The following is a 55,485-nucleotide window of genomic DNA, read 5'->3' on the forward strand; positions in this document are numbered from 1 at the left end:
CTTCGTCTCCGCCGGGCCACCAGCCCGACGATCGACGAAGACCTCGACCTTGTCCCAAACCAACCCCGGCAGAATGAACCGTATTGGACGCGACACGCTTTAGCACCGCCCCGGCCGCCCTGCAGTGAAAATCCGTCGGTCCAGGGCGACGGGACGCCGAGGAATCGTACCGTCGCCGTGTCGCGAGGGCCGACGCGTCAGGCTTCCGCGACGGGTTGCACCGGCCGGGCGCCGCCATGGACGCCCTGCGCAGGCGCGGGCTTGAGGAAGAGCAGCAAAAGGATCACCGCGACGAAGGCCAGGATCTCGAAGACCAGCGCGTTGCCCATGCTGTCGACATAGGCCTGTCCGGCGGGAATGCCGGCGCCAAGACGGGCAGCGAGCGAGGAAAAGAAAATCTGGCCGGTGATGGCGATGCCGATCGCGCCGCCGATTTGCTGGAAGGATTGCAGGGCGCCGGATCCCGAGCCGGAATCCTGCGGCGGCACGTTGGCGAGGACTGTCTGGAACAGCGACGAAATCGCGGTGCCGAGGCCGAACCCGCAGATCAGCAGCGGCGCGACGAACTGCCAATGGTCGACCGCCTGCCCGACGGACCGCACGACCACGAAGAGCAGGATCATGCCCAGGATGAGCGCGCCGGCGCCACCGGCGATGCGCAGGCGCGGCCAGCGTCCGGCGAAGCGGCCAGACGCGATGGAGGCCAGCAGCACGCCGATGGGGAACGGCACCGTGGTCAGCCCCGACTCCAGCGGACTGAGCCCGAACCCGGTCTGGAGGAAGACGGCAAGGACGATGAAGAAGCCGGCCACGCCGGAAAAGAAGACGGTGACGATCGTCATCCCGAGCAGGAAGCCGCCATTGTGCAGCAAGGTCACCGGAAGGAGCTGGCTCAGATTGGCGCGGGCGCGTCGCGCTTCGTGCCACTGAAAGGCGAAGGCTGAAACGGCCGAAAGGCCGAGCATGACGAAAGTCCAGAGCGGCCAGCCCAGGCTGTGGCCCTCGATCAGCGGGAAGACCAGCAGGAAGACCGTCAGTGCGGCGAGGACGATGCCGCCCACATCATGCCTGAGAGCCGGATTGGACGGCGTCTGCGGAACCAGCATGGCGGTGGCGACCACGGTGAGCACGCCCAGTGGGATGTTGACGAGAAAGATCGGCCGCCAGTCGAGACCGTAGATGTCCGCGCCGATCAGAAGCCCGCCGGTCAGCGGACCCGCCACGGATGCGAGACCGGCCGTGAGACCGAAGAGCGAGAAGGCCACGCCGCGCTCCTGCGGGGGAAACATCAGTTGGGCGATGGCCAGCACCTGCGGCATCATCATCGCACCGGCCAGCCCCTGGAAGACGCGTGCCACGATCAGCGTCTGCATGCTCGGCGCCAGGCCGCAGGCGGCGGAAAAGAGAGTGAAGAGCACCACGCCCGCCTGGAACATCAACTTGCGGCCGATCGTGTCTCCAAGCCGGCCGAAGGGCAACAGGCCGAGCGCGAAGGCGAGCACGTAGGCCGCCACGACCCATTCGATCTCGGTGCTGGTGGCATCGAGGCTGACCTGCAGGCGCGGCAGGGCGACGTTGACGATAGTGACGTCGATCAGGTTCATGAACGCCGCCAGAAGCAGGACGAACAGGGCAAGCCATCGGCGCGGATAGGCCTGGGATGCGGCGCTGGGGGCCGGGTGCGGAGCAGGCATCGTTGTAACCTTCAGGTCCTGATGATGGCGCGGCGAAGCTGCGCGAAGACGGCATCGAGATGGTCCGGCGCGCGCACCGGATGGCGCAGGCAGGCGGTCATGGCGCCAATGACGATCGTGGCGAGCGCAGCGGGGTCGATGTCGGCGTGAAAGCTGCCGTCATCGCGCCCTTCGGCGAGCAGCGCAGCGATCTGGCCATTCCAGGTCGCGTGCAGGGGAACGATCTCGGCGGCCACTTCGGCGTCGCGCCGGGCGCGCGCGCCGAGTTCGGCCATCACGACGAGAAGCTGCCGGTCGGTCTCGAAAAGCTCGCGGAAATCGGCGAATTCGAGTTCGAGGCGCGACCTCGCATCCAGCCCCTGGCGCGGGCGGCGCGCGTGCTGAGCCTGGAAATCCTCGCGCAGCGACTGCGCCACGAGGCGGATCAGCGCCTGCTTGGTCGGAACGTGGTAGTGGAGGGTGGCGATGTTGATGCCGACACGATCGGCGATGTCGCGGGTGCGTAGCCCCTCGAAGCCGCGCTCGGCGATGAGCACGCGCGCGGCGTCGGCGATCGCCTTCTGGCGATCCTCCGTGGAGGCGCGGGCCGTATCCTGATCAACCATTCTCAATCAACTGATTGGTTGCAGCCGTATTGTCAAGCCTGAGCATGCGCCGCACCGGTGCTGACCCGTGTGGCTGCACGCCCGATGCCGCTGGCTGGTATGGGCGAGATGGTCGTCGGTTCAGGCCGCGACGCTGGACGCGACCGAGGCTCCGGTGACGATGCTGTTGCGGCCGCGGCTCTTGGCGGCATAGAGCCGCTTGTCGGCCAACTGGAACACCGAGCTGACCGCCAGTCGCGGCGCGAAGGTCGCGCCGCCGATCGACACAGACAGCGCGATAGGCGTTGCGTCGGCGGCGAGGAAACGGAGGCCGGCGACTTCGGCGCGGATCGCTTCGGCGACCGCCACGTCCGACCGCGCGTGACCGGCGGGGATGCAGACGGCGAACTCCTCACCGCCGATGCGCCCCGCGACGAGGTGCGCCCCCGCCGCCCGCGAGATGGCCGTGGCGATGGCCACCAGGGCTGCGTCTCCGACGGTGTGGCCGTGCGTGTCGTTGATCGCCTTGAAGTGATCCGCGTCGATGATGAGGAGATGACAGGCCTCGCCGTCGCGGTGGGCGCCCTCGACAGCCTGGAAGAAGCTTTCACGGTTGAGAAGGCCGGTCATGGCATCCCGGCTCGCCCGCATGGCCAGCCTTGCATGCGCATCGGCAAGCGACCGGTGCGCCGCAGCGAGGTCGTCATGCGCCTGCGCCAGCTGGTCGTGAAGATGCGTCAGGTTCCGCTTCTGCCAGTAATTGTAGGCACTGACCGGCCAGGCGACGAAAAGCGGGCACAGGAAGCTCAGGAGAAGCGCGTTTCCCTCGAGGACCTGGCCCTGGAGCCCCATCGCGACCGCCGCCACGGCGACGGAGGCGACCATCGCCGCGAACGTGACCATGCCGGACTTGAGAACCACTGAGCGCATCGACCTTCCCCTTACGTCAGCAGGTAGCGCAGGATGGCTTAACAAGCGGATACCGCCTGTGCTCAATGAAGGATGAACGGCGCGTTCGCGCCGGTGACGAGCACTGCCCGATGGTCAACCGGGTGCGGAGCGTGCCATAAGGACGCCATGACGAATCGACCAGATCCGGCGCGGTTTTCGGGCATCGACGAATGGGTGTTCGACCTCGACAACACGCTCTATCCGCACCATTCCAATCTCTTCGCGCAGATCGACGTGAAGATGACCGCCTATGTGTCGGAGCTGCTCCAGCTGCCGAACGACGAGGCGCGCGTCCTCCAGAAGGAACTCTACAAAGAGTTCGGCACGACGCTCAACGGACTGATGCACCGGCACGGCATCGATCCGGACGACTTCCTGCAGAAGGTGCACGACATCGACTATTCCTGGGTGGCACCGGATCCGGCGCTCGGTGACGAGATCAAGGCGCTGCCGGGCCGAAAGTTCATCTTCACCAATGGCGACCGCGGCCATGCGGAGCGCACCGCGCGGCAGCTCGGCATCCTCGATCATTTCGACGACATCTTCGACATCGTCGCGGCCGGCCTCGTGCCGAAGCCGGCGCGCGAGACCTACGACAAGTTCGCGTCGCTGCACCGGGTGACAGGTCCGAATGCCGCGATGTTCGAGGATCTGGCTCGCAATCTGGCCGTGCCGAAGGCCCTGGGCATGACCACCGTGCTCATCGTGCCGCGCAATTTCGAGCCGACCTTCTCGGAAATCTGGGAAAGCGACCCGGACCAGGCCGACGACGTCGACTTCGTCACCGACGACCTCGCCGGATTCCTGCGCGAGATCAATGGCGCGAGAACGGTCGCCGCCTGAACCTCTGCCTCCGCCAGGCGGGCGCGCAGGGCGCCTCTTCGAACTCCCCTGTCAATCCGCCAAACCCGCGCGGCGCATATCATTTTTGAACGCCGCCTCACGCGAAGCTTACTAGAAGCGACGCATCCGATCCGTTGCGGAGAGGAGCCTTTTCCGGGCGGAGGCGACATGGACAGTGAAATTCCCGCACCGCTTCTCGCGGTGCTGGAGCGCAGGGAGATGCTGACGCAACCGGTGCGTGCCGCGCTGGGCTCGCTGCCCTGGCGCCTGCAGGTCGTGGGCGACGGACGCGAGATCATCCCAGAAGGCTTCAGGCCGACAGAGGTGTGTCTGCTGCTCGACGGCATGGCTGCCGACATGCGCTACCTTGCCAGCGGCGACCGGCAGATCACGACGTTGCATGTGCCCGGCGACTTCGTCGATCTGCACGGCCTGTTCGTGAAGGTTCTCGATCACGGCGTGCTGGCGCTGACCGACTGCCAGATCGCCGTGGTCAGACACGAGGATGTCCGCCGCGCCATGCTCGACGATCCCGCGATCGCGGACCTGGTCAGTACCATGATCGCGCGCGGCGCGGCCATCCAGCGCACCTGGATCGTGTGCATGGGGCGCAAGGACCCGGTCCGACGTATCGGGCATCTCGTCTGCGAGATGAGCGCGCGTGTCCTGGCGCCACGCCACGGCCAGGGCCATCGTTTCGAGTTTCCGATCACCCAGGCGGAACTTGCCGACCTCGCCGGGCTGTCGGTGGTGCACACCAACCGGGCCTTGCAGGAGTTGCGCGCGACCGGCCTCGTCGCCTGGCAGGGCGCGAACGTTGTCATCCACAACTGGACGTCGCTCGCCACCTTCGCCGGCTTCGACCCCACCTATCTCGGTCTGGTCCAGGACGCCGGCTGACCCGGCCTTCTTCTCACAACTCGTAGAAGCGCTGGATGCAGTCCCAGGCCTCGGCGGCCGTGTCGGCATATTCGATGATGTGCTGGTCGCCCGGCGAGATCGTGCCCTGCTCGGCCAGGAAGTCGATGTCGATGGCGCGTTCCCAGAACGACCGGCCGAACAGGATCACCGGCACGCGCTCCATGCGGCCGGTCTGGATCAGCGTCAAGGTCTCGAACAGTTCGTCCATCGTGCCGAAGCCGCCCGGAAAGATGGCCACGGCCTTGGCCCGCATGATGAAGTGCATCTTGCGGACGGCGAAATAATGGAAATTGAAGCACAGCTCGGGCGTCACGTAGAGGTTTGGCGCCTGCTCGTGCGCCAGCACGATGTTGAGGCCGATCGAAGGGGCACCGACATCGGCCGCGCCCCGGTTTCCCGCTTCCATCACGCCCGGGCCGCCGCCGGTCACGATCACGAATTCGCGGTAGAGCGAGGCGGCCGAATGTTCCGAGCACAGCCGGGCGAAGGCGCGCGCCTCCTCGTAGTACTTGCTGTTGGCCTCGAGATTCTTCTGCTGCGTCTCGTTCTTGGCCGCCCAGGCCTCGCCGCCCGGCTCGGGAATGCGCGCGCCGCCGAACAGGATCACCGTCGAGCGGATGCCGCGCTCCGACAGGATCATCTCCGGTTTCAGCAGCTCGAGCTGGAGCCGCACGCCGCGCAGGTCGCGCTGGGTCAGGAAGTCCGGGTCGTCCCAGGCAAGCCTGTAGGCGGGCGATTGCGTCTGCGGCGTCTGCGGCACGCTGCGCGCCCGCTGCAGATCCTGGTCCGAGTGCGGCAGCGGCGTCCAGCCGTCATTGGTCTTGTCTTGCATGTCGATCCTGTCCCGAACCCACCTTTAAAGCGCCGTCCCGGGCGCCGTCGCGATTGACCCCCCATGGAGCATGACATAGGTTCCGCGCGACTTTCCGACAGCCTATGGCCTCGCCCCTTAACAGCACGTGTAACGGAGCCACCGCATGCCCAAGCAGGATCTCGCCGCCCTCGAACGCATCATCGAGACGGCTTTCGAGGAGCGCGATGGCGTCAACACCGGCACGCGCGGCGAGGTTCGCGAAGCCGTGGAAGCGTCGCTGCAACTGCTCGATCGCGGCGAGGCGCGTGTCGCCGAACGCGGCGAGGACGGCAGCTGGCGCGTCAACCAGTGGCTGAAGAAGGCGGTGTTGCTGTCCTTCCGCCTCAATCCGATGGAAATCATCAAGGGCGGACCGGGCGATGCGGTCTGGTGGGACAAGGTGGCGTCCAAGTTCGACGGCTGGAGCACCAACGAGTTCGAGAAGGCCGGCTTCCGCGCGGTGCCGAGCTGCGTGGTGCGCCGTTCCGCGCATATCGGAAAGGGCGTGATCCTGATGCCGTCCTTCGTCAATCTCGGCGCCTATGTCGACGAGGGCACCATGGTCGACACCTGGGCGACCGTCGGCTCCTGCGCGCAGATCGGCAAGAACGTGCACCTGTCGGGCGGCGTGGGCATCGGCGGCGTTCTGGAGCCGATGCAGGCCGGCCCCACAATCATCGAGGACAATTGCTTCATCGGCGCCCGCTCCGAGGTCGTGGAGGGCTGCATCGTGCGCGAAGGCGCGGTGCTGGGCATGGGCGTGTTCATCGGCAAGTCGACCAAGATCGTCGACCGCGAGACCGGCGAGATCATGTATGGCGAAGTTCCGCCCTATTCGGTCGTCGTTGCCGGCACGATGCCCGGCAAGGCCCTGCCCAATGGCCAGCCGGGCCCGAGCCTCTACTGCGCCGTCATCGTCAAGCGGGTGGACGAGAAGACCCGCTCCAAGACTTCGATCAACGAGCTGCTGCGCGACTGAGCGGCGGCTCCCTCTCAAAGACAAGGGCGGGCATCGCTTGCCGGATCTCGGAATGTTCACCTGGTTCTTCTTCAGCTACTCCGGGCGCGTGGGGCGACAGTCCTACGCACTCGGCGGCATCCTGCTGTACATGGCGCGGCTGTTTCCCGTCTATCAGATGCTGAGGGCCACGGACGAAGCCGGCCAGTCCTTCTGGAGTGGCATCTTCCTCATCGTCATCTTCGCGACGCTGGTCTGCCACATGGCGCTGTCGGCCAAGCGGCTGCACGACATCGGCCGCTCGGGCTGGTTTGCCGTGTTCTTCGTCATCGGCGATATCCTGATGTTCCTGTTCCTGTGCTTCCCGCCCGGGACGCCCGGCCCGAACCGGTATGGCTCGCAGCCGGATTCGCCACGCTGAGCCGCCTGACGTCGGTTCGGCCTGCCGATCGTGGCAGCGCGGCCGACACGCAGGGAGCGCACCTGGTTCAAGCCAGATCCGCGTGAACGAAATCCGGACCGCCATCGAGCATCGGAACGTCGGCAACCCTTGCACAGGCGCAGGAGAAGCAGCGCCGAAACCGAACTGCGCGGGGTGACCGCGACCCTTGCCGAAGCAGCCATCGCGACGACGGAGAGTTCGCTGATCCGGTGTGATGGCCGGGTTGGCTGCACCGCCAGTTGGACACAGTGCAGATCGACGGATGGAGGCAAGCGACCGGATCGGGCAACGTCCGCTCCTCCCACCGTGACACGCGCTCGCGTTTCCAGTATCGCTGCCGCCATGAGCATGCCCACCGATCCCGTCGCCAATCTCGCTGCCCTGATCCGCTGCCCGTCGGTGACGCCCGCCGAGGGCGGGGCCTTGACGACGCTGGAGGCGATGGTGCGGCCGCTGGGATTTTCGGTCGAGCGGCCGATGTTTTCGGATGACGGCACGCCGGACGTCGAGAACCTCTATGCGAGGCTCTCCGGCAACGGGCCGCACCTGATGTTCGCCGGCCACACCGACGTGGTGCCGGTCGGCGACGAGGCTGCCTGGACGCACCCGCCTTTCGGCGCCGAGATCGCCGACGGTTTCCTGTTCGGGCGCGGCGCTGTGGACATGAAGGGCGGCATCGCCTGTTTCGTGGCGGCAGTGGCCCGGCACATCGAGACGACGGGCCGGCCGGCGGGTTCGATCTCGCTCCTGATCACCGGCGACGAGGAAGGCCCGGCGATCAATGGTACGACACGGCTGCTGGATTGGGCGGCCGCGAAAGGGGAAACCTGGGACGCGGCGCTGGTGGGCGAACCGACCAATCCGGACGCGCTCGGCGACATGATCAAGATCGGCCGGCGCGGCTCGGTCTCAGGCACGGTGACGGTGCATGGCCGGCAGGGACACGTCGCCTACCCGCATCTCGCCGACAACCCGGTGCGCGGCATCGTCATGCTGGCCGAGGCTCTGATGAACCCGGCCTTCGACGAGGGCAGCGACGACTTCCAGCCGACCAATCTCGAGGTCACCACGATCGACGTCGGCAATGCGGCCGGCAACGTCATCCCGGCACGGGCGACGCTGACCTTCAACGTCCGCTTCAACGATCGCTGGACGGTCGAGACGATCCAGGCCGAGATCCATAACCGCCTGGACAAAGCGGCCGCACGGCTCCGGCTGCGGCCCGGCCGCAAGGAGCCCGTGGCCTATGACATCCACTGGGGCGTGCGGCCGAGCCATGTGTTCCTCACCCGCGACGACAGGCTGATCGGGACGCTTACCTCGTCGGTGGAGGCGGTGACCGGACGCCGGCCAGGCCTGTCGACGTCCGGCGGGACGTCGGATGCCCGGTTCATCAAGGATTTCTGTCCGGTCGTCGAGTTCGGCCTGGTGGGCCAGACCATGCACATGGTGGACGAGCGCGTGGCGCTTGCCGACCTCGAGACGCTGACGGCCATCTACCAGCGGTTTCTCGCAGACTGGTTCTCGGGGAACTGAGCCATGCCGCCCGCCGAGCAGATCCACGTCCAGTTGACCGGTGCCTGGCGCATGATGCTCGGCCGCGCCGACGGGTTGCGCATGCTCGACCTGTCGGCCGACGGCTTCTGGTCATCGTTCTTCGCGATCGTGGTCGCGCTGCCGGCGCTGTTTGCGGGCTGGGTGTCCGTCGCCAACGAGATGGCCGTGCTCGATCCGCAAGGGGCGGGACGGCTTTCTCTCATCGTGCGGCTGGCCATCATCGATCTTTCGTCCTGGGTCCTGCCGCTCGTGGCGCTTGCACTGGTCGCCCCGCGGGCGGGGATCGGCGACCGGTTCGTCCACTATGTCGTGGCGTCCAACTGGGCGACGGCGATCGTCGTCTGGATCATGCTGCCGCCAGCCATGCTGCGCTTCTTCATGACGGACGCGGCCGACCTGGCGGCGCTGATCTCGCTCGGGCTCTTCATCCTGACGCTGGTGTTTTCCTGGCGGCTGACCAACATCGCCATCGGCAAGGGGCCGGCGGTCGCCACCGGGGTCTTCGTCGCCATGGTCGGAATGTCGCTGTTCGTGCTGTTCGGGATGCAGGATCTGCTGGGGCTGGCGGGATAGGTGAGTTGGCGAATGGCGAATGGCGAATAGCGAATAGAAATTGGTCTCTGTCATTGGATTTTGTAGACGTCAAAAAGTAGATAATTTATCCTAATCACTAATCACTAATCACTAATCACTAATCACTAATCACTAATCACTATTCGCCACTCGCTATTCGCTACCATACTCCACCGCTACCAGATAAAGCCCATCCGGCGGCGCGACCGGGCCGCAAGCGCGGCGGTCGCGGGCGTCGAGCGCGGCGCGCATGTCGGCCGGGGTCCAGGCGCCCTCGCCGACGCGTTTCAGGGAACCGACCATCGAGCGCACCTGGTTGTGCAGGAAGGATCGCGCCGAGGCACGGATCTCGATGATGTCGCCTGTCTGCTCGACGTCGAAACGGTCGAGCGTGCGCAGCGGGCTGTTGGCCTGGCACTGGACGGAACGGAAGGTGGTGAAGTCGTGCCGGCCCAGCAGCAGCCGGGCCGCCGCCTGCATGGCTGCCGCGTCGAGCCGCCTGGAAACCCACCAGGCATGGCCGCGCTCCAGTGCCAACGGTGCGCGACGATTGACGACGCGGTAGAGATAATGCCGCGCGGTGGCCGAGAAGCGGGCGTCGAAGTCGTCGGCCGCCTGCGCCGCAAGGGTGATCGCCACGCGCTCGCCGGCCAACTGCAGATGGGCGTTGATCGCGTCGCGCACCGTGTCGTCCGGCCAGTCCTTCGACAGGTCGACATGCGCCACCTGCCCCGTTGCATGGACGCCGGCATCGGTGCGGCCGGCGCCGCGCAGCGTCACCGTCTCGCGGCAGAAAGCGAGGATGGCCTGCTCGATCGCCGCCTGCACGGTATGCTGGCCGGACTGACGCTGCCAGCCGGCATAGGCGCCGCCGTCATACTCGATGTCGAGCCGGTAGCGCGGCATCAGATCGCATCGAAGGCGCGGGCGTAGACGATCCGGCCGGATTGGGGCGCCTCTTCGAAGGCGATGGCCTGCAATGCGTCGCCCTGCCAAGTGCATTCGAAGCCCGCGGCGCGATCATGGGTATAGCCGAAGCGGGCGTAGTAGGCGGGGTCGCCAAGCACCACCGACAGGCTCTCGCCCTGCGCCATCAACCGCAGGTGCCCCTCGCGAACCAGTTCCGTGCCAATGCCCACCTGCTGGTGTGCCGGGTCGACGGCCAGCGGCGCGAGTGAGACCGCCGGCGTCGACCACGCGCCGGTCACCACCTGGAGCCGCGAGAACAGCACGTGACCAAGAATCTCGCCGTGGCGCTCGGCGACCAGTTCCAGCACCACGTCGCCGTCGGCGACCAGCCTTTCGGCGAGGTTTGCCTCGTCGGGCCGCCCGAAGGCGCGTTCCTCGACGCCGCGGATCGCGGCGCGATCCTCCGGCTTGGCCGGTCGGATGATGAAGGCGCTCATGTCAGACGGTCTCCCGGAACCAGCTTGGCGCCGCGCAGGAACTCCACCGCAGCGAGCGGCTTGCCGCCCGCCCGCTGGACTTCGACGAGGCGCACGGCACCCTCGCCGCAGGCCACCGTCAAATGGCCGTCGAGAATGGCGCCCGGCGCGCCGGAACCGTCCGCGACGACCGAGCGCAACAGCTTCAGCCGTTCAGTCTTGCCGGCGATCTCGGCCTCGCACCAGGCGCCCGGAAAGGGAGAGAGGCCGCGGATGCGGCGATCGACCTTTGCGGCTGGACACGACCAGTCGATACGGGTCTCGGCCTTGTCGATCTTGCGGGCGTAGGTCACGCCCTCGCCGGGTTGGGGCGCGAGCGTCAGCGTTCCGGCCTCGATGGCGGCCAATGCCTCGACCATCAGGTCGGCGCCCGCCTGCATCAGCGTATCGTGGAGTTCACCGGCCGTCATCTCAGGCAGGATCGGAACCGAGCGGTTCATGGCGACCGGGCCTGTGTCGAGGCCTTCTTCCATCTTCATGATCATCATCGCGGTGGCCGCGTCGCCTTCCATGATGGCGCGCTGGATCGGCGCCGCACCGCGCCAGCGCGGCAGCGCGGACGCATGGCCGTTGAAGCAGCCGAGACGCGGCGCGTCGAGGATGGGGCTCGGCAGGAGGAGCCCGTAGGCGACGACCACCGCCACGTCGGCCCGTAAAGCGCAGAACGCTTCCTGTTCGGCGTCGCCCCTGAGGGATTTCGGCGTGCGGACCTCGATGCCCAACCGCTCGGCTTCGACGTGGACGGGCGATTTCGTCAGCTCGAGCCCGCGCCGACCTGCCGCGCGAGGCGGCTGGGTGTAGACCGCGACGACCTCATGCCCGGCCTCGACGAGGGCGCGCAGCGTCGGAACGGAAAAGTCTGGCGTGCCCATGAAGACGATGCGAAGCGGCATGGTGGTCCGGCGCGTTGGCGAGCGGGTGAAAGGCCGAGCGCGGGGTGTGCGCTCATGCCCCCGCTTCAAACGGGTTTACGACCGCAAGGTCAAGTCCGTCGGAAACCCTGAGGTGGCGGGTGGCGCGTGGCGCATCGTTCAAAAGGCGGATCGCGGCGATCTTGGCGCCTCCGACACTGATCTCGGCCAATTGCCGAGTATCCATGATACCAGCGAACGCCGGCCCGGAAATCATGCGCCGCGCGCGCCGGATCACCCCAAGAGCTTGCCCGGCGGATTGTCCTTGGCGAGCTTCTTGAACTTGCGCACCACCATGTCCCGCTTCAGCCGGGAGATGTGGTCGATGAAAAGCACGCCGTTCAGATGGTCGATTTCGTGCTGCAGGCAGGTCGCCATCAGCCCGTCCGCGTCCATCTCCCTCTTCGTGCCTTCGCCATCGAGATAGCTCAGCCGGATCGCTGCTGGCCGCTCGACCTCGGCGTAGTATTCGGGGATCGAAAGGCAGCCTTCCTCGTGCACGTTGCGCGCGTCGGAGACCGACAGGATCTGCGGATTGATGAAGACGTGCGGCGCGCGTTCCTCGTCCTCCTTGGAGAGATCGATGACAAGCATGCGCAGTGGAACGCCGACCTGAATCGCCGCCAGGCCGATGCCGGGGGCATCGTACATCGTTTCCAGCATGTCGGCCGCCAAGCGGCCGATGTCGGGATCGACCCGTTCGACGGGCTTGGAGACCTCGCGCAGGATCGGGTCGGGCAGGATGACGAGCGGCTTTATCGGCATGGTCTTCAGGTAATCGCTGCTCGGGAGAGCGTCAACTGGGATGAGCAACTTGTTCACGGTTTGGTCTTATGGTCGGCTTCCGAATCGGATAGGCTCGATCAATGAACGATCTGCTCACGCTTCTCTCGGCGCCGCTCGGCCAGCTCGGGGCGACGACCATCACGCTGGGGCACGCGCTGGCGGGGATCGGCGCAGTCGTTTTGCTTCTGTTCATATGGCTGGCTCTCGGCCTGCGGCGGATGGGGCGGGCGCGGACGGACGCAGCCGAAGACGCGGCGCATGCGGCGCGCGAGGCCCAGGCGCGCCTGGTCGAGCTGACGCGGGTCCAGTCCGAGATGCAGGGCCGAATGGCGACCATCGCGGAGGTGTTCGGCTCGCGGCAGAACGAATTGAACAAGGCGATCTCGGAGCGACTCGACGCGATGACCGGGCGCCTCGGCCAGACCATGACCGAGCAGACGAAGTCCACGCATGAGAGCCTGGCGAAGCTGCAGGAGCGGCTCGCGGTCATCGACACGGCGCAAGGCAACATCCAGACGCTCGCCGGCCAGGTGGTGCAGTTGCAGCATATCCTGTCCAACAAACAGACGCGCGGCGCCTTTGGCCAGTCGCGCATGGAAGCGATCGTCGCCGATGGGTTGCCATCGGGCGCCTACGAGTTTCAGGCGACGCTGTCGAACGGCAACCGGCCCGATTGCCTGGTGCGCATGCCCAACGGAGCGCCAGCGCTGGTCGTCGACGCAAAATTCCCGCTCGAAGCCTGGAACGCCATTCGTGCCGCAGCCGAAAGCGAGGGACCGGAAGGGCAGAAGACGGCCGCACAGGCCTTTCGCCGCGACATCGAGGTTCACATCAAGGCGATCGCCGAGAAGTACCTGATCAACGGGGAGACGCAGGAGACGGCCTTCATGTTCGTGCCGTCGGAATCGATCTTCGCCGAAATCCACGAGAACTTCGAAGCGCTGGTGCAGCGCGCCCACCGCGCCCGCATCGTCATCGTCTCGCCCTCGCTGCTGATGCTGTCGATCCAGGTGATCCAGTCCGTGCTGAAGGACGCGCGGATGCGCGAACAGGCGCACCTGATCCAGGGCGAGGTGATCCGTCTGATGGAGGACGTGGGCCGGCTCGACGAGCGGGTGCGCAAGCTCCAGGGCCATTTCGCGATGACGCAGCGCGACGTCGAGCAGATCCTGACGTCGACCGAGAAGGTGACGAAGCGCGGCCAGAGGATCGAAGCGCTGGAGTTTGGGATGGAACAGGCTGGCGGCATCAGCGCCGACGCCGAGACCACGCCGCAGGAGGTCCGTTCGCCGACCGGCTCGCTGCGGCTGCGGGTCGTCGACGGCGACGACTGAAAAGAAAGTCAGGCGACTTTCACGTCGGTTTGGGGCGTTTGGCCCGGTGAGTGCACCATGATGCGGTTGCGGCCTGCGTGCTTGGCCTCGTAGAGCGCCACGTCGGCCCTGGCTGTGGCGGTCGACAGCGTGTCGTCGGCGGAGGCGAGATAGCCTCCGATGGACGTGGTAACGCGGATTTCGGTCCCGTCCGACAGCCTGATGCCCGAGCCGCGCAGCGCGTCGAGCAGGCGCCGGCCGGCCCGCATCAGGTCGCCGGCGTCGCCGCGCACGAGCACCATGAACTCGTCACCGCCCCAGCGGGCGCAGTGGTCGCGCTCCTCCACCACGTCACGGATGCGCCTTGCAACTTCGAGGATGACCTCGTCTCCGGCCATGTGGCCGCGCGAATCATTGATCGACTTGAAGAGATCCACATCCAGCAGGAGCAGGCCGACCGTCTCGCCGACCTCCCGCGCAGCGGCGATTTCCATGTCGAATGTCGCAGTGAAGCCGCGCCGATTGGCGATCCCCGTCATGGAATCGAGAAAGGCCAACCGTTCGAGTTCGTCCGTACGCTGGCGAACCGTATCCTCGAGCCGCTCGGTGTTTTCGTGCACCGCCCTGGCCATGCGATCGAGGGCGGTGGTCAAGCGGCCAATCTCGTCATCGTCATGCGAGGCCAGAGGCTGCCCATACTTGCCTTCCTCGATACGGCGCAACGCGCCCTCCGTCTGGGCGATGCGGTCCAGCACGCTGTGCTTGAAGAACACGGTGATCAGCAAGGCCGCGACGATGATCGCGGAGGCGAGAAGTGCGCCGAGCGGCGCGAACAGCCCCCGTCCGACGATGGCGTCGACGTCCATGACGGAGACGTTGAACCAGCCGAGACTGTCGAGATGGCCCACGCCCACCAGCATCGGACGGCCACCCATGTCGAGAACAGCGGTCGCGGCATCCGTGCGACCAGCGCGCAGATCGGCCATCATCGAGGCCAATAGGCCGCGATGCTCGGCCTTGTCGACGAGCTGGAAGACGGTGTTTCGCTCGGCCTCCTCCTTGGTGAGGCTCGCGAAATCGATCTTGCCGCGGTCGGCGATCGCCTGGATCGCGCCGGAGCCATCCACGAACAGCGTCTCGACGCCCTTTTGACCGGTGTTGACCACGTCGGCGACGAAGGCCGATAGATCGAGCCCGGTACCGATGACCGCGATGGGCTGGCCCTTCTGCTCCACGACGCAGTTGATCCAGACCTTCGTGACGGCCAGCGCGCGATCGTTGTTGACGTTCAGCCTGCACCCGCCGCCAAGGGCCAGGGTCTTGTAGAACCAGTCGTCGGAAGGCACCTCGCGAGACACCACGTATCGCGGGCGGTTCGGATCGGTGCCAGCGTTTCCGTCGCCGAAATAGTAGTGGCCCGATCCGGCGATGACGAGAAAGTAGCTGCGGTCGGCAAAGGCCGTGCGGAAATGTTCGAGCGCATCCAGCCCGCGGGCCTTCTTGGCCGCGTGCTCTTCGTCCAGCGCCCAATCGCGGATGGTCGGCGAACGCGCCAGCGTTTCGGCGAGCGCCACTTCGCGCGCGAGGGGCCCGAGGCCGCGATAGCGGTCGTAGAGCACCTGCCGTTCGGCGAACAGGGTCGAAAGGCGGCCGCTGGTCGTGTCCACGATCCAGACGAACGCCCCGAAAGCCGGCAGGGCCACGCCCACGAACAACGCAAGCGTAAGCGTCAGCACGCGCAGACGCAGGCTGCGCGAAAACGCGGCTCGCAGTCTGGTCACGCGTCGTTCGAGAAAGGACATGTTGAGCGCACTGCTTCCAAACGTTTCGGCCGGCTCGTTCTCGGCGCAAAGCTATCGGGCATGGGTGTACGCGGCGTTAAGCGGACGACCGGAGAAGCACTGTTCACCGTCAGACACTCGCGCACGTTGCGGCCCCGGCCTATCTTGGGGCCAACGAAACAGGAGACGGCAATGGAACTCGGCCTCTACACGTTCGGCGACGTCGGCACCGACCCGGTCTCGGGACGCAGGACCGATCCGGCCGAGCGACTGAAGAACCTGCTCGAGGAGATCGAGCTCGCCGACCAGCTTGGCCTCGATGTGTTCGCGCTCGGCGAGCACCATCGCCCCGACTATGTCGTCTCCTCGCCCGCCACCGTGCTGGCCGCCGCCGCCGCGCGCACCAAGTCGATCCGGCTGTCGAGCAGCGTGACCGTCTTGTCATCGGAAGACCCGGTCCGCGTGTTCCAGCAATACGCAACGCTCGACCTGATCTCGCAGGGCCGCGCGGAGATGATGGCGGGCCGGGGATCGTTCATCGAATCCTTCCCGCTGTTCGGCTACGACCTCAAGGACTACGACACGCTTTTCGCCGAGAAGCTGGAAATGCTGATCGCCTTGCGCAAGGACGAGCGGATTTCCTGGCCGGGCGGCAAGCACACGCCGCGGATCGACGACCGGGGTGTCTATCCGCGGCCGCTGCAGGATCCGCTGCCGTTGTGGATCGCCATCGGCGGCACGCCGCAATCGGCGGCGCGCGCCGGCATGTACGGGCTGCCGCTGGCGCTGGCCATCATCGGCGGCGAGCCGGCCCGATTCGCGACCTTCTTCGACATCTACCGGAAGGCCGCGCGGCAGTTCGGCCACGACCCCGACACGCTGGCCACCAGCATCAACGTGCACGGCTTCGTTGGCGAAACGACGCAGGAGGCGGCCGACACCTTCTATCCGCCGGTGACCGACGTGATGAACCGGATCGGCCGCGAGCGCGGCTGGGGGCCGAGCGGCCGGCGCGAGTTCGATGCCTCGCGTAGCCCGCGCGGCGCGCTCTTCGTCGGCAGTCCCGCCGAGGTGACCGACAAGATCCTCGCCAACCACGAGATCTTCGGCAACACGCGCTTCCTGATCCAGATGGCGATCGGCGTCATGCCGCACGCCACGCTGATGAAGGCCATCGAACTCTTCGGCACGAAGGTGGCGCCGGCCGTGCGCAAGGCCGTTGCGCAGAAGACGGGCGCGTCGGCCTAGGACGGGCAACGTTCCGCGCCGGTGTTTTCGCCACGATTTGTACGCTAGACAGGCACCATGTCGAAGCGATTCGCCGGTCCCGAGATCGAACGCCTGATCCAGCTGCTCGCCAAGGTGCCGGGGCTCGGCCCCCGGTCTGCACGGCGAGCGGCGCTGCACCTGATCAAGAAGAAGGAGCAGCTGCTCGGCCCGCTGACGGTCGCCATGGGCGACGCGCTGGACAAGGTGCGCATCTGCTCGACCTGTGGCAATGTCGACACGACCGATCCCTGCACCATCTGCACCGATCCACGCCGCGACGACACGACGATCATCGTGGTCGAGGACGTCTCCGACCTGTGGGCGCTGGAGCGGACCGGGGCGATGAACGCGCGCTACCACGTGCTCGGCGGCACGCTGTCGCCGCTCGACGGTGTCGGGCCGGACGACCTGAACATCCGCAGCCTGGTCGACCGCGTGGCCAAGGGCGGGGTGAGCGAACTCATTCTCGCCGTCAACGCCACCGTGGAAGGCCAGACCACCGCGCACTACATCACCGACCAGCTCGACGGGCTGGGGGTGAAGGTGACGCGGCTCGCGCATGGCGTGCCCGTGGGCGGCGAACTCGACTATCTGGATGAAGGAACCCTGTCGGCGGCGCTGAAGGCGCGGACCGCGTTTTGAGGAGGAATGGCTCGATGCGGATCACTTCGTCGCGCTTCGCACGAGCCTTCGCCGCAGGAGCGCTGTTGCTGGCGGCGCTCGCCCCTCTGCCCGCGGCCGGACAATCCATCGACCGGCAGTTCCGCGCCTGGCTCGACGCCGACCTTTGGCCGGCTGCGCAGTCGAACGGCGTGTCGCGCGCGACCTTCGACGAGGCGTTCAGGGGTGTCAGCCCGAACCTGAAACTGCCGGACCTGGTGCTGCCCGGGCAGAAGCCGCAGACCCCGAAGACGCAGCACCAGGCCGAGTTCGGGTCGCCGGGGAACTATTTCGCTGAGAACACCGTGCGCGGCGTCAGCGCCGGCGGGCGGGCCCGCGCCGGGGCTCACGCCCGGACGCTCTCGGCGATCGAGGCGGCAACCGGCGTGCCGCCCGGCATCGTGCTCGCCATCTGGGGACGCGAATCCGGTTTCGGCCGCGCCAGGATTTCCTACGATGCCTTCGAGGTGCTGGGCACCAAGGCCTTTCTCGCCACCCGCAAGGCCATGTTCCGCGAGGAGGTGCTGGCCGCGCTGGTGATGGCCGAGCGGGGACGGATCCCGCCGCGCTCGATGAAATCCTCCTGGGCCGGCGCGCTCGGTCAGCCGCAGTTCATGCCGAGCAACTACCTGAAATACGCCGTCGATGGCGACGGCGACGGGCGCGCCGATATCTGGACCTCGGAGGCGGACACGCTGGCCTCGATCGGCAACTACCTGAAGGCGCATGGCTGGGTGCGCGGCCGCGACTGGGGTTTCGAAGTGACGGTGCCGGCCGCCGTGTCCTGCGCGCTGGAAGGCCCCGACCGCGGCAAGCCGATCGCCGACTGGGCGCGGATGGGCATCGAGCGCGTCGGCGGCCGTCCGTTTCCGGCGCACGAGCTGAAGGGCGAGGGTTACCTGATGATGCCGGCCGGCCGCAATGGCCCCGCCTTCCTCGTAACGCCGAACTTCTACGTGCTGAAGGACTATAACGAGAGCGACCTCTACGCGCTGTTCGTCGGACATGCCGGCGACCGCATCCAGTATGGCGACAGGACGTTCTCGAACGGCTGGGGCGCCGTGACCAAGCTCTACCGCTCCGACATCGCCGCCATGCAGCGAGGGCTGGAAAAGCTCGGCTACGACGTCGGCGGCGCTGACGGGTTGCCCGGCTTTCGCACGCGCCGCTCGATCGGCGACTGGCAGGCCCGGAACGGTCTGGCGCCGACCTGCTTCCCCGACCAGACGCTGGTGAACCGGCTGCGTTAGAATCCGGCGCTACGACTCGCCCTGGCCGAATCCCAACTCCGCAAACCGCGCGTCGAAGCGGTCCGGCTCCGGCACGTCGATGCCGAAATCGGCGGCGAGCGTCGCGCGCAGGTCGGCGGCGGTGGCGAAATGCACATGCCTTGACGCGCCACCCGTCTCGTGAACGATCAACCGGTCGTTCTTCAGCGCCAGCCGACCCTGCGGAAGCGCCCGAGCGGCCATGATCGTCGTCACGAACTGCGAGGCGGGCCATGTCGAGACGAAATGGCTCGAAACCAGATAGTCGACCTCGAAATGCTCCGTCAGGTCGAAGCGGAAGACGGTGCGCCACTCGCCGCCGATCTCGACCTGAAGGCGATGGTGGTCATCGGTCTCGATCAGGCGACAGGGCTCGTGCGGCGTCCGTTGCACCATGCCCGCCGCCAGACGCAGCGGCGCGGTCTGCGTGACGCCGCCAAAGCCGACATCGGCAAGCCAGGTCGAACCGTCGAGCTCGACGCGCAGCAGCATGTGGCTGCGCGGATTGAGCGTGTCGTCCGGCTGGTTCCACAAGACCCGGGCAGCAAGGCCGCTGACCTGAAAGCCGAGCGACGCCAGCACCTTCCAGAACAGCGTGTTCTGCTCGAAGCAGTAGCCGCCGCGCCGCGCATGGACGAGCTTTTCCTCCAGTGACGGCAGATCGAGGCGAACCGGGCGGCCGAGGAAGGAATCGAGGTTCTCGAAGGCGATCGCCCGTGGATGGAGGAGGTGCAGTTCCTGCAGCACGCCAAGCGTGGCCGTGCGCGGGCCGCAATAGCCGATCCGCGCGAAATAGGCATCGAGATCAGGTCCGTCGTCCGTCTGGCGCATCGTCGCATTCCTCCGCGCCGACGCACTAGAGGGAATTTGGGCGGGACGGAAGTCCCGTGCGCCTATTCGGCGGTCTCGCGCGCGTCCTGCGCGCCGAGGAAGTTGCCGATCGAGCTCAGCCCCTCGAAATGGTCGCAGAACACCTTGGCGATGACGAGGATCGGCACGGCGAGAAGCGCACCGGCGAAGCCCCAGAGCCACGACCAGAAGGCGATGGCGATGAAGATGGCCACGGCGTTCAGCTCGAGCCGCCTGCCGAGAATGAGCGGCGTGATGAACTGGCCCTCGAGCACCGTGAACCCGACATAGAGCAGCGGCGCGAGCGCGGCGGCGGAGAGCGTGTCGAAGGTGACGATCGAGATCACGCTGACCAGAACGATGCCGATGAGACTGCCCACATAGGGCAGGAAATTCAAAAGCGCTGCGGCCACGCCCCACAGGAGCGCATTGGGCAGGCCGAGCAGCCAGCAGGACATTCCGACGGCGAAGCCGAGACCCGCATTGATCAGCGCGACCGTGAGCAGGTAGCGGGAGATCTCGCGCTCGACGTCGTAGACGATCCGCAGCGCCCGCTTCTTGTCGCTCATCAGATCGAACGTCTGCACCAGCTTTTCGTAGAACATGCTGCCCGATGCGAGCAGGAACAAGGACAGGACCAGCATGATGGCAACCGTGGTACCGACGGACAGGAGGTTGCCGGCCGCGCGCGAAACGATCCCCGGCTGTGCGATCACCACCTTCTGCACGTCCGGCTCGCTGGCGGACTCGGTCACGCTTTCGATCTGGTCGCCGGCCTGCATGATGCGCGACAGCGGCCCCTCGATTTCCGCCAGCCGGTTCTGAAGCTGACGGCCGATGTTGGGTGCATCCTCGACCAGCGCCACCACCGGCCCGCTGAGCACGAAGCCGATGACGGCAACCCCGCAGAAGGAGAGGAACACCAGAAGCGTCGCCGATAGCGGCGCCGGAATGCCGCGCCAGGCCAGCGATCGCACGATGGGCGACAAAGTCAGCGCCAGCATGAAGGCAAGCACCACCGGCAGGAAGAAATCCTTGGCGAAGTACAGGGCGTAGACGAGGAGAATGAGGAATATGCCGAGCAGCACGCCAAACAGGCTGCGGCTTGGCCTCACGACAGGCGTCGGTTCCGGTGTTTCGTCTGGCGATGGCGACATGTTTCCCCCGGCCCGCGCACAACGGGGCGGAACGACTTCAAACGGGCAAGGCGCGGAAAGGTTCCGGCATCCGGCTTGCGACCCTGCGGGAGCCGAAACCAATTCGCCATTCGAGCATTTCGCCGATATACGTCGCTGGCGGGCACAGGCCCAGGGGAGGACATCATGGTGAATTCACCGGTTGCAGGCGTCGCCGGGTTGCTGGCCCTGCTTTTCGTTTCGTCCTGCGCCGTGGTGGTGGAGGAGCCCCTGCCGGTTCGTCCCGGACCGCCGTCTTCGCAACAGTTGTGCCCGCGCATCTACGACCCGGTCTGCGCGAGGCGGGGCCCGGATCGGCAGACGTTCGGCAACAGCTGCGAAGCCAATGCCGCCGGGTATCGTGTGTCTCATCCCGGACAGTGCCGACGCGGCGGCGGCCCGCGTCCCGAGCCGGCTCCGCCTCCTCGCCAGAGTTTCTGCACCCAGCAGTACGAACCGGTCTGCGCACGGCGCGGCAACCAGGTGCGGACCTTCGGAAACGCCTGCGAGGCGCGCAACGCGGACTACCGCATTCTCTACGACGCGCCCTGCCGATAGGCGGCGCGCCTTAGGCCGCCGCCGACAGTTCGCGATGGGCGTCGGCCAGGATCTCGTAGGAGCGAAGGCGGGCGGCATGGTCGAAGATGTGGCCGGTGACCATCAGTTCGTCCGCGCCGGTGCGACGGGCGAACTCGGCGACGCCGCGGCGCACCGTCTCGGGCGAGCCGACCACCGCGCAGGTGAGCGTCTGGTCGAGCATGGCGCGCGCCATGGGCTCGAGGCTCTCGTAATAGCCACGCACGGGTGGCGGCAGCTTGCCGGGGCGCCCGGTGCGCAGATTGACGAAGGACTGCTGTTGCGAGGTGAACAACAGCCGCGCCTCCTCGTCGGTGTCTGCGGCGATGACGCTGAGACCCAGCATCACATAGGGCCTGTCGAGCTGTTCGGATGGTTCGAAGCGCTCGCGATAGATCGCCACCGCGCGTTCGAGTTCGGCAGGGGCGAAGTGCGAGGCGAAGGCATAGGGCAGGCCCAGCATCGCGGCGAGCTGGGCGCCGTAGAGGCTCGATCCAAGGATCCAGACCGGCACGTCGAGGCCCGCGCCCGGCACCGCCTGGACGCGCTGGCCCTCTTCGGCCGGCCTGAAGTAGGACATCAGTTCGACGACGTCGCGCGGGAACTGGTCGACGTCGCCCGACAGGTTGCGGCGCAGCGCCCGCGCGGTCAGTTGATCGGTGCCCGGCGCGCGGCCTAGACCGAGATCGATGCGCCCGGGATGCAGCGCGGCGAGCGTGCCGAACGCCTCGGCCACCATCAAGGGCGAATGGTTGGGGAGCATGATGCCGCCGGCGCCGACGCGGATGGTCGAGGTGCCGGCCGCGACATGGCCGATGACCACGGCCGTGGCAGCGCTGGCAATGCCCGGCATGTTGTGGTGCTCGGCCAGCCAGTAGCGACGGTAGCCCCATCGCTCGGCGTGGCGGGCGAGATCGAGCGTGTTGCGGAGCGAGGCGCCGGCGTCGGTGCCTTCGGGGACGGGCGAGAGGTCGAGTACGGATATCGGTGTCATGGCGTCAATGTAGGCGCGCCCGGCCGATTTCCAATGCCGAAACGCATGGTCCAGCCACGAACGGGGCGTCTGGCGCCCCGCGCGCGGACAGGGCCGCTCAGAACGGCATCTTGAAGCCGGGGGGGATGGGCAGGCCGGCGGTCAATTCCTGCGTCTTCTTCTGCATCACGGCCTCGACCTTCCCCTTGGCGTCGGCATGGGCGGCGAGGATCAGATCTTCCAGGATCTCCACGTCATCCTCCTTGAAGAGCGAGGGATCGATCTTCAGGCTCTTCATCTCGCCCTTGCCCGACAGGACGACGTTGACCAGGCCGCCGCCTGACTGGCCGGAGGCTTCGATCTGGGCGATCTCCTCCTGCATGGTCTGGAACTTCGCCTGCATTTCCTTGGCCTTGCCCATCAGGCCCATCAGATCCTTCATGATGTCGTCCTTCTTCCTGTCTCAGAGTTCGTCGTCTTCATCGTCGGCGGCCGGGTCGATCGGCAACGACGTCTCGTCGCTCTCTCCGACGTCCTGCGCCGTCGCATCGGGAAAGCGCACGTCGATGATCCTCGCGCCGGGGAACCGTGCCAGGATCGCCGCCACGGCGGGGTCGGCGCGGGCGTCCATCAGAACGCTCTCGCGACGTCCGGCCTCGATCTCGCTCAGCGTCGGTCCACCCTTTTCGCGCGACAGCGACACGAACCAGTTGCGGCCGGTCCAGGCCTTCAATCGCGTGGTCATGTCGTTGAGAAGGGTTTTCGGCGCGTTTTCGGCGAGGCTGACCTCGATCCGTCCCGGCTCGATGGAAACCAGGCGAACATAGGCCTTGAAGCCAACCTTGAAGGCGATGTCGCGGTTGGCGTCGGCGAGGGCTGCGATGTCCTCGAGCGACCGCACTGGCACCGAAGACGCCTCCTCCACCGGGGCCGGGAGAGGCGGCGCGATGGGCTCGGCCCGCTGCACCGGTTCCACGAGCCGCATGGTCTGCCCGCCGCCGGCCGTGGACATCCGCGTCTGCGCCACCGCGGTGACGCCGCCATCGCCCGCCGGGGCGGGTGCGCGATCGACCGGTCCGCCGCCATTCGGCCGTGGCGCGCCGGTCTGAAGGGGCGCGACGCCGCCGCTTTCGATCGCCTTCAGGGCCTCGTCCAGGGTCGGCAGGCTGGCGGCATGGGCGATGCGGATCAGCACCATTTCGCCCGCGCTGACCGGGCGGTTCGAGCCTTGCACCTCGGCGATGCCCCTGAGCAGCATCTGCCAGGTCCGCGACAGCACCCGCACCGAGAGCCTGCCGGCGAAGTCGGCGCCGCGCCGTCGTTCGTCCTCGGTCAGCGAACCGTCGCGCGCCGCCTCCGGCACGAAGCGCAAGCGCGTCACGAGATGATTGAATTCGGCCAGATCCGTCAGCACGACCGCCGGGTCGGCGCCACCGTCATATTGGGCGCGGAACTCCGTCAGGGCAGCGGCGACATCGCCGCCCATGAGGTGTTCGAAGAGATCGACGACGCGGGCGCGATCCGCAAGTCCGAGCATGGCGCGAACCGCATCGCCGCTGACGGCGCCGGCGCCATGGGCGATCGCCTGGTCGAAGATGGACAAGGCGTCGCGGACCGAGCCTTCGGCGGCGCGCGCCACCATGGCCAGCGCCTCGTCGTCGACGGTGATGCCCTCCTTGCCGGCAATGCCGCGCAAATGCTCGACCAGCAGGCCGGCATCCACCCGGCGCAGGTCGAAGCGCTGGCAACGCGACAGCACCGTGATAGGTACCTTGCGGATTTCGGTAGTGGCGAAGATGAACTTGACGTGCGGCGGCGGCTCCTCGAGCGTCTTCAGCAGGCCGTTGAAGGCCTGCGTCGAGAGCATGTGCACCTCGTCGATGATGTAGACCTTGTAGCGGGCCGAAACGGGCGCGTAGCGAACCTGCTCGATGATCTCGCGGATGTCGTCGATGCCAGTGTGGCTGGCTGCGTCCATCTCGATGACGTCCACGTGCCGGCCTTCCATGATGGCCTTGCAGTGCTCGCCGGGCGAGGTGAGGTCGATGGACGGGCGGTCGATGTCGGGGGTCTTGTAGTTGAGCGCGCGCGCCAGGATGCGCGCCGTCGTCGTCTTGCCGACGCCGCGGACGCCGGTCAGCATCCAAGCCTGCGCGATGCGGCCGGCAGCAAAGGCGTTGGTGAGGGTGCGAACCATCGGCTCCTGGCCGATGAGGTCGGAAAAGTCGCTCGGCCGATATTTGCGGGCGAGAACCCGGTAAGCCCTGGTTCCGGTCGTGTCGGTGCTGCCGGCCTCGCTCATTGGTCGGTTGCCTCCGTCGTGCCGCGGGCTTGAGTATCGGCGAGTGTCGCGCCTCGACGCCGCAGCGTCAATGCTCGACACGAAACCATTCCGGCGCGCGTCCGAACCGGCGCGACCACGGAAAAGGTGGGAGGCTGGCACGGCGACCCGTGCCTGAGCTCGTTAGGGCTGCTTCCTTCCGGACCTGACCCGGTTGGCGAGTGGCTCGTCCACCACCAACCTCCCGGCCCTCATATCGGCAATCGCGCCGGCAAATGCAAGGGAGGAATTGCCCCTTGTCCGGCACCCGGCGCCGCCAAACACGGCATGCGGAACCATCGCTCTGATGACGACTTTCTCCTGCAACCGAAGGAGGCCAGTCCATGCCGGGAACCCGCACCATGAATGCCCTGATGGGTGTCACGATCGGCCTTGCCGTCGGCGCGGTGCTGGGCGCGTCGGTTTTCGAGAACCTGGTGCTCGGCATCGTTCTCGGTGTCTTCGTGGGAGGCGGCATCGGCAGCAGCCTGCCGGCGGCGAACCGCTGAACGGGATGGCGGGCGTCTTCCTCAGCACGGCCACCGGCGTGATCGTCGGATTCGGCCTCGGTGCGGTGTTCGGCAAGATCCTGCTTGGCGATCCCATGCTGGGGCTCGGCGTCGGCGTCGCTGCCGGCGGCGTGATCGGGCTGGCCGTGGCGATGCTGCGCTGATGGCCGGGCGCCAGGCCGATCGTTCCTGGTCAGTTCATCAGGTTGCGGCCGCCCACCGCGAGTGTCGTTTCCATCAGGTGCGTCAACCATGTCGAGGTCGGCATGTCGTCGGGCCGCGACTTGAACTCGCCCACGGCGCGCTCCAGCGTCTTTTCGACCAGCCGGTCGGCCGCGAAAGCATCGCCGAGCATCAGGCGGGCGGAAAGCCGCAGCTTGGGAAGGACGACGCCCATGTCCTGGCGGAGAGGTTCGAAGGGGTTTTCGTTGCCGCGCGCGCTGCCGATCTCCGCATCCAGTACCGACAGGACGTGCTGCCAGCTGACGGGCTTCGGCAAGCTGCCGACGAAGCGGAAGCGGTCGGGCAGCGAACTCCCGTCGGTTCCGCTGAAAAAGACGAAGGGCACGCCGCGCAAGAACAGTTCATCGGCAATCGGAAAGACGGTGCTGCCGCGCAGGTTGATATCGAGAATCGCGGCATCGGCCTCGTCGAGATAGGTCCGCGCCGCAGGCACGTCCGAGGCGGGGCCGAGCACGGTTGCCCCGACGCTCTCGAAGAATTGAGCGAGTTCGGCGGCAAGCAGGTACTCGTCCTCCGCGATGAGGATGCGCATGCCCGCGAGCTTGGTCAGCAATTCGTCCATGGGGGGTAAATGGACCGGCCGGCCCGAGGTTCCGGCTTTCGTCGCCAGGCGCGCGGGGCGTTTTCATCGCGAAGCGCGGACGCTATCGTCTCCGTCACACGGCTTGGAAAGTTTGGGCTTAATTTTTAGTAACAACTTGAATGCATAATGAGAGCATGTTTGTGTCCCCCCGGGCACGCAACGGGGTACGGCCGCGCGGGCGGTTCGACCATAGAGAGTGATCAGTCGCGTTGAACGGTAGCCAAAATCCAACGAGCCGCACCTTGCGGGTGGCAATGATGATTGCGGCGCTGTCGGTGACGGGCGCAGCCCCCGCGCATGCCTTCGAGCTGTTCGGAATCAAGTTGTTCGGTCGCGACCGGGCGGCCGACACCGCCGACGTCATCGGCGATCCGCAGACCTATGCGGTCGATTTCCAGGTGACGGGCGACGACCTCGAGGACAAGCTCAAGGGCGCGTCGAGCCTGTGGTCCGATCGCGACGAGCCCGCCTCCGGCGCCGCCGGGCTGATCGCCAAGGCGCGGCAGGATTATCGTCGCCTTCTCGCGGCCCTCTATTCGGAAGGCCGCTATGGCGGCTCCATCAGCATCCTGATCGAGGGACGGCAGGCCGCGGATCTGCCGCCCGATACCGAATTGCCCGAGCCCGCCCGCGTCGAGGTGATCGTCGTCCCGGGCCCGGTGTTCCTGTTCGGCAAGGCGCTGATCACCAACCAGGCACCGCCCGCCACCAACCGCCGGGACGAGGTTCCCCTGCCCGCCGACAGGGGCTTTGCATCCGGCGAAGTCGCGCGCTCGGGGACGATCCTCGCCGCCGAGCGGCTCGCTGTCGAAGCCTGGCGTCAGCAGGGGCATGCCAAGGCGAGCATTGCCGAGCGACGGGTGGAAGCGTTGCACACGGCCGACGTCGTCGACGCGGCGCTGACGGTGGCGCCCGGACGGCGCGCGATCTACGGTTTCACGAAGACGGAGGGAACCGAGCGCATGGATCCGGGCTTCGTCGCCTGGATGGCGGGTTTGAAGCCTGGCGACGAGTTCGATCCCGACGACATCGAGCGCGCGCGCAAGCGGCTCGCCAGGCTCGACGTGTTCCGCTCGCTGCGCCTGGTCGAAGCCGACGAGATCGGCCCGGACGGCATTCTGCCGATCACCGTCGTGGTCCAGGAGCGGCCGCTGCGCCGCATCGGCGTGGGCGGCACCTATTCGACCGTCGATGGCCTGGGCCTCGAGACCTACTGGCTGCATCGCAACCTCTTCGGGCGGGCCGAACGGCTTCGCATCGAAGGCAAGGTCGGCGGCATCAACGGTGTCGACCCGAACGATTTCACCTACCGTCTCGGCGCCACCTTCATGCGACCGGGCGTGTTCACGCCCGACACGGACTTCGTGGCGTCGGTGTTCGGCGACCGCGAAGTGCTGGAGCCCTATACGCGCACCGGGGTGACCGGGCAGGCAGGCTTCACCCACATCTTCACCGACGAGATTTCGGGCCGCATCTTCGGGACGGCTCGGCATGCACGCTTCGAGGACGCGGTCTTCGGCACCCGCACCTTCACCAGTTTCGGCGTGCTGGGCGGCCTCGTCTACGACAGTCGCGACAATGCCGCGAACGCCACGGAAGGCTACTACGCCGAAGTCACGGCCGAACCGTTCTATGAGATCCAGTATGGCAATCTGGCCTCGTCCTTCACGGCCGAGGGCCGCGCCTATTACGGCTTTGGCGACGAAAACAGGATCGTCGCGGCAGGACGGCTGAAGGTCGGCAGCTTCGTCGGCGCCTCCATTGCCGAGACCGCGCCCGACAAGCTCTTCTTCGCAGGCGGCGGCGGCTCCGTCCGCGGCTATGCCTACCGAAACATCGGCGTGCCGGTCGGCAACAACGTCATCGGCGGCCGCTCGCTGGTGGAAGGCTCCGCCGAACTGCGCGTCGCGGTCACCAACACGATCGGCCTGGTCGGCTTCGTCGATGCCGGCTATGTCGGCGCCGATTCCATTCCCGACTTCGATGATCCGTTCAAGATCGGCGTCGGCGCCGGCCTGCGCTACCAGACCGGTCTCGGCCCCATCCGCCTCGACGTCGGCTTCCCGCTCGATCCGGGGCCGGGCGATCCGACCGCGGCCTTCTACGTTGGAATAGGACAGGCATTTTGATCCGCTTCGTCACAGCCCTGCTCGCGCTGTTCCTGGCGTTTCCGGTCCTTGCACAGGAAACGCCGGAGGAAGAACGCGGCTTTTTCATCGATTTCGTGCAGAACCAGCTGTCCTCCTCCAATCGCCAGATCAGCATCAGCGGCATCCAGGGCATCCTGTCGTCGAACGCGACCATCGCGTCGATTACCATCGCCGATCGCGAGGGCGTCTGGCTCCGGATCACCAATGCCGGGATCGACTGGAACCGGTCGGCGCTGCTGCGCGGCCGGCTGGACGTCGAGACGCTGCGCGCCGACGCGATCGAGGTGCTGCGCCAGCCCTTGCCGGCGGAAGGCCTGCCATCGCCCGAGGCAACCCCGTTCCAGCTTCCGGAACTGCCGCTTGCCATCAGCCTGCGCAATCTCGAAATCGCACGCTTGAGCTTCGGGGCGGACGTGTTCGGGCTGGCATCGGAACTGAGCGCCACGGGCAATCTCGAACTGGCCGGCGGATCGCTTCAGACCGCGCTCGACATGCAGCGCCTCGACGGGCCGGGCGGCAGCCTGACGCTGACGGCGAGCTATGCGAACGAGACGGAACTGCTCGACGTACGGCTCGGGCTCAGCGAGCCGGCCAACGGCATCGTGGCCAACTTGCTCAACATCGAGGGACGGCCCCCGGTCGATCTGGCGCTCTCCGGCTCCGGCCCGCTCGGCGACCTCGCGCTGGAACTCGCGCTCGACGCCGACGGCGCGCGCGTGCTGACGGGAACGACGCGGCTCGACCGCACCGATCTCGGACTGGCCTTTTCCGCCGACGTGCGCGGACCGATCTCGCGCCTCGTGGCACCGGCCTTCCGCGACTTCTTCGGCGACGAGGCAGCCCTCACGGTCAACGGCACCGTGAGGGATGCCGGCGGCGTCGCCATCGACCGCCTGTCGATCGACAGCGCCGCGGTCGACCTGCAGGCCTCGGCCGAAACCGGCGCCGACGGATTCCTGCGGTCGCTGCAACTCGATGCCCGGATCGAACCGGACGGCGATGACACGGTTGTCCTGCCGGTGCCGGGCGGCAACACGACCCTGCGCCGCGGCGTCGTGAGCCTGACCTTCGGCGACACGCCCGACGGCCGGTGGTCCGGAACCGTTTCCATCACCGATCTGAACAGCCCGCAATACAGCATCGAGGCCGTCGCGCTCGACCTTGGCGGGCTCGTCGCCAACCTCGACGACCCGGCGAGCCGCCGCATCACGTTCGACGTTGCCGGGCAGGCCAACGGCATCGCGGCCGAACGCGAGGACATCGCCGAGGCGCTCGGCAACCGGATTGCGCTGGCGATCAATGGCGGCTGGAGCGCCGGCCAGCCGGTCCGCATCGAGCGCGCCTCGGTCGACGGCCGGTCGCTCGCCTTCAACGCGGTGGGTTCATTCATCGACGGCGCCTTCACCGGCGACCTTGGTGTCGAAGCGTCGAGTATCGCGCCGTTTTCGGGTCTCGCCGGGCGCGAACTCGGCGGTGGTGCACGGCTGACGGCGCGCGGCGAAATCCGCCCCGTCTCGGGCGCCTTCGACCTGACGCTCGACGGCCAGGCGACGGAATTGCGCATCGACGACGCGACGGTGGACAACCTGTTGTCGGGGACGACGGCGATTTCGGGCCGGGTGGCGCGCGGGGAGACGGGTCTCGTCGCGGACGGCTTCCGCCTCGACAATCCCCAGGCGACCATCACGGCAGATGGCCGGGTTGCCACCGGCAGCGCCGATTTCCGCTTCGACGTCATCGTCGCCGAGCTGGCCGAGATTCGCCCTGACTTGCGTGGGCGCCTGACGGCGACCGGCACGGCACAAGGGGCCGACGGCGTCATCGCGCTCGCCTTCGATGCCCGTGTTCCCGCCGGTTCGCTCGGTGGACGCTCGCTGCGCGACGCCGCCGTCGTCTTCGACGGCACGCTGAGCGAAGGAGCGCTCCTGGGCAACATCCTCGGCGACGCCTTTCTGGATGGCACGCGCGTCAGCCTGCGCTCGCAGGTCGCGTCCGCGAATGGCGAACGGCGGCTGGGCGACCTGCGCTTCGAGACGGCGGGCGCGACACTGACGGGCGACGTGACCCAGACCCAGGCCGGCCTCCTGACGGGCCGCCTCGACCTCGACGCGCCGAACGTCTCTACGGCGGCGGCGCTTGCGCTGGCCGAGGCGCGGGGCGCCATCCGGGCCAGCATCGCCCTGGCCATCGTCGACGAACGCCAGTCGGCCACGGTCGAGGCCCGCGTCGACGGCCTCGTCTACGACGAGACGCGCATCGGCGCGGCAACGGTCCAGGCGCAGGTCGCCGACCTGTTCGGCGTTCCGGCGGTGGAAGGCCGCATCGATGCCAGCCGCGTGACCGCCGCCGGAATCGACATCGCCACGCTGACCGCCAATGCCCAGCGCAGCGGCGACGCCACCGGTTTTTCCGCGCAGGCGCGTCTCGACAACGGGGCCGTGATCGAGACGACGGGCTCGCTTGCGCCGGAGGGCGAAGGGTTCCGACTGACGCTCGAGCAGGCAAACCTCGCCTGGCGCGACCTCTCCGCGCGACTGTCGCAGACGGCGTCGCTGCTGGTCGATGGCCAGGACGTCACCATCGACGCATTTTCGATGAACGTCGGCGGTGGAACCATCAGCGCGACCGGTACGATCGCGGACCGCATCGATGTGGCCGCGCGGCTGCAACAGGTGCCGCTGGCGATCGCCAATGCGATCCGACCGGATCTGGGGCTTGGCGGTACGATCGACGGCACAGCCGTCGTGGGCGGGTCGCGGACCGCGCCGAATGTCCGCTTCGAAGTCGCCGGCCGTGCCCTCACCGCAACCGCGCTGCGCGAAGCCGGCCTGACGACGCTGTCGATCGATGCGCGCGGCACGACCACGGGCAACCGGCTCGACGTCGACGCGACGGTTTCGGGCCCCGAAGGCTTTCGCGCGCAGGTCAATGGCGGCGTTCCGCTCGGCGACGGATCGCTGGCGCTCGACGTCGCGCTGCAAAGCTTCCCGCTGGCGACGCTGAACCCCATGCTGCCCGGGCAATCCCTGTCCGGGAACGTCACCGGCAACGCCACCGTCACGGGTCCGCTTGCCGATCCGGCCGCGCGTTTCGACCTGACGGGCAGCAACCTCGCCTCGACGCAGTTCGTCGACCTCGGCGTTGCGCCGCTCGGCCTGACCGCGTCCGGGCGATACGAAGACGGGACGATCGAGCTCTCATCCGCGTCCGCCAACGGTCCGCGCGGCCTGTCGGTGACGGCAAGCGGCATCATTCCCCTGTCCGGTCCGGGCCTCGCAGTGGCGGCGAACGGCCAGGTTCCGCTGGAACTCGCCAACCGTTTCCTGGTCGATCGCGGCACGCAGGTCAGCGGCACGCTCGTGCTCGACATCCGCATCGCTGGGAGCCTGTCGGACCCGGTGATCACCGGCTCTATCTCGACGGCCGGGGCGGCCGCTGTCGATCCGGAGGCGAACGTGCGGCTGAACGACATCGCGCTGTCGGCCAGCCTCGACGCACAGTCGGTCACCATTTCCCAGCTCACCGCCTCGATCGCAGGCGGCGGGCGGCTTGCCGCCAGCGGCACGATCTCGCTCGCCGACGGTTTCCCGGCCGATCTCGACATCCGGTTGCAGGACGCGCGCTACACCGATGGCGAACTCGTGGTGGCGACGGTGAATGCATCCCTGTCGGTCTTCGGCGCCCTGGCGCGCGACCCGCTGATTTCCGGTCAGGTCTCGATCGAGCGGGCGGAAATCTCGATCGCGGGCGACCTCGGCGGCGGAGCCGCATCGATCGACGTCATTCATATCAATCCGCCGGCCGCCGTCCGCGCCACGCTCGAACGCGCCCGTGCCAATGACGGGACGCCGATGCCCTCGGCAAGACCGAGCGTCGCCAGGCTCGACGTCACGGTCAGCGCGCCGAACCAGATCTTCGTGCGCGGACGCGGCCTCGACGCCGAGCTGGGCGGCCAGGTTCGGCTGACCGGCCCCGTAACCGACATCCAGCCAGTGGGCGCCTTCAACCTGATCCGCGGCCGCCTCTCCATTCTCGGGCAGCGGATCACCTTCGATGAAGGCAGCGTGACGCTGGTCGGCGATCTCGATCCGTTCATCGATTTCGTCGCCCGCAGCGAAAGCGACGACATCACGGTCTTCGTCACCGTGCGCGGGCGGATCTCCGATCCGCAGGTGTCCTTCTCCTCGCAGCCGGAACTGCCGCAGGACGAGGTGCTGGCGCGGCTGATCTTCAACCGCTCCATCTCGGAACTGTCGGCGTTGCAGATCGCGCAGCTCGCGGCGGCGGCAGCCGAACTCGCCGGCGGGTCCAACACCTCGCTGGTAGGCAGCCTGCGCGACGCCACCGGGCTCGACGACCTCGACATCGTCACCGACAGCGAAGGCAACACGGCCGTCAGGGCGGGCCGCTACATCCAGGACAACATCTATCTCGGCGTGGAGGCGGGAGCCGCTGGCTCGACGCGGGGCACGATCAACCTCGACATCACCCAGGACCTCAAGGCGCGTGGGTCCGTCGGGTCCGATGGCGACTCGAGCCTTGGCCTGTTCTTCGAACGCGACTACTGATCCGCCGCCTCACAACCGGGCTCGAAGAACCGCCGTCCTGACCCGCCAGCCCACGCTGGAACGTTTGATCATGGGACGCGTGACGCCCGGAGAGGGGAGAGACCGGCGCCGCACGGGAGGGGTGACGCGGGGGACGCGCCGCCGGTCTCTCGCGCCGCTGGAGGTGCAGCGCGCCTGCCAAACATGCGGCGCGCGGAATGGTTGCTCCAAAAACACCATTTGTTAATCGGCGGACCGCACCACCGATCCCGCCAGGCCGGCCCGGAACATTTGCCCGAGGCTGCGGTTATCGCTCGACCGATCCAATGCATGGAAGGAACCGAGCCGATGTCAAAGCCCAGGATGCTCACATGGGATCACCCTGCCCCCGCCGGCAATCGCGGCACGGAGCCGATCCCGATGCCCGGGCCGACGCCGCCGCCCGGCCCGTTGCCGCCGGACCCGGTGCCCCAGCCCGACCCCTCGCCGATCCCGACGCGCTTTTCACGGTTCGCGTGATGGATGCGCAAAGCTGATGGCAATCGAATTCGACCAGCCGGTCCGACTGTCGTTGCCTGACGGATCCGTTTCGGTCGGCAACGCGAGAGAAGCGTTCGATGTGCTGTCGAACCCAAGCTGGCCGGAGCGCGGCATCGAGCATCAGCAGGCGATCGACGCCGCGCTGAAGGTGATCGACGGGCATCGCTCCGCCGTCGATGCCCGGGACGGGCTGATACGCGCGGCCCGGCAAGCCGGAACCTTGGCAGAGGACTAGCGCGTGTCGCGTCCAATCCGGTTCATCCCGCACCTTCGGACGTTTCACGCCCGCCCGCACCTCGCGGCATGTCCCCGCTGGTCGTACGTCGTTTAGGCCAGCGAACCCCAGAGGAGAAAAGCCATGACCCTCGTTCGAACGTTGATGGCAAGCGGCACTGTGCTTGCCATGCTCGCCCTTTCCCCTGCACATGCCCAGCAGGCGCCGGCGCCCGAGGCACCTGCGACAACGCCTGACCTGGGCGCCGAGGACGATCCCTGCGAGATCGCTCCCGGCGGCGATGCACAGGCCGCATTACCGGGTGGTGTCGAGAGGCCCGGCGCCGACCAGTTGGACGAATCCCTCTCGGCGACCCTCGACCGTTGCGGCGGCGTTCTCGCTCCTCCCGACGTTGGTGATCCTGGAATGGTCGAACCGGCGCCCGACGAGGGCACGACGCCGGTCATTCCCCCTTCGGCCGTTCCGGACCAGGAATGACCCGACCGGCCGTGCATTCAGAATTCGTGAGTCGGCTCCGGGTCGTGACCTACAACGTTCACCGCTGTGTCGGCGTCGATGGCAAGCTGTCACCCGGCCGCATTGCCGAAGTGATCGCGGAGACCGGAGCCGACGTGGTCGCCCTCCAGGAACTCGACGTTCGTCGCGCGCGAAGTGGCGGGGTCGACCAGGCCGAAGCCATCGCCCGCGAACTGGGGATGGGCAACATCCATTTCCATCCGGCGTTGAAGGTGATGGAAGAAGAATATGGCGACGCGATCATCACCGCTTTGCCATCGACGGTGATCAAGGCCGGCGCGCTGCCCGGCGTCGAACGCCGGCCGCAGATCGAACCGCGCGGCGCGATCTGGACCCGGATCGAACTGGATGGCGCGCCGGTGGACGTGGTCAACACCCATTTCGGCTTGCGCCGTTGGGAGCGGCGCGCGCAGGCGCGCTGCCTGCTTGGATCCGAATGGCTGGGGCGGGCCGACCCGACCGTGCCGATGGTGCTGGCCGGCGACTTCAATTCCTTCCCGCGCGGTACGGTGTGCGGAATGATACGCCAGCATCTGCGCGACGCCCACCAACTGGGCTCGCCAAAGCGGCGGCGTCCACGCCGGACCTTCCCTTCAAACTTTCCCGTGTTCCGCATCGACCACATCTTCATCAGCCGGCAGATATCGGTCGTTTCGGCCGATACCCATCGCAGCCTGCTCAGCCGTGCGGCCTCCGACCATCTGCCCCTCGTCGCCGACTTGACGATCGACCGGTAGACTTCGCTCCTGCCCTCGCGGCGGGGGCAAATGCCGATTTTCGCCGGAGGCGGGATCACGGCGGGCGTTGGGACGTTGATCCGCTTTCAATGCGAGCACGCCCTTGACCGACACGTCCGCACCGACCTTTTCGCAAGCATCCGACGACACGCTCCCCGCGACGCAACCCGCCCGCAAGAAGCGGTTCAGGTTGCGCTGGACCACCTGGATCGCGCTCGCAGCCGTCATCCTCGCCGGAACGCTGCTGTATCGGACCCTGTCCGGCTACAGTCTCGACGAGATCGTTTCCTCCATCCGGAGCGTCCCGGCTGCACGCCTGGGAGCCGCGGCGGCATTCATGGCGGCCAGCTATCTCACGCTGACGCTGTTCGACTATCTGGGTCTTCGCTATGCCGGGCACCGGCTGCCCTGGCGAAGGGCGGCGCTGGCCTCCTTCACCGCGCTGTCGCTGGGCCACTCGATCGGCTTTGCCGGCATCTCCAGCGGCGCGATCCGCTATCGCTTCTATGCGCGGTGGGGGCTCAATGTTGAAGACGTGGCCAAGGTGGTCCTGTTCTCGGGTCTGACCGTGGCGCTCGGTCTGATGTCGCTCGGCGGCATCGCGCTCCTGATCCACCCGGGCGGCGCGGCGGAACTGACGGGGCTCGCCAGCGCCACGGTGCTGGCGGCCGGGCTGGGGCTGCTTTTGCTCGTCGCGGGCTATCTCGCCGCATCCGCCTTCGTCACACGGCCTCTCACCATCCGCACATGGACTTTTCGCATGCCCGCTCTGAAGCTGGCGCTTGCCCAGGTGGGCGTCGGCGCGCTGAACTTCGCGCTGGTGGCGGCATGCCTGCATCAGGCGATCGCCGGCTTCGCGGCGGTTCCCTATATGAGCGTGGCCACGGCCTACGTCACGGCCAACACGGCGGCGTTGATGGCTCACGTTCCAGGTGGCCTCGGCGTCATCGAGGCCACCGTGCTGCACATGATACCAGGTGCAAACCTGATCGGCGCAGTGCTGATTTTTCGCTTCGTCTACTTCCTCGTGCCCCTGCCGATCGGCGTGGCGAGCCTCGTCGCCTCGGAGTACCTGGTCAGGCGCCGGTGACGCCGCGCCTCCGGCCTGCCGTCGACGGGCAAAGCCGGTTCAACGGACGCGTTTGCGCTTGCGCTCGCGCCAGAAACGATCCCACAGCCGCAGGATGCGGTAGGGCCGGACGGGGTCGAGGAGCCGGGTCCCCGGCACGGGCGTCGATGGTCCCTCGTCGGACATGGCCTCGAAGGGCATCAGACGCTGTCGGCCGCCGCCGAGAGCTTCGATCGCTGCGACCAGCGAACCGCGGCGTTCGATCTCCAGGGCCAGACGCTCCGGGGCGACCCCGATGTGCTCGCCGATGAGCCGGTCGCGAACCCGTCCGACGGCGCGCGCCTCCGCCCCGTTCCTGGCTTCGACGGCGACGTCGCATTCGGTGTCGAGCTCGATCGACCGATTGTTGAGGTTGGAAGAGCCGACCCGCAGGAAGCGGTCGTCCACCACGATCACCTTCGAATGAACGAAGACCTGCGTTTCCTCGTCGTCATCCCAAACCGCGGGATAGAGAATGCGAAGGCGGCCGTACCGGTCGGCCTTGCGCAACCGGCGGATCAGCCGGTCGCGGTTCGTACCCATGACCCATTTCTCGACGATGCCGTGGCACTCGTGCGCCATCACCACCACGATCTCCGGGCCGTCAAGCGCCTTCAGACGGCTCTCCAGGACGGCGCCCAGCAGCGCGGAGGTCATGTACTGCGCCTCGATGTAGATCGTGTCGCGGGCGCTTTCGATGGCGTCGATGGTCAGGTCGGCTGCCTCCCGCACGGGTTCGGTGTCGAGATAATCCGGCAAGGTGCGCGCCACCGCCACGTCGACGTCGACGAAGTCGGGCTCCAGCCCGTCCGGCCAATGGTCACGGGGGCAGTCGCAGTCGAGCGGCGCGCCGCCACCCGTGGCGTTGCGCCAGCGGTCCTTGGCCACCTCGGCCAGCGCACAGGCGGCATCGCCGTCCACCAGCATCTGCACGTCGTGGACCGCGGGGTAGGACTTGCCGTCGGGATCGACCCGGAGCGGATCATGCGCCAGGTGCGGCGTGCGGTCCCAGCGCCCGACCGTCAAATCCATGCCGCCGGAGAAGGCCAGGCAGTCGTCGATGGTGACGATCTTCTGGTGATGGGCGGCATAGATGGGATGATAGGTGTCGAGCTTGACGGAGATGCGCGGGTGCTCCTGCCATTCGGCGCCGAACAGCATTTCACGGGTGGAGCCCGGCGTGTGAATGATCGACTCGCTCCAGACGAGGATGCTCACCTCCAGTTCGGGGTTGGCTTCCACCTGGGCGCGCAGAAGCTGGCCGAGTGGCGGCGATTCAGCTTCGGGGCCATCGGGGCGCAGGCGGATGCGCCCATCGAAATCCCAACCGAGGACGACGATGGAGCGGGTCGCCTTTCGGATCGCGTTCTCCAGCGCGGCGAAATACTCCGCGCCGTCGACCAGCACCGACCCGCGTCTGGCGCGGGCGACCTTCCAGCAGTTCCGGCCGGCGCGTACGATGGGACCGCCCCGCAGCACGGTACTGCGACGATCGCTCACGACAGCGCCCGGGACCTCCAGTCCACCGGGGATGACACGCAAACTGGCCTGACTGGCTGGGGGCATGCTGCAAGACTCCTGAAAACACTGCGTGAAAACACTGCGTGAAAACGCCGCCGGACCGGGCCGGTTCCGAATCGCCCGCCACCGCTCGCCGAACCTTTCGCGCGGCCATTCGTTTGCGACCTGGGTGGACGGCGTCCCGTCCGCCTCGGTCCGGCGAGAGGAGTTGCGACCATGCCAGCCAAATCCAAGGCGCAGCAGAAGGCGGCAGGCGCCGCACTTTCGGCCAAGCGCGGCGACACGAAGAAGAGCGAACTGAAGGGCGCCTCCAGGAGCATGGAGAAATCCATGTCCGAGAAGGAACTGTCCGCGATGGCGTCGACGACGCGCAAGGGAAAGCCGGAGCACAAGTCGGACAGCTGAAAATCGACGAGGGTTCCCGCCCTCGAAGAAAGCGGAAGCAGTGTGGAGCGGTTCGGCCTTGGTCGGCGGAGCCTGCGCCATGGCACCTCGTTTTCAGGGCGCGCGTCGGGTGCTATCGACCGAACAGGGGCGACGGGGGCGGCTGTCGCCTCGCGAGGCCGGAGGTTCGACGGTGAGGGAACAATGTCATCCGGCGGACTTTCTCGATCGGCCGGCAGTCGAGGTCGCGCGCGCGCTGATTGGCGCCGTCCTCACGCATGACGGCGTGGGTGGGATCGTGGTCGAGACCGAGGCCTATGAGGCCGACGATCCGGCGTCCCACAGCTTCTCGGGTCCCACGGCGCGCAACGCGGCGATGTTCGGTCCGCCGGGCCACGCCTATGTCTATCGTTCCTATGGCATCCACTGGTGCTTCAACGTTGTGTGCCGGCCGGGCTCGGCCGTGCTGGTGCGGGCGCTCGAACCGACGGCCGGAATTCCGGCCATGGTTCGGAGACGGTCGATGGAAGACGTCCGGTCGTTGTGTTCCGGCCCCGGCAAGCTCTGCCAGGCGCTGGCGATCAGCGATGCGCAGAACGGCATGCCGATCGGCCGGGGCGCGTTGCGGCTATTCCTCCCGCCGACGTCGCCCACGGTGGTCGCCGGGCGGCGGATCGGGATTTCCAAGGCGGTCGACAGGCCCTGGCGTTTCGGACTCGCCGGCTCGCGCTTCCTGTCGAAGCCGCTGCGCCCTGGGGAGTAGCGGGTTTCCCGGACGGAACCTCCGTACAGAGCCGGCGTTCTGTCCGGTCGACGAGAAGGGAAGCGCCGTGGCGACGAGAGCCGTCTGGAAAGGCCATCTGCAGATCGCGGAACTGAGTTGCGGCGTCGCGCTCTACGCAGCCGCGTCCACGTCCGAGCGCGTGTCCTTCAACATCCTCAACCGCAAGACCGGAAACCGCGTGCAGCGCCAGTATGTCGACGGCGAAACCGGCAAGCCGGTGGAGCGCGACGATCAGGTGAAGGGCTACGAACTCGGTTCGGGAGAGCATGTCATCCTCGAGCCCGACGAAATCGCACAGGCCGTGCCACAGGGCGACAAGACGCTGCGGATCGAGGCTTTCCTCACCTGCGCCGACATCGAAACCGTCTATTTCGACAAGCCCTACTACCTCGCGCCGGCCGACAAGGTGTCTGAGACCGCGTTCGCCGTGATCCGCGAAGGCATGCGTGCGAAGAACGTGGCGGCGGTCGCACAAGCCGTGCTGTTCCGGCGCGTGCGCACGGTGCTGATCAGGGCGCAGGGCCCCGGCCTGATCGCGAACACGCTCAACTTCGACTATGAGGTGCGCTCGGCGCGCGAGGCCTTCTCCAAGGTGCCCGACATCGGGATCAAGGGCGAGATGCTGGACCTCGCCAAGCACATCATCGAGACGAAGCGGGGCAAATTCCACCCGTCGGACTATGCCGACCGCTACGACACGGCGCTCGCCGAACTGGTAAAGGCCAAGATCGAAGGCCGGGCGATCAAGCCCGCCAAGCCAAGGCCCCAGGGCAAGGTGGTCGACCTGATGGAGGCGCTGCGGCGCAGCGCGGAAGCCAGCGGAGCCAAGGCCAAGCCATCGAAATCCCGCAAGCCGGCATCCAAGCGCTCGTCCGATGGAGCGTCGCCCCGCAAGAAGGCGGGCTGACATGGCGCTCGAAAGCTACCACCAGAAGCGCGACTTCAAGAAAACCACCGAACCCAAGGGATCGCCCGGAAAGAAGGCTGGCGGCCGGTCTTTCGTCATCCAGAAGCACGCGGCCCGCCGGCTGCATTATGATTTCCGCATCGAGGTCGACGGCGTGTTGCGCAGCTGGGCCGTCACGCGAGGGCCGAGCCTCGTGCCCGGCGAGAAGCGGCTTGCCGTCCATGTCGAGGATCATCCGCTGGAGTACGGGGACTTCGAAGGCACGATCCCGAAAGGCGAGTATGGCGGCGGCGCCGTCATCGTCTGGGACCGCGGCACCTGGTCGCCGGTCGGCGACGCCGATCGAGGGTACAAGAAGGGCCACCTCGAGTTCGCGCTCGAAGGGGAGAAACTGGGCGGGCGCTGGCATCTCGTGCGCATGGCCGGAAAGCCGCGCGAGAAGCGGGAAAACTGGCTGCTGATCAAGAGCGACGACGAATTCGCGCGCGGAAACGACGAACCCGACATCCTGCAGGAGCGGCCTGAATCGGTGAAGTCCGGGCGCGATGTCGCCGACCTGGAGGGCGAAGCGCCCGGGTGGTCCTCGAAGACCGGCAGGATCGACAAGACGCCGGCGGCAAACACGGCACCGCGAAAACGTGTCGCCAGGGAAAAGTCCACCGCGAGGAAACCCAGCGCTGCCGCAGCGTCGGTCAGGGGCAGCCGCAAGGCGTCGATGCCGGGCTTCATCGAACCACAGCTCGCGACCTTGCGGGCCGAGGCACCGTCCGGCGATCGCTGGATCCACGAGATCAAGTTCGACGGATATCGCCTTCAGGCGCATATCTCGGAGGGCAAGGCCAGGCTCCTGACCCGCAGCGGGCTCGACTGGACGGACCGGTTCGGCACGGCGGTCGCGAAGGCGCTTGCCTCGCTGCCGATGGAGGCGGCCATCATCGACGGCGAGCTGACCGTCGAAGGCGGCAACGGGGCTTCGGATTTCTCAGCCCTGCAGGCCGACCTGTCCGAAGGCCGGTCGGATCGCTTCGTCTTCTACGCCTTCGACCTGATGCATCTCGACGGCCGCGACCTGACGGGTGCCGCGCTCGTCGATCGAAAGGCGGAACTCGCCCGCCTGCTCGCCGGCTCTCCGTCCGCGCTGCGCTACAGCGAGCATTTCGACGAGGATGGCGAGATGATACTGCGCCATGCATGTCGGCTCAGTCTCGAGGGCGTCATTTCCAAGCTGCGCGACGGCCCCTACCGACCGGGTCGAGGCCGCGACTGGATCAAGTCGAAATGCGCCGAACGGCAGGAACTCGTCATCGCCGGCTACACACCCTCCTCGACTTCGGACAAGGCGATCGGCTCGCTGGTGCTCGGTCACTATGTCGGCGACGATCTCGTCCATGCCGGACGCGTCGGGACAGGCTTCTCGCGCAAGGTTGCCGAGGACCTTTACGCCAGGCTCGAGCCTCTGGCTCGCGAGAAATCGCCATTCGCCACGACGCTCTCGGCCGAGGCGCGCCGCAACGTGCGTTTCGTCGAGCCCGGGCTGGTTGCCGAGGTCGAGTTTCGCAGCTGGACCGGCGACGGCGTCCTGCGCCACGCGTCGTTCCGGGGCCTGCGCGAGGACAAGGCCGCCAAGACGATCACGCGCGAGGATGGCGGTTCGAAGAAGGGCAGCGGCGCCCTGCCGCGCTGGACGGTGAAGCTCACGCATCCGGATCGCATCTACTGGAAGGATGCGGGCGTGACCAAGCAGGGCCTGGCTGAATACTACAGCGAGGCCTGGCGGTTCATCGCGCCCCATGTGGTGCATCGCCCGCTGGCACTGCTGCGGTGCCCGGGCGGCGTCGGCGGCCAGTGCTTCTTCCAGAAACACGCGTGGAAGGGCATGAACGGAAAGATCCTCACGCTGCACGACCAGAAGGACAAGTCCGGCGAGCCGATCGTCGGCATCGACGGCTTCGACGGGCTGATCGGGCTCGTCCAAGGCGGCGTGCTGGAGATCCATCCCTGGCAGGCCCCGTTCGACGATCTGGAGAAACCGGACCAGATCGTCATGGACCTCGACCCCGGCGAGGGGGTGACCTGGGACGAGATCGTGGCGGCGGCGCGGGAGGTGCGCGAGCGGATGGAAGCGGAGGGCCTGGCCTGCTTTCTCAAGACGTCAGGAGGCAAGGGCCTGCATGTCGTGAGCCCGCTGGAACCACGGGCCGGGTGGGAAGCGGTCAAGGGTTTTGCCAAGCGCATCGCCGACGAAATGTCGGCTGACAGCCCGGATCGCTTCGTCGCGACCGTTTCCAAGGCGAAACGGAAGGGCAAGATCCTCATCGACTATTTGCGCAACGGTCGCGGCGCGACCGCCGTGGCGCCCTATTCGACTCGCGCCCGTGATGGCGCACCGGTGTCGATGCCCATCGGTTGGGAGGAACTCGGGCCGGACATCGGGCCTGCCACCTTCACCGTCACGAATGCCGCGGCGCGGCTGGCCAATCTCTCCGCCGATCCGTGGGAGAATTTCCGCAAGGCGGCGGCACCCATCGGCGGCCCTGAAAAACCAACCAGACGAACCGCCCGCAAAGTGAGAAAACCGGCTTGAGACGCTGCGGACACGATCAGGAAGCGCCGGCTCTCCGGCGATCGCTCACTTCGCCTTGCCGCTCTTCTTTTCCTGCTCGACGCTGCGACGCAACGCATCCATGATCGAGACCACGTTGTCCGGCGTCGGCGGAGGCTCTTCCGCCGGGGCTCGGGTTTTCGCAGGCTTCCTTTTCTTGCGCTTGGCCTCGATGATGTCCAGCAGCCTTGCCTGGACGGGGTCCTCCACCATCGATGGATCCCAATCCTTGGTGCGCTCGTCGATGAGCGCCTTTACCAGTTTCACGACGCGCGCCTCGGGTTTCGCGTCCTCCACATCCTCGAAGTAATCATCGGCTGCGCGCACCTCGTCGCCAAAGCGCAGGGTCCAGGCGAGGATGCCCTTTCCGGCAGCTTCCAGCATCACCGCGCGCTCACGCCTGAACAGCACCACGCGTGCAATGCCCACCATCCCGGTGGCCCGCATGGCGTCGCGGATGACGGCGAAGGCCTCCTCACCCACCTTGTCGTCGGGCATGAGGAAGTAGGGTTTGTCGTGCCAGATCCAGCCAATGGAATCGCGCGGCACGAAGGTTTCGATGTCGATGGTGTGGGTGCTTTCGAGTGCAATGGAGTCCAGTTCATCGTCCTCGATGACGACAAACTGGTCCTCGCCGCTGGCAAATCCGTGCACCTGATCCTCGTCGCGAACCGGCTTGCCCGTCTGCGCGTCGACATAGTGATTGCGGATGCGGTTGCCGGTCTTGCGATTGATCGAGTGGAAACGGACCTTCTCGCTGTCGGTGGTGGCAGGCGTCATCGCCACCGGGCATGTCACCAGCGACAGCTTCAGATAGCCCTTCCAGAAGCTGCGCGGCGCCATCCCGTCAAACCCTTGCTGCGGATTTCCAGCAGCGAGAACGTGACCGGGCCAAGTGCGTTCCGTGGACTCGTGTCGCCTTGCGCCTCAGCGCCGCCCACCGTCGAGCCGGGCCAGCAGCGCCGACTTCGTTTTCCTGTCGACGAAGGCGGCTTCGACGGCGGTGCGGGTGATGGCCGTCAGCGCCTTGTCGTCAAGGCCGAAATGGGTTCGTGCCTCGTCATACTCCCGCTTCAGCGTGGTCCAGAAATGGGGCGGGTCGTCGGAATTGAGCGTGACCTTGCAGCCGGCCGCGCGGAGCTTCGGGAAGGGATGATCGGCGAAGCTGGGGAAGACCTTCAGCGCGACGTTGGAGCAGGGGCAGCATTCGAGAACCACGCCCTCGGCGGCGATGCGCCTCACCAGGTCGGGGTTTTCGATCGCGCGCACGCCGTGGCCGATGCGGGACGGACGGAAATGATCGAGCGCCGACTGGACGCTTTCCCATCCGGAAAGCTCGCCGGCATGGACGGTGATCCCCAGCCCGGCCTCGCGGGCGATCTCGAAGGCGCGGACATAATCTTCCGGGTCGCCGTAGCGCTCTTCGCCCGCCATGCCGAAGCCGGTGACCAGCGGCTCTCCGCAACGCGCGGCGAAGCGGGCAGCCGCCTCGACCGATTCGACGCCGAAATGCCGCACGCCGGTCACGATCATGCGGCTTTCGATACCGGTCTTGGCCTTGGCGCGGCGCATGCCTTCCGCAAGGCCGGCCGTGTAGGCCGACGGCGACAGGCCCGCTCGGTCGGCGTGATCGGGAGAGGTGAAGAACTCGGAATAGATGCAGCCGTCGCGCGCGAGGCTCGACAGGTAGGTTTCCGCCAACAGCGCATAGTCGCGCTCGGTACGAAACAGAGCAGCGGCGCCGTCATAGGCAATCAGAAAGCCAGTGAAATCATCCCAGACATATCTGCCGTCGCGGATGAAGCCCGAGACGTCGGCGCCGTACTTCGCGGCCTGCTTCATGACCAGCTCGGGCGACGCCGCGCCCTCGATATGGCAGTGGATTTCGGCCTTCAGGACCATATGTCTTCCCCGAATCGCTCGTCCCAGGCGCGGCGGTTCACCACGTTCCTGAAGAATAGCGCCCGTCCACGCCATCGGCTATGGTCCGGCCACCCAATTGGATCGAGAAATGCCCGAACACAGAACGACCGCCCAAGGCGGCATGGAACAGTCCTTCGGCTTCCGCACGGTGGACGCCGGCACCAAGCAGCCGCTGGTGGACGAGGTCTTCCACAAGGTGGCCAAGCGCTACGACCTGATGAACGACATCATGTCGGCCGGCATGCACCGGGTGTGGAAGGACGCGATGGTGAGCGCTCTCAATCCGCCCAAGCGGGCGGGCTGGACGTCGCTCGACGTGGCCGGCGGCACCGGCGACATCGCCTTCCGGATCGTGGAGGCGTCGCAGCGCAAAGCGCATGTCACCGTGCTCGACATCAACGGATCGATGCTTTCGGTCGGGCGGGAGCGGGCGGAGAAGCGCGGCCTCCTCGACAATCTAGACTTCGTAGAGGCCAATGCCGAGGCACTGCCCTTCGACGACGAGCGCTTCGACGCCTACACGATCGCCTTCGGCATCCGCAACGTGCCGCGCATCGACGTCGCACTCGCCGAGGCCTGGCGGGTGCTGAAGCCTGGCGGACGATTCCTCTGCCTCGAATTCTCGGAGGTGGAGATGCCACTGCTTGACCGCGCCTACGAGGCCTGGTCGTTCAACGCCATACCGGCGATCGGCAAGATGGTGGCTGGCGACGGCGAGCCCTATCGCTACCTGGTGGAATCGATCGCCAAGTTTCCCAAACAGGCCGATTTCGCCGCGATGATCGAACGGGCAGGCTTCGAACGGGTGACGTTCCGCAACTTCACCGGCGGGATCGCTGCGCTGCATTCCGGCTGGAAGCTGTGAGGGCTCACCACCGATGAGCACACCAGCCGCCTATTTCCGGCTCGTCAGGGCCGGCTGGATCATGGTTCGCGAAGGCGTGGTGGCCGCGCTGCCCGGCGACCAGCTTTCGGGCCTGCCCAAGCTCGGCTGGCGCATCGGCACGATGCTGGCCCGCCGCCGCGTGGCGGGGCGCGACCGATCGGAGCGCTTCGCCAAGGCGGCGACCCGGCTGGGGCCTTCCTACGTCAAGCTCGGCCAGTTCCTGGCGACCCGGCCCGACGTGGTTGGAACCGAGGTGGCGCTCGACCTCGCCAATCTCCAGGACCGGATGGACACGTTTCCCCGGGCGGAGGCCGTCTCGGCGATCGTGGGTTCGCTCGGGCGGCCTCTCGACGACCTCTACGAGAGCTTCGGCGAGCCGGTCGCGGCAGCCTCGATCGCGCAGGTCCATTCCGCCACGCTGCCGGGCTCCGGCAAGCGGGTGGCCGTGAAGGTGATCCGGCCAGGGGTCCGGCGCAGCTTTCTCAACGACCTCGACAGCTATTTCGCGGCGGCGCACCTGCAGGAACGCTTCATACCCGCGACCCGCCGGCTTCGCCCGGTGCAGGTGACCGAGACGCTGGCGCAGACGACCAAGATCGAGATGGACCTGCGGCTGGAAGCGGCGGCGCTGTCGGAAATCGGCGAGAACACGCGCGAGGATCCCGGCTTCCGCGTCCCCAGCGTCGATTGGGAGCGCACCGGTCGCGACGTACTGACGCTGGAATGGATCGACGGCGTGAAGATGTCCGATATCCATGGCCTGCGCGCGGCCGGCCACGACCTGCCCGCGCTGGCGGCCAACCTGATCCAGAATTTCCTTCGCCACACGCTGCGCGATGGCTTCTTCCACGGCGACATGCATCCCGGCAATCTGTTCGTAGAGGCCGATGGAACCATCGTTGCAGTCGATTTCGGCATCACCGGTCGGCTGGGCAAGAAGGAGCGGCGATTCCTCGCCGAGATCCTCTACGGCTTCATCATGCGCGACTACCGACGCGTCGCCGAAGTCCATTTCGAGGCGGGCTACGTGCCGGCCAAGCACGACGTGGCGGCCTTCGCTCAGGCGATCCGCGCCATCGGCGAGCCGATCCACGGCCAGCCGGCCGAGACGATCTCCATGGCCAAGCTCCTGACGCTGCTGTTCGAGGTCACGGAGCTCTTCGACATGGCGGCGAGGCCGGAACTGGTGCTCTTGCAGAAGACCATGGTGGTGGTGGAGGGCGTCGCGCGCGCGCTCGACCCGCATTTCAACATGTGGAAGACCTCCGAACCGGTCGTCGGGTCCTGGATCGCCGCCAATCTCGGGCCTCGCGGGATGCTCACCGACGCGCGCGACGGGATCAACGCGGTGGTCTCGCTCGCCCGCCAGGCACCCGAGCTCGCCGCCCGCACCGAGCGCCTGTCGCGCGAGATCGACGCCATGGCCGAGAACGGCCTGCGCTTCGATGCGGAGACGGCGAAGGCGATCGGCAAGGCGGAGGCGCGGTACAGCCGCTCCGGCCGGGTGGCGTTGTGGGTGATAGCGCTGGCGCTGGTGTGGATCGCGATGGAGCCGGGGTGATTGCATTGACTGCAATGCTGGCAGTGCTGGCATTGCGGTTGGCCCGAGTTCACGCTATCTCTTGCGCAGACTGGAGACGTCGAATGGCCACGGTAACCGTAAGAAAGCTCGATGACGAGGTCATACGCGACCTGCGCCTCAGCGCGGCGGAGCGAGGTGTCTCCATGGAGCAGGAGGCACGCGACCGTTTGAAACGTCCGCTCCCCCGTCAGGAGCCCGAGGACCCCGGCAAGCCGAAATGGCATTTGAAGGCGTCCATGGAAGAAATACTTGCGCTCGGCCGCAAACCGGAAAAGCCGATCGATCATAAAGCCGAGTCGGACGCGCTCTACGACTATCTGGATGAAAAGTGATCGTCGTCGACACCTCCGCCCTGATCGCCATTCTCCGGGAGGAATCGGATGCCGCATCAATCGTAGAAGCACTGGGAAACGCGGATAGAAGACTGATCAGTGCCGGCACCATGCTCGAAGCCGGACTCGTTACAGCTCATAGAGGGAACGAACATACCCGATTGCTGCAACTCGTCGAACGCGCGACGCTGGAAGTCGTCGCGACCAGCGAAGCCGAAGTCCACGCCGGAATCCTGGCCGCCCGCCGCTTTGGCCGAGGGTCGGGCCACCCGGCCAATCTCAATTTCGGCGACTGCTTCTCTTATGCGCTGGCCAAGACCCGCAAGCTGCCCCTGCTTTTCAAGGGCGACGATTTCATCCATACCGACATCGAACCGGCACTGACGCCGGGATGACGGCTCGCGCATGACCCTTTCCGACAGACGCATCCTGCTCATCATCGGCGGCGGCATCGCCGCCTACAAGTGCCTCGACCTGATCCGCCGCCTGCGCGAGCGCGGCGCCAGGGTGCGTTGCGTGATGACAGCTGCCGCGCAGGAATTTGTCACGCCGCTTTCGGTCGGCGCGCTCACCGCCGACCATGTGTTCACCGACCTCTTCGACCGGCAGGACGAGCACGATGTCGGCCACATCCGCCTGTCGCGCGAGGCCGACCTGATCGTGGTGGCGCCGGCCACCGCCGACCTGATGGCGAAGATGGCGCATGGCCACGCCAGCGACCTTGCATCGACCGTGCTGATGGCGACCGACAAGCGCGTGCTGGTGGCGCCCGCGATGAACCCGCGCATGTGGAACCACCCCGCCACCGTCCGCAACCGCGCGACGCTCGAGGCCGACGGGATCGCCTTCGTCGGTCCGGGCAGGGGCGAGATGGCGGAGAGCGGCGAGGCGGGCGAAGGCCGCATGGCCGAGCCGCTGGAGATCGTTGCCGCGGTCGAGACGCTGCTGGACGAGCGGCCGAAGCCGCTGGCTGGAAAACGCATCGTTGTGACGTCGGGCCCGACGCACGAGCCGATCGACCCGGTGCGCTACATCGCCAACCGTTCCTCCGGCAAGCAGGGCCACGCGATCGCGGCGGCACTCGCTGCGCTTGGCGCCAGGGTGACGCTCGTGTCCGGGCCGGTGACGATCGCCGATCCGCACGGCGTCGAGACCCTGCATGTCGAGACCGCCCGGCAGATGCTGGCGGCGGTGGAGGCGGCGCTTCCGGCCGATGCCGCAATCTTCGTGGCGGCGGTCGCCGACTGGCGTACGGCGGGAGAGGCTGGCGAGAAGATCAAGAAGGTCGCTGGCGAAGCCCCCCCTGCCCTGCGAATGGTGGAGAATCCCGACATTCTGGCGACCATCGGCCACTCCCCGCAGCGGCCGGGCCTGGTGGTCGGCTTTGCGGCGGAAACGCAAAACCTAGCCGAGAATGCGCGCGCCAAGCTCGACAGGAAGGGCGCTGACCTGATCGTGGCCAACGACGTGTCGCATGGCTCGGGGATCGGCCCGTCCGGCGTGATGGGCGGCGACCGCAACCGGGTGCGCATCGTCTCGCGGGATGGCATAGAGGACTGGCCCGAGATGACCAAGGCCGAGGTTGCCAAGAGGCTGGCCGCGCTGGTTGCCGGCAGGCTGACGGGCGGCTGAGCCCGTGCGGTCGGCCTCGATTCTGCGCGATCGCGCCGGCGCTCCCGTCAGGGCCGCCTGAAGCCGGTCGGCTGTCCGTAAAGATATCCTATGCGCGCTATGGCTGCGGAAAGCGGCTCCCGCGACACCGACATCGAATGTCCGTTGGCGTGGAGGAGCGCGTCAGGGCCGGTGACGATGGCCACGTGGCCCTGCCAGAAGACGAGATCGCCGCGTTGCAGCGCGGCGGGTTCCGTGGCCGGATCGAGAGCCTCGCCCAAGCCCGCCGCCTGCATGTCGGAATCGCGCGGTACCGCGCGTCCCGCCATGCGCATGGCAAGCTGGACGAGGCCGGAACAATCGATGCCGAAGGCAGAAGCGCCGCCCCATAGGTACGGCGTGTGCTCGAGCGTCTCGGCGACCGCCACCCAGTCGGTTGCCGGTTCGGAGAGCGGACGCAGATGCGTAGCGACGGCTGCCTGCCCCGAGGCGAGCAAGGCATAGAGCGTTCCGCGGGACTCTGTCTCGCCGACCACCTCGACGACCGATCCCATCGACAGAACCTCGTCCCGGGGCTTCTTCATGTCCGGCTCGCGATAGAGGAACGTGCGCGGCGCGAACACGACATGGGTTGGCGCTCGTTCAAGCTCGCCGAGCCCGCCTGCCTCGACGTAGCCGACATAGCCGTCTTCTGCGGCTTGCACCCAGGCGAGCCCGTCTCGTTGGTCGAAGACGGCAACGGGGGCCCCGAGCAGAAGCTGCGTGTTGAGGCCCGAGTCACGCGAGGGGCCGGCCAGCATGTCGAGCACGGGACGGTTCACGCGCATCGGCTTGCCGTCGACGAAGCGCTCGGCATCGACGCGGCCCTTCAGCCGCGCGTCGGCGAGGTCGGGGCGATAGGCATGCAGGCGCTTGTCGAGGCTGGTCATGGAGCGGTGAGTTCCTTTGCGCAGACGATGACGACGTCGCCGAATCGTTCGACGAAAAGCGCGCCCTCGACAGTCCTTTTGACCAGAACGTTGCGCTTGTCATTCTCGTCGCGATGCCGCGAAACCAGTTTCAGCGCCCCCATCTTGTCGAGTGCGCGGGTGATCACCGGCTTCGAAACGTTCAGGCGCGAGGCAAGACCGCGCACAGTATGGGGCGGCGGATCGAGGTAGATCGTCAGCAGGATCGCTGTCTGGCGCATCGACAGGTCCGGTCGGCCCGCGCGGACTTCCGCAAGGGCAACGTCCTGCCACAAGCGCAAGGCCTCCCCAGGCCTCAGATGAACCGCCATTCCGCGCGTCCTCTACCCCTCGGGCAACCTATCATTCCCGGCGGCGCGAAGGCCAGTGTGCTTCGCCTCAGCTGCCGTATCGCGCCGTCAGCAGATGTTCCAGCGCCCGGATCGCCTGCGCCTCGCCGCCGGCCGGACCATGGGCCCGTGGCGCGGGATTCCAGGCGAAGATGTCGAAGTGGCTCCACGCCTTGGCCTTTTCGACGAAGCGCTGCAGGAACAGGGCCGCCGTGATCGAACCGGCGAAGCCGTCGCTGGTGACGTTGTTCATGTCCGCCACCTTCGAAGCGAGCTTCTCGTCATAGGGGGCCCAGAGCGGCAGGCGCCAGACGGGATCTCCGGCCTGCGCGGCCGCCGAGGCGATCTCCGCCGCCAGCCCGTCGTCGCCGGTGTAGAAGGGGGCTATGTCGGGGCCGACCGCGACGCGTGCCGCACCCGTCAGCGTCGCCATGTCGATCATCAGCTCCGGCGCCTCCTCGTCGGCCAGCGCCAGCGCGTCGGCCAGCACCAGCCGGCCCTCGGCATCCGTATTGCCGATCTCGACTGTCGGTCCCTTGCGGCTCTTCAGCACGTCTCCGGGGCGAAACGCATTGCCCGCGATCGAGTTTTCCACGGCCGGGATCAAGACGCGCAGGCGAACGGCGAGCCCCGCGGCCATGACCATGTCGGCAAGGCCAAGCACGTTCGCCGCACCGCCCATGTCTTTCTTCATCAGCAGCATGCCGCTCGAAGGCTTGATATCGAGTCCGCCGGTGTCGAAGCAGACGCCCTTGCCGACCAGTGTCACCCTGGGCGCGTCCGGCGGCCCCCATTGCATGTCGATCAGGCGTGGCGCGTCCGTGGATGCGCGGCCGACGGCGTGGATCATCGGGAAGTTCCTCGCCAGGAGGTCGTCGCCGACGATCGTCTCGATCGATGCGCCGTGTTTCCGGGCCAGGGCACGCGCGGCCTGCTCCAGCGCGGCGGGGCCAAGGTCGTTGGTCGGGGTGTTGACCAGATCACGTGTCAGGAACACCGCCTCCGCGATGCGTCGGGCGCGGGCGCCGTCAGCGCCATCCGGCGCGACGATCCGCAGTGCGTTCCCGGGCTTGCCGGCATAGCGGGTGAAGCGATAGCCGCCGAGCAAGAGCCCCACCGCTGCCTGGGTGGGATTGGCGATCGTGGCCGCAAAATGCCAGTCACCTTCCGGCAGGTCGCGCGCCAGGGCCCCCGTGGCCAGTCGCGCGAACCCGTTGTCCTTTTCCGGCACACCGAAGAGGGCCCCGGCAACCGCTCCGTCCGCATCGGGAACGACGAGGACGCGGCCGGGCTGGCCCGAAAAATCGTTCGCCTTCGCCCAGGCCAGCGCCGCAGCCGCCAGGCCCGCCTCGTCCAGCCGCCCCTTCGTCACCGGATGGATGGGCTTCGATGTCGCGCTTCTGGCATCGGTAAGTTCGACGGGCATCAGGCGGTCTCCTGCGCTGCATGCGCGAACCGACGTGCGGGGCGCGCTTAACCAACCGTTAGGGTTAACGGAATATTTCTTTCCCCGATTGGCGCCGCAAGCGGCGCGAGCGACGGAGAAGGCGGCATGATGACCAATCGCGATCGGAACGCAACCGTTGGCCTTTGGCGCACGGCGGCCCTCGGATTGGTCCTCGCGGCGATCTTGAGCGGATGCGCCAATTCGCGCATGACCACCGGCTCCGTCAATCGCCCCTCGGGCAAGCCGGTGGCGGAGATGTCGGCCGGCGAACTGTCCAGCGCCGCCGACCAGTTGGGCAAGGGCTACACCCGGAACCCGGCCGACAAGGCGACCGGTCTGCGCTACGCTGAGGTGCTTCAGATGGGTGGGCGCACAGACCAGTCTCTGGCGGTCATGCGCAAGCTGGCGATCGAACATCCGGCCGATCGCCAGGTTCTGGCGGCCTACGGCAAGGCGCTCGCCGCCGCGGGCCAGCTCGAGCCGGCGCTCGACGCCGTCCGCCGTGCCCAAACTCCGGAATATCCGGACTGGAAGCTGCTTTCGGCCGAGGGCGCGATCCTCGACCAGCTCGGCAAGTCCGGTGACGCGCGCGCCCTCTATCGCCGCGCCCTGGACATGAAACCCAACGAACCGACCATCCTGTCCAATCTCGGAATGTCGTTCCTGCTCGAGGGCGACCTGCGCGGCGCCGAGACCTACATGCGCTCGGCCGCAAGCGCGCCCGGCGCCGACAGCCGCGTCCGCCAGAACCTTGCACTGGTGGTCGGACTGCAGGGCCGTTTCGAGGAAGCCGAGAAGCTCGCCCGCCAGGAACTCTCGCCCGATCAGGCCGAAGCCAATGTCGCCTATCTCCGCTCGATGCTCGCCCAGCAGAATGCCTGGAACGACCTGAAGCGGGACGAAAAGAAGAAAGCCAACTGATCCTTCTGCATCCGCTCTTCGCAAAACGACGGTGGCCGGCGCGAGCGCCGGCCACCGTCGTTCTGGATCAGGCCTGTCTGCCCGAAGAGGGCTGTTCGGCGACCCGTTTTATCGGACGGACTTTCGGCCCGGCCTATTCGGACGAACTCGATTCCTTCTTGTCGCCGAACACGCCCTGCTCGCTGAACTGCATGATCGCCGGGCCGAGGATGACCGCGAAGAGGACCGGCAGGAAGAACAGGATCATCGGCACCGTCAGCTTCGGCGGCAGCGCGGCGGCCTTCTTCTCGGCCTCGTTCATCCGCATCTCGCGGCTTTCCTGTGCGAGCACCCGCAGCGCATGCGCCAGCGGCGTGCCGTATCGTTCGGCCTGAATGAGCGCCTGCGTGACGCTCTTGACCGTGTCGAGTCCGGTGCGGTTCGACAGGTTCTCGTAGGCCATGCGCCGTTCCTGGAGGAAGGAGAGCTCGGCGTTGGTGAGAACCAGTTCCTCGGCGAGTTCTACCGACTGGGCGCCAATCTCCTCGGCGACACGGCGGAAGGCGGCCTCGATTGCCATGCCCGACTCCACGCAGATCAGCATCAGGTCGAGTGCGTCGGGCCAGGCTCTCTGGATACTCTGCTTGCGCTTGGTGGCCTGGTTGTTGACGTAGACGACGGGCGCATAGAAGCCGGCATAGGCACAGACCACCACCACGAAGCCCTTGATGAACAAAGGTTGCTCGGGCAGCGAATTGAGCACGAAGACGTAGATGGTTCCAAGGAACAGTCCCACGAACGGCAGGACCAGCCGGAAGAACAGAAACTTGGTGAGCGGATTCTGGCCGCGGAAGCCGGCCATCTTCAGCTTCGCCAGCGTGGATTCGTCGGCCAGGGCGCGCTTCAGGTCCAGGCGCTCGACGATACTCCGCATGCCATGGGACTGTTCCTCGCGAAGCCCCTTGCGGCGGCGTTCGGCGTCGGCCGCCAGCCGGGCGCGCTGCTTGGCGCGCAATTCGTCGCGCTCAAGCGCCACGGTCTTCATGCGCGTCTTCAGGTCGCTGCTGCCGAAGGCGGGAATGACCGTGAAGACGGTCGCAAAGACGGCCACCGCCACGAGCAGGGCAATGAGGAAGGTCGGGTCGAAGATCGCCTTGGCGACTTGTTCGGACATGCGTGGCCTCCCGGGCGATCAGACCTCGAAATTCATCATCTTCTTCATCACGAAGATTCCGATCGCCATCCAGATCAGCGAGACGCCGAGGACGATGTGACCGGTGCTCGTGACGAAGAGCGGCATGATGTAGTTCGGGCTGGAGAGATAGACGAGAAAGGCGACGATGAAGGGCAGCGCGCCGATGATGGCGGCCGAGGCCTTCGCCTCCATGGAGAGAGCCTGGACCTTGGCCTTCATGCGCTTGCGATCGCGCAGCACGCGCGAAAGGTTGCCGAGGGCTTCCGAAAGGTTGCCGCCCGCCTGCGCCTGGATCTGGATGACGATGCCGAAGAACGCCGCTTCCGGGCACGGCATCGTGTCGGTCATGCGCAATGCGGCCTCCGGCGTGGACATGCCGATCTGCTGGGCTTCGACCATGCGGCGGAACTCGGTCCGCACCGGCTCGCGCGATTCGTTGGCGATCAGCCGGATGCCGTCGTTGATCGGAAGCCCCGACTTGACCGCGCGCACGATGATGTCGAGCGCGTTGGGCAGCTCGTCGAGAAAAGCCTTGATCCGTCTCGCCTTGATGAAGGTGATGACCCAGCGTGGCAACCCGATCCCGCCGGCGAGCGCCGCGGCGGGGACCGCCCAGAGCGGTGCGCCGCCCAGCAGCGCCAGTACCGCAAAAACCAGGCCCGATATGGCTGAGAACAGGTAGAAGCGCTCGATCGGCAGGGTGATGCCGGCCTGCTTGATCTGCAGCTTGAGGGGAGGTTTCCGCATGTTGCGGTCCTTCACCTTCTGCTTCGCGTCGAGATCGTTCAGTGAATCCTGCACCGACTTGCGCCGCTTGGCGGCTTCGGCCAATCGGTCGCGCGACGCCTTGACGACCGCGCGGTCCGTCTCCGCCTTCTTGATGGTCTCGAGCCGCTTGCCCGCCTTCTTCTCGCTGGCGATCCTGTCGAACATGAAGACATAGGCCACCGCGCCGGCCGACAGGCCAGCCAGCAGGATCATCGCGAGGACGGTGGCATCGAGCCCGAACATGCCGCTACGCTCCCGTTTCGATCATCAGCCGGCCTGCTTTTCCATCGACTCGAGGGCCGTGGCGAGACGCGCTTCCTCGTTGTAGTAGCGCGCCCTGTCCCAGAAACGCGGCCTCCCGACGCCGGTGGAGACGTGCTTGCCGATCAGCTTGCCCTGCGGGTCTTCGCCCATGATGTTGTAGAGCACGAGATCCTGCGTGATGATCACGTCGCCCTCCATGCCGAGCACTTCGGTCACATGGGTGATGCGCCGCGACCCGTCGCGCAGACGGGCGGCCTGGATGATGATGTCGACGGAGCCGACGATGATCTCGCGAACGGTCTTCTGCGGAAGGGTGAAACCGCCCATGGCGATCATGGATTCGATGCGGTTCAGGCATTCGCGGGGCGAGTTCGAGTGGATCGTGCCCATCGACCCGTCGTGACCGGTGTTCATTGCCTGCAGAAGATCGAAGACCTCCGGTCCGCGCACCTCGCCGACGATGATGCGCTCCGGGCGCATGCGCAGGCAGTTCTTCACGAGGTCGGTCATGGTGATCTGGCCCTCGCCCTCGAGGTTCGGCGGGCGGGTTTCCAGGCGCACCACGTGCGGCTGCTGCAGTTGCAGCTCGGCCGAATCCTCGCAGGTGATGATGCGTTCGTCGCGATCGATGTAGTTGGTCAGGCAGTTGAGCAGCGTCGTCTTGCCCGAGCCGGTGCCCCCGGAGATGACGACATTGCAGCGGACCCGGCCGATGATCTTCAGAACCTCGGCGCCTTCTGGGGAGATCGCACCGAACCGGACGAGCTGATCGAGGGTCAGCTTGTCCTTCTTGAACTTGCGGATGGTCAGCGCGGCGCCGTCGATGGCGAGCGGCGGAGCAATGACGTTGACGCGCGAGCCGTCCGGCAGGCGGGCGTCGCAGATCGGGCTGGATTCGTCGACGCGACGGCCGACCTGGCTCACGATGCGCTGGCAGATGTTGAGGAGCTGCTGGTTGTCGCGGAAGCGAATGCCGGTCTGTTCGACCTTGCCGGCGACTTCGATGTAGACGTTCTTGGACCCGTTCACCATGATGTCGGCGATGTCATCGCGCGCCAGCAGCGGTTCGAGGGGGCCGTAGCCCAGGACGTCGTTGCAGATGTCCTCCAGCAGTTCTTCCTGCTCGGAGATCGTCATCGCGAAGTTCTTGATCGCGATGATGTCGTTGACGATGTCGCGGATTTCCTCGCGCGCGTTGTCCGGCTCGAGCTT

At 66.9% G+C, this 55,485-nt stretch carries 54 protein-coding genes and 1 other RNA gene (1 of these 55 only partly in view); 29 read left to right on the top strand and 26 right to left on the bottom strand.

Annotation, left to right across the window (positions count from 1 at the left end):
• Positions 1-197: 197 nt before the first annotated feature.
• From EJC49_RS05060 to EJC49_RS05070, 3 genes are all read right to left on the bottom strand, one after another.
• Positions 198-1,694, bottom strand: a complete 1,497-nt coding sequence (locus EJC49_RS05060) for an MFS transporter (protein WP_245453270.1) — start codon at positions 1,692-1,694, stop codon at positions 198-200.
• 11 nt (positions 1,695-1,705) lie between these two features.
• A complete protein-coding gene (locus EJC49_RS05065; RefSeq protein ID WP_126698382.1) occupies positions 1,706-2,299 on the bottom strand; it encodes a TetR/AcrR family transcriptional regulator in 594 nt (197 codons plus the stop codon).
• A gap of 120 nt (positions 2,300-2,419) precedes the next feature.
• Positions 2,420-3,208 (bottom strand): GGDEF domain-containing protein, encoded by a 789-nt coding sequence (locus EJC49_RS05070; RefSeq protein WP_126698383.1) that lies wholly within the window; start codon positions 3,206-3,208, stop codon positions 2,420-2,422.
• A gap of 147 nt (positions 3,209-3,355) precedes the next feature.
• On the opposite strand from EJC49_RS05070, the gene EJC49_RS05075 reads away from it, so the two are divergent.
• Positions 3,356-4,072 (top strand): pyrimidine 5'-nucleotidase, encoded by a 717-nt coding sequence (locus EJC49_RS05075; protein ID WP_126698384.1) that lies wholly within the window; start codon positions 3,356-3,358, stop codon positions 4,070-4,072.
• A 168-nt stretch (positions 4,073-4,240) separates the two neighbouring features.
• The gene (locus tag EJC49_RS05080) at positions 4,241-4,972 is read left to right on the top strand and encodes a Crp/Fnr family transcriptional regulator (RefSeq protein ID WP_126698385.1); all 732 of its coding nucleotides are present in this window, start codon (positions 4,241-4,243) and stop codon (positions 4,970-4,972) included.
• A 13-nt stretch (positions 4,973-4,985) separates the two neighbouring features.
• Here the strand turns inward: EJC49_RS05080 and EJC49_RS05085 are convergent, their stop codons facing one another.
• Positions 4,986-5,825 carry an LOG family protein gene (locus EJC49_RS05085; RefSeq protein WP_126698386.1) on the bottom strand — a complete coding sequence of 280 codons (840 nt, stop codon included), beginning with the start codon at positions 5,823-5,825 and terminating at the stop codon, positions 4,986-4,988.
• Positions 5,826-5,970: 145 nt separating this feature from the next.
• Between EJC49_RS05085 and dapD the strand changes: the two genes are divergently transcribed.
• The 4 genes from dapD to EJC49_RS05105 all read left to right on the top strand — a co-directional run bounded on the left by dapD (position 5,971) and on the right by EJC49_RS05105 (position 9,376).
• Positions 5,971-6,825 carry a 2,3,4,5-tetrahydropyridine-2,6-dicarboxylate N-succinyltransferase gene (dapD, locus tag EJC49_RS05090; protein WP_126698387.1) on the top strand — a complete coding sequence of 285 codons (855 nt, stop codon included), beginning with the start codon at positions 5,971-5,973 and terminating at the stop codon, positions 6,823-6,825.
• Positions 6,826-6,877: 52 nt separating this feature from the next.
• Entirely contained in the window at positions 6,878-7,225 is a 348-nt protein-coding gene (locus tag EJC49_RS05095) for a DUF805 domain-containing protein (RefSeq protein ID WP_170314618.1), read from the top strand.
• 363 nt (positions 7,226-7,588) lie between these two features.
• Complete coding sequence (gene dapE / locus EJC49_RS05100) at positions 7,589-8,782, top strand: succinyl-diaminopimelate desuccinylase (RefSeq protein ID WP_126698389.1); 1,194 nt, start codon at positions 7,589-7,591, stop codon at positions 8,780-8,782.
• Between the two features lie 3 nt (positions 8,783-8,785).
• Positions 8,786-9,376 carry a transporter gene (locus EJC49_RS05105; protein WP_126698390.1) on the top strand — a complete coding sequence of 197 codons (591 nt, stop codon included), beginning with the start codon at positions 8,786-8,788 and terminating at the stop codon, positions 9,374-9,376.
• Between the two features lie 153 nt (positions 9,377-9,529).
• Here EJC49_RS05105 and truA read toward each other — a convergent pair whose 3' ends face one another.
• The 5 genes from truA to def form a co-directional block, all read right to left on the bottom strand.
• Complete coding sequence (gene truA / locus EJC49_RS05110; RefSeq protein WP_126698391.1) at positions 9,530-10,282, bottom strand: tRNA pseudouridine(38-40) synthase TruA; 753 nt, start codon at positions 10,280-10,282, stop codon at positions 9,530-9,532.
• Positions 10,282-10,782 (bottom strand): GNAT family N-acetyltransferase, encoded by a 501-nt coding sequence (locus EJC49_RS05115; protein ID WP_126698392.1) that lies wholly within the window; start codon positions 10,780-10,782, stop codon positions 10,282-10,284. Before EJC49_RS05115 ends, truA begins: the two co-directional genes overlap by 1 nt.
• Positions 10,779-11,714 (bottom strand): methionyl-tRNA formyltransferase, encoded by a 936-nt coding sequence (gene fmt, locus EJC49_RS05120; protein WP_126698393.1) that lies wholly within the window; start codon positions 11,712-11,714, stop codon positions 10,779-10,781. Before fmt ends, EJC49_RS05115 begins: the two co-directional genes overlap by 4 nt.
• A 52-nt stretch (positions 11,715-11,766) precedes the next feature.
• Positions 11,767-11,904 carry a PIN domain-containing protein gene (locus EJC49_RS25500; protein ID WP_148106288.1) on the bottom strand — a complete coding sequence of 46 codons (138 nt, stop codon included), beginning with the start codon at positions 11,902-11,904 and terminating at the stop codon, positions 11,767-11,769.
• Positions 11,905-11,966: 62 nt separating this feature from the next.
• Complete coding sequence (def, locus tag EJC49_RS05125) at positions 11,967-12,497, bottom strand: peptide deformylase (RefSeq protein ID WP_126698438.1); 531 nt, start codon at positions 12,495-12,497, stop codon at positions 11,967-11,969.
• Positions 12,498-12,598: 101 nt separating this feature from the next.
• On the opposite strand from def, the gene EJC49_RS05130 reads away from it, so the two are divergent.
• A complete protein-coding gene (locus EJC49_RS05130) occupies positions 12,599-13,852 on the top strand; it encodes a DNA recombination protein RmuC (protein WP_126698394.1) in 1,254 nt (417 codons plus the stop codon).
• An 8-nt stretch (positions 13,853-13,860) separates the two neighbouring features.
• Here the strand turns inward: EJC49_RS05130 and EJC49_RS05135 are convergent, their stop codons facing one another.
• A complete protein-coding gene (locus EJC49_RS05135; RefSeq protein WP_170314619.1) occupies positions 13,861-15,612 on the bottom strand; it encodes a diguanylate cyclase in 1,752 nt (583 codons plus the stop codon).
• Between the two features lie 192 nt (positions 15,613-15,804).
• Between EJC49_RS05135 and EJC49_RS05140 the strand changes: the two genes are divergently transcribed.
• Genes EJC49_RS05140 through EJC49_RS05150 form a run of 3 tightly spaced genes read left to right on the top strand, consistent with a single transcriptional unit; the run spans position 15,805 to position 18,791 of the window.
• Positions 15,805-16,860, top strand: a complete 1,056-nt coding sequence (locus tag EJC49_RS05140) for an LLM class flavin-dependent oxidoreductase (protein WP_126698396.1) — start codon at positions 15,805-15,807, stop codon at positions 16,858-16,860.
• 57 nt (positions 16,861-16,917) lie between these two features.
• Positions 16,918-17,523, top strand: a complete 606-nt coding sequence (gene recR, locus EJC49_RS05145) for a recombination mediator RecR (protein WP_126698397.1) — start codon at positions 16,918-16,920, stop codon at positions 17,521-17,523.
• 14 nt (positions 17,524-17,537) lie between these two features.
• Positions 17,538-18,791: a lytic murein transglycosylase gene (locus EJC49_RS05150; protein WP_126698398.1), complete on the top strand. Its 1,254-nt coding sequence runs from the start codon at positions 17,538-17,540 to the stop codon at positions 18,789-18,791.
• Positions 18,792-18,800: 9 nt separating this feature from the next.
• On the opposite strand, the gene EJC49_RS05155 is transcribed toward EJC49_RS05150, so the two are convergent.
• Together EJC49_RS05155 and EJC49_RS05160 are read right to left on the bottom strand one after the other, a co-directional pair.
• Positions 18,801-19,640: an arylamine N-acetyltransferase family protein gene (locus EJC49_RS05155; protein WP_126698399.1), complete on the bottom strand. Its 840-nt coding sequence runs from the start codon at positions 19,638-19,640 to the stop codon at positions 18,801-18,803.
• A gap of 62 nt (positions 19,641-19,702) precedes the next feature.
• Complete coding sequence (locus EJC49_RS05160; protein WP_126698400.1) at positions 19,703-20,815, bottom strand: AI-2E family transporter; 1,113 nt, start codon at positions 20,813-20,815, stop codon at positions 19,703-19,705.
• 165 nt (positions 20,816-20,980) lie between these two features.
• On the opposite strand from EJC49_RS05160, the gene EJC49_RS05165 reads away from it, so the two are divergent.
• Positions 20,981-21,391 carry a Kazal-type serine protease inhibitor family protein gene (locus EJC49_RS05165; protein ID WP_126698401.1) on the top strand — a complete coding sequence of 137 codons (411 nt, stop codon included), beginning with the start codon at positions 20,981-20,983 and terminating at the stop codon, positions 21,389-21,391.
• A gap of 10 nt (positions 21,392-21,401) precedes the next feature.
• On the opposite strand, the gene EJC49_RS05170 is transcribed toward EJC49_RS05165, so the two are convergent.
• The 4 genes from EJC49_RS05170 to ffs all read right to left on the bottom strand — a co-directional run bounded on the left by EJC49_RS05170 (position 21,402) and on the right by ffs (position 24,908).
• Complete coding sequence (locus EJC49_RS05170; protein WP_126698402.1) at positions 21,402-22,403, bottom strand: LLM class flavin-dependent oxidoreductase; 1,002 nt, start codon at positions 22,401-22,403, stop codon at positions 21,402-21,404.
• Positions 22,404-22,500: 97 nt separating this feature from the next.
• The gene (locus tag EJC49_RS05175; protein ID WP_126698403.1) at positions 22,501-22,824 is read right to left on the bottom strand and encodes a YbaB/EbfC family nucleoid-associated protein; all 324 of its coding nucleotides are present in this window, start codon (positions 22,822-22,824) and stop codon (positions 22,501-22,503) included.
• Positions 22,825-22,845: 21 nt separating this feature from the next.
• Complete coding sequence (locus tag EJC49_RS05180) at positions 22,846-24,684, bottom strand: DNA polymerase III subunit gamma/tau (RefSeq protein WP_126698404.1); 1,839 nt, start codon at positions 24,682-24,684, stop codon at positions 22,846-22,848.
• A gap of 126 nt (positions 24,685-24,810) precedes the next feature.
• An RNA gene (gene ffs / locus EJC49_RS05185) (signal recognition particle sRNA small type) lies at positions 24,811-24,908 on the bottom strand.
• Positions 24,909-25,046: 138 nt separating this feature from the next.
• On the opposite strand from ffs, the gene EJC49_RS25560 reads away from it, so the two are divergent.
• Entirely contained in the window at positions 25,047-25,211 is a 165-nt protein-coding gene (locus EJC49_RS25560) for a hypothetical protein (RefSeq protein ID WP_170314620.1), read from the top strand.
• 5 nt (positions 25,212-25,216) lie between these two features.
• Complete coding sequence (locus EJC49_RS25565) at positions 25,217-25,375, top strand: hypothetical protein (protein ID WP_170314621.1); 159 nt, start codon at positions 25,217-25,219, stop codon at positions 25,373-25,375.
• Positions 25,376-25,404: 29 nt separating this feature from the next.
• Here EJC49_RS25565 and EJC49_RS05190 read toward each other — a convergent pair whose 3' ends face one another.
• Positions 25,405-26,016 carry a response regulator gene (locus EJC49_RS05190; RefSeq protein ID WP_126698405.1) on the bottom strand — a complete coding sequence of 204 codons (612 nt, stop codon included), beginning with the start codon at positions 26,014-26,016 and terminating at the stop codon, positions 25,405-25,407.
• A gap of 275 nt (positions 26,017-26,291) precedes the next feature.
• Here EJC49_RS05190 and EJC49_RS05195 point away from each other — a divergent pair, with 275 nt between their 5' ends.
• The 6 genes from EJC49_RS05195 (at position 26,292) to EJC49_RS05220 (ending at position 35,852) form a co-directional block, all read left to right on the top strand.
• Positions 26,292-28,166 carry an autotransporter assembly complex protein TamA gene (locus tag EJC49_RS05195; protein WP_126698439.1) on the top strand — a complete coding sequence of 625 codons (1,875 nt, stop codon included), beginning with the start codon at positions 26,292-26,294 and terminating at the stop codon, positions 28,164-28,166.
• Complete coding sequence (locus tag EJC49_RS05200; protein ID WP_170314622.1) at positions 28,163-32,755, top strand: translocation/assembly module TamB domain-containing protein; 4,593 nt, start codon at positions 28,163-28,165, stop codon at positions 32,753-32,755. The genes EJC49_RS05195 and EJC49_RS05200 overlap by 4 nt, the downstream gene beginning before the upstream one ends.
• A gap of 514 nt (positions 32,756-33,269) precedes the next feature.
• A complete protein-coding gene (locus EJC49_RS05205; protein WP_126698406.1) occupies positions 33,270-33,509 on the top strand; it encodes a DUF982 domain-containing protein in 240 nt (79 codons plus the stop codon).
• Between the two features lie 123 nt (positions 33,510-33,632).
• Positions 33,633-33,986, top strand: coding sequence for a hypothetical protein (locus tag EJC49_RS05210; RefSeq protein WP_245453272.1), 354 nt, complete (start codon positions 33,633-33,635; stop codon positions 33,984-33,986).
• Between the two features lie 44 nt (positions 33,987-34,030).
• Positions 34,031-34,762 carry an endonuclease/exonuclease/phosphatase family protein gene (locus tag EJC49_RS05215; RefSeq protein WP_245453273.1) on the top strand — a complete coding sequence of 244 codons (732 nt, stop codon included), beginning with the start codon at positions 34,031-34,033 and terminating at the stop codon, positions 34,760-34,762.
• 103 nt (positions 34,763-34,865) lie between these two features.
• Positions 34,866-35,852, top strand: coding sequence for a lysylphosphatidylglycerol synthase domain-containing protein (locus tag EJC49_RS05220; protein WP_245453274.1), 987 nt, complete (start codon positions 34,866-34,868; stop codon positions 35,850-35,852).
• A 39-nt stretch (positions 35,853-35,891) separates the two neighbouring features.
• Here EJC49_RS05220 and EJC49_RS05225 read toward each other — a convergent pair whose 3' ends face one another.
• Positions 35,892-37,436 carry a phospholipase D-like domain-containing protein gene (locus EJC49_RS05225; RefSeq protein WP_126698408.1) on the bottom strand — a complete coding sequence of 515 codons (1,545 nt, stop codon included), beginning with the start codon at positions 37,434-37,436 and terminating at the stop codon, positions 35,892-35,894.
• Positions 37,437-37,607: 171 nt separating this feature from the next.
• Between EJC49_RS05225 and EJC49_RS05230 the strand changes: the two genes are divergently transcribed.
• From EJC49_RS05230 to ligD, 4 genes are all read left to right on the top strand, one after another.
• Entirely contained in the window at positions 37,608-37,796 is a 189-nt protein-coding gene (locus tag EJC49_RS05230; RefSeq protein ID WP_126698409.1) for a DUF3008 family protein, read from the top strand.
• A gap of 172 nt (positions 37,797-37,968) precedes the next feature.
• On the top strand, positions 37,969-38,538 hold the full coding sequence (locus EJC49_RS05235; protein ID WP_245453275.1) for a DNA-3-methyladenine glycosylase: 570 nt from the start codon (positions 37,969-37,971) through the stop codon (positions 38,536-38,538).
• A gap of 67 nt (positions 38,539-38,605) precedes the next feature.
• Positions 38,606-39,466: a non-homologous end joining protein Ku gene (gene ku, locus EJC49_RS05240; protein ID WP_126698411.1), complete on the top strand. Its 861-nt coding sequence runs from the start codon at positions 38,606-38,608 to the stop codon at positions 39,464-39,466.
• A 1-nt stretch (position 39,467) separates the two neighbouring features.
• Entirely contained in the window at positions 39,468-42,050 is a 2,583-nt protein-coding gene (gene ligD / locus EJC49_RS05245; RefSeq protein WP_126698412.1) for a DNA ligase D, read from the top strand.
• Between the two features lie 45 nt (positions 42,051-42,095).
• On the opposite strand, the gene ku (EJC49_RS05250) is transcribed toward ligD, so the two are convergent.
• Together ku (EJC49_RS05250) and EJC49_RS05255 are read right to left on the bottom strand one after the other, a co-directional pair.
• Positions 42,096-42,911: a non-homologous end joining protein Ku gene (gene ku / locus EJC49_RS05250; RefSeq protein WP_126698413.1), complete on the bottom strand. Its 816-nt coding sequence runs from the start codon at positions 42,909-42,911 to the stop codon at positions 42,096-42,098.
• An 84-nt stretch (positions 42,912-42,995) separates the two neighbouring features.
• Positions 42,996-43,970 carry an adenosine deaminase gene (locus tag EJC49_RS05255; protein WP_126698414.1) on the bottom strand — a complete coding sequence of 325 codons (975 nt, stop codon included), beginning with the start codon at positions 43,968-43,970 and terminating at the stop codon, positions 42,996-42,998.
• A 109-nt stretch (positions 43,971-44,079) separates the two neighbouring features.
• Here EJC49_RS05255 and ubiE point away from each other — a divergent pair, with 109 nt between their 5' ends.
• The 5 genes from ubiE (at position 44,080) to coaBC (ending at position 48,423) form a co-directional block, all read left to right on the top strand.
• The gene (gene ubiE / locus EJC49_RS05260) at positions 44,080-44,856 is read left to right on the top strand and encodes a bifunctional demethylmenaquinone methyltransferase/2-methoxy-6-polyprenyl-1,4-benzoquinol methylase UbiE (RefSeq protein WP_126698415.1); all 777 of its coding nucleotides are present in this window, start codon (positions 44,080-44,082) and stop codon (positions 44,854-44,856) included.
• Positions 44,857-44,869: 13 nt separating this feature from the next.
• Entirely contained in the window at positions 44,870-46,438 is a 1,569-nt protein-coding gene (gene ubiB / locus EJC49_RS05265) for a 2-polyprenylphenol 6-hydroxylase (RefSeq protein WP_126698416.1), read from the top strand.
• 83 nt (positions 46,439-46,521) lie between these two features.
• The gene (locus tag EJC49_RS05270) at positions 46,522-46,791 is read left to right on the top strand and encodes a FitA-like ribbon-helix-helix domain-containing protein (RefSeq protein WP_126698417.1); all 270 of its coding nucleotides are present in this window, start codon (positions 46,522-46,524) and stop codon (positions 46,789-46,791) included.
• Positions 46,788-47,186: a type II toxin-antitoxin system VapC family toxin gene (locus EJC49_RS05275; protein ID WP_280959998.1), complete on the top strand. Its 399-nt coding sequence runs from the start codon at positions 46,788-46,790 to the stop codon at positions 47,184-47,186. Before EJC49_RS05270 ends, EJC49_RS05275 begins: the two co-directional genes overlap by 4 nt.
• 10 nt (positions 47,187-47,196) lie before the next feature.
• Complete coding sequence (gene coaBC, locus EJC49_RS05280) at positions 47,197-48,423, top strand: bifunctional phosphopantothenoylcysteine decarboxylase/phosphopantothenate--cysteine ligase CoaBC (RefSeq protein WP_126698418.1); 1,227 nt, start codon at positions 47,197-47,199, stop codon at positions 48,421-48,423.
• Between the two features lie 47 nt (positions 48,424-48,470).
• On the opposite strand, the gene EJC49_RS05285 is transcribed toward coaBC, so the two are convergent.
• The 3 genes from EJC49_RS05285 to EJC49_RS05295 all read right to left on the bottom strand — a co-directional run bounded on the left by EJC49_RS05285 (position 48,471) and on the right by EJC49_RS05295 (position 51,125).
• Entirely contained in the window at positions 48,471-49,331 is an 861-nt protein-coding gene (locus tag EJC49_RS05285) for a C40 family peptidase (RefSeq protein ID WP_126698419.1), read from the bottom strand.
• A complete protein-coding gene (locus EJC49_RS05290) occupies positions 49,328-49,681 on the bottom strand; it encodes a MarR family transcriptional regulator (protein ID WP_126698420.1) in 354 nt (117 codons plus the stop codon). The genes EJC49_RS05285 and EJC49_RS05290 overlap by 4 nt, the downstream gene beginning before the upstream one ends.
• Before the next feature lie 67 nt (positions 49,682-49,748).
• On the bottom strand, positions 49,749-51,125 hold the full coding sequence (locus tag EJC49_RS05295; protein ID WP_126698421.1) for a leucyl aminopeptidase family protein: 1,377 nt from the start codon (positions 51,123-51,125) through the stop codon (positions 49,749-49,751).
• A gap of 126 nt (positions 51,126-51,251) precedes the next feature.
• On the opposite strand from EJC49_RS05295, the gene EJC49_RS05300 reads away from it, so the two are divergent.
• Positions 51,252-52,067, top strand: coding sequence for a tetratricopeptide repeat protein (locus EJC49_RS05300; protein WP_126698422.1), 816 nt, complete (start codon positions 51,252-51,254; stop codon positions 52,065-52,067).
• Positions 52,068-52,200: 133 nt separating this feature from the next.
• On the opposite strand, the gene EJC49_RS05305 is transcribed toward EJC49_RS05300, so the two are convergent.
• The 3 genes in view from EJC49_RS05305 to EJC49_RS05315 are tightly spaced (at most 24 nt apart) and all read right to left on the bottom strand, a layout consistent with a single transcriptional unit that may run on beyond the window.
• Positions 52,201-53,220 (bottom strand): type II secretion system F family protein, encoded by a 1,020-nt coding sequence (locus EJC49_RS05305; protein ID WP_126698423.1) that lies wholly within the window; start codon positions 53,218-53,220, stop codon positions 52,201-52,203.
• Between the two features lie 18 nt (positions 53,221-53,238).
• On the bottom strand, positions 53,239-54,252 hold the full coding sequence (locus EJC49_RS05310; protein WP_126698424.1) for a type II secretion system F family protein: 1,014 nt from the start codon (positions 54,250-54,252) through the stop codon (positions 53,239-53,241).
• 24 nt (positions 54,253-54,276) lie between these two features.
• Positions 54,277-55,485, bottom strand: partial view of a TadA family conjugal transfer-associated ATPase gene (locus tag EJC49_RS05315; protein WP_126698425.1) — the 3' portion only. Its footprint extends 285 nt past the window's final position; 1,209 of the gene's 1,494 nt are visible here — the last part of the coding sequence; its start codon lies off the right edge, out of view; the stop codon is at positions 54,277-54,279.

Origin of the sequence: Aquibium carbonis (assembly GCF_003970795.1) — a bacterium.
GTDB classification, from domain to species: Bacteria; Pseudomonadota; Alphaproteobacteria; order Rhizobiales; family Rhizobiaceae; genus Aquibium; species Aquibium carbonis.

Coding starts and splice junctions, on each gene's coding strand:
- EJC49_RS05290 (WP_126698420.1), bottom strand. CDS start 49,681: ATGGCGGTTCATCTGAGGCCTGGGGAGGCCTTGCGCTTGTGGCAGGAC.
- EJC49_RS05305 (WP_126698423.1), bottom strand. CDS start 53,220: ATGTCCGAACAAGTCGCCAAGGCGATCTTCGACCCGACCTTCCTCATT.
- EJC49_RS05205 (WP_126698406.1), top strand. CDS start 33,270: ATGGCAATCGAATTCGACCAGCCGGTCCGACTGTCGTTGCCTGACGGA.
- ligD (WP_126698412.1), top strand. CDS start 39,468: ATGGCGCTCGAAAGCTACCACCAGAAGCGCGACTTCAAGAAAACCACC.
- EJC49_RS05210 (WP_245453272.1), top strand. CDS start 33,633: ATGACCCTCGTTCGAACGTTGATGGCAAGCGGCACTGTGCTTGCCATG.
- EJC49_RS05170 (WP_126698402.1), bottom strand. CDS start 22,403: ATGACACCGATATCCGTACTCGACCTCTCGCCCGTCCCCGAAGGCACC.
- ubiE (WP_126698415.1), top strand. CDS start 44,080: ATGCCCGAACACAGAACGACCGCCCAAGGCGGCATGGAACAGTCCTTC.
- EJC49_RS05255 (WP_126698414.1), bottom strand. CDS start 43,970: ATGGTCCTGAAGGCCGAAATCCACTGCCATATCGAGGGCGCGGCGTCG.
- EJC49_RS05075 (WP_126698384.1), top strand. CDS start 3,356: ATGACGAATCGACCAGATCCGGCGCGGTTTTCGGGCATCGACGAATGG.
- def (WP_126698438.1), bottom strand. CDS start 12,497: ATGCCGATAAAGCCGCTCGTCATCCTGCCCGACCCGATCCTGCGCGAG.
- ku (WP_126698413.1), bottom strand. CDS start 42,911: ATGGCGCCGCGCAGCTTCTGGAAGGGCTATCTGAAGCTGTCGCTGGTG.
- ubiB (WP_126698416.1), top strand. CDS start 44,870: ATGAGCACACCAGCCGCCTATTTCCGGCTCGTCAGGGCCGGCTGGATC.
- EJC49_RS05295 (WP_126698421.1), bottom strand. CDS start 51,125: ATGCCCGTCGAACTTACCGATGCCAGAAGCGCGACATCGAAGCCCATC.
- EJC49_RS05080 (WP_126698385.1), top strand. CDS start 4,241: ATGGACAGTGAAATTCCCGCACCGCTTCTCGCGGTGCTGGAGCGCAGG.
- EJC49_RS05175 (WP_126698403.1), bottom strand. CDS start 22,824: ATGAAGGATCTGATGGGCCTGATGGGCAAGGCCAAGGAAATGCAGGCG.
- EJC49_RS25565 (WP_170314621.1), top strand. CDS start 25,217: ATGGCGGGCGTCTTCCTCAGCACGGCCACCGGCGTGATCGTCGGATTC.
- EJC49_RS05130 (WP_126698394.1), top strand. CDS start 12,599: ATGAACGATCTGCTCACGCTTCTCTCGGCGCCGCTCGGCCAGCTCGGG.
- EJC49_RS05140 (WP_126698396.1), top strand. CDS start 15,805: ATGGAACTCGGCCTCTACACGTTCGGCGACGTCGGCACCGACCCGGTC.
- coaBC (WP_126698418.1), top strand. CDS start 47,197: ATGACCCTTTCCGACAGACGCATCCTGCTCATCATCGGCGGCGGCATC.
- dapD (WP_126698387.1), top strand. CDS start 5,971: ATGCCCAAGCAGGATCTCGCCGCCCTCGAACGCATCATCGAGACGGCT.
- EJC49_RS05105 (WP_126698390.1), top strand. CDS start 8,786: ATGCCGCCCGCCGAGCAGATCCACGTCCAGTTGACCGGTGCCTGGCGC.
- EJC49_RS05270 (WP_126698417.1), top strand. CDS start 46,522: ATGGCCACGGTAACCGTAAGAAAGCTCGATGACGAGGTCATACGCGAC.
- EJC49_RS05310 (WP_126698424.1), bottom strand. CDS start 54,252: ATGTTCGGGCTCGATGCCACCGTCCTCGCGATGATCCTGCTGGCTGGC.
- EJC49_RS05070 (WP_126698383.1), bottom strand. CDS start 3,208: ATGCGCTCAGTGGTTCTCAAGTCCGGCATGGTCACGTTCGCGGCGATG.
- EJC49_RS05155 (WP_126698399.1), bottom strand. CDS start 19,640: ATGCGCCAGACGGACGACGGACCTGATCTCGATGCCTATTTCGCGCGG.
- dapE (WP_126698389.1), top strand. CDS start 7,589: ATGAGCATGCCCACCGATCCCGTCGCCAATCTCGCTGCCCTGATCCGC.
- truA (WP_126698391.1), bottom strand. CDS start 10,282: ATGCCGCGCTACCGGCTCGACATCGAGTATGACGGCGGCGCCTATGCC.
- EJC49_RS05190 (WP_126698405.1), bottom strand. CDS start 26,016: ATGGACGAATTGCTGACCAAGCTCGCGGGCATGCGCATCCTCATCGCG.
- EJC49_RS25560 (WP_170314620.1), top strand. CDS start 25,047: ATGCCGGGAACCCGCACCATGAATGCCCTGATGGGTGTCACGATCGGC.
- EJC49_RS05060 (WP_245453270.1), bottom strand. CDS start 1,694: ATGCCTGCTCCGCACCCGGCCCCCAGCGCCGCATCCCAGGCCTATCCG.
- EJC49_RS05095 (WP_170314618.1), top strand. CDS start 6,878: ATGTTCACCTGGTTCTTCTTCAGCTACTCCGGGCGCGTGGGGCGACAG.
- EJC49_RS05115 (WP_126698392.1), bottom strand. CDS start 10,782: ATGAGCGCCTTCATCATCCGACCGGCCAAGCCGGAGGATCGCGCCGCG.
- EJC49_RS05230 (WP_126698409.1), top strand. CDS start 37,608: ATGCCAGCCAAATCCAAGGCGCAGCAGAAGGCGGCAGGCGCCGCACTT.
- EJC49_RS05300 (WP_126698422.1), top strand. CDS start 51,252: ATGATGACCAATCGCGATCGGAACGCAACCGTTGGCCTTTGGCGCACG.
- EJC49_RS05150 (WP_126698398.1), top strand. CDS start 17,538: ATGCGGATCACTTCGTCGCGCTTCGCACGAGCCTTCGCCGCAGGAGCG.
- EJC49_RS05085 (WP_126698386.1), bottom strand. CDS start 5,825: ATGCAAGACAAGACCAATGACGGCTGGACGCCGCTGCCGCACTCGGAC.
- EJC49_RS05195 (WP_126698439.1), top strand. CDS start 26,292: ATGATGATTGCGGCGCTGTCGGTGACGGGCGCAGCCCCCGCGCATGCC.
- EJC49_RS05285 (WP_126698419.1), bottom strand. CDS start 49,331: ATGACCAGCCTCGACAAGCGCCTGCATGCCTATCGCCCCGACCTCGCC.
- EJC49_RS05165 (WP_126698401.1), top strand. CDS start 20,981: ATGGTGAATTCACCGGTTGCAGGCGTCGCCGGGTTGCTGGCCCTGCTT.
- fmt (WP_126698393.1), bottom strand. CDS start 11,714: ATGCCGCTTCGCATCGTCTTCATGGGCACGCCAGACTTTTCCGTTCCG.
- EJC49_RS05180 (WP_126698404.1), bottom strand. CDS start 24,684: ATGAGCGAGGCCGGCAGCACCGACACGACCGGAACCAGGGCTTACCGG.
- EJC49_RS05065 (WP_126698382.1), bottom strand. CDS start 2,299: ATGGTTGATCAGGATACGGCCCGCGCCTCCACGGAGGATCGCCAGAAG.
- EJC49_RS05225 (WP_126698408.1), bottom strand. CDS start 37,436: ATGCCCCCAGCCAGTCAGGCCAGTTTGCGTGTCATCCCCGGTGGACTG.
- EJC49_RS05160 (WP_126698400.1), bottom strand. CDS start 20,815: ATGTCGCCATCGCCAGACGAAACACCGGAACCGACGCCTGTCGTGAGG.
- recR (WP_126698397.1), top strand. CDS start 16,918: ATGTCGAAGCGATTCGCCGGTCCCGAGATCGAACGCCTGATCCAGCTG.